A 56,792-nucleotide genomic window follows, 5' to 3' on the forward strand; every position below is an offset into this window, starting at 1 on the left:
TCCAGGCTCCGGAGCCTAGGGCGGAAGCCGGAGGGTCCGGGGGCTTATGACCGGAGGATTAGCACGTTCGGGTGACGGGACGGCGGGGCGGGAACGGCCCGGCGCCGTCGCGGTCAGCTCTCCGGCGCGACCGGAGCGGCCTGTGCGGTCGGAGCGACCGGAGCGGCCTGGGCAGCCGTGACGTCGTGTTCCGGGACGGTCTGTCCGGAGCGGATCAGGTCCAGCCGCCCGAGCACCTTGGCCCGCAGGTCGCTGGGCACGTCGTCATGCCCGCAGCACCGCTTGACCAGCTTCTTCACGGCCTGCTCCAGCCCGTACTTCTCCAGGCAGGGGGAGCACTCGTCGAAGTGCTGCTTGAACTTGACGCGATCGACGTCCGGCATCTCACTGTCGAGGAACTCGTACAGATGATCGAGTACCTCACTGCAGTCCGTCTCGTGCGGCTCTCCGCAGCTCATGAGCCCGAGCCTTTCGCTTCGTTCGACTCCCCGGCGCCGGCCGGGACGAGCCCGCGCTCACGCGCGTAGTCCTCCAGCATGCCGCGCAGTTGACGGCGGCCCCGGTGCAGCCGGGACATCACCGTACCGATGGGTGTCCCCATGATGTCCGCGATCTCCTTGTACGCAAAGCCCTCTACGTCGGCGAGATAGACGGCGATGCGGAATTCCTCGGGGATCGCCTGCAGCGCTTCCTTCACGTCCGAGTCGGGCAGGTGGTCGAGCGCCTGCGACTCCGCGGAGCGCAGACCGGTCGACATGTGCGACTCGGCGCGGGCGAGCTGCCAGTCCTCGATCTCCTCGGCCGCGGAGCGCTGGGGTTCGCGCTGCTTCTTGCGGTACGAGTTGATGAAGGTGTTCGTGAGAATGCGGTACAGCCACGCCTTGAGGTTGGTGCCCTCGCGGAACTGGTGGAAGGACGCGTACGCCTTGGCGTAGGTCTCCTGCACCAGGTCCTCGGCGTCGGCGGGGTTGCGGGTCATGCGCAGCGCGGCCGAGTACATCTGGTCGAGGAATTCGAGCGCGTCCCGCTCGAAGCGCGCGGTGCGCTCCGACGTCGACTCCGCGCTGACGCCCTGGCCCTCGGGCAGCTCCGCCTGGCCGTTGTCGGTCCCTGCGTCGGTACCGGTGACCGGACCCACCTCCTCAAGATCCCGGGCAGGACCGAAACCGATCCCACTCGTCTCGGAGGATAGAACACGACCCGTACCTGCCGCCGCTCGAATAGGAGCGGTCTTGGCCGCGTGCAGCACCGTCCAGTCCAGGTCAGCGCTGCTGGTACGGCTCGGGCAGATGGTCGAACCCATGCGGCGGACTTCCTCTCCTTCGGCGTCGGCGCTGGTGTCCCAGCACTTCTGTCCGCCTCAACAGTGGTCCGCCGCGCAACATTCCCGGGCGTCACCCGAGCGACGCGGTCCATGCGACGACCGCGTCCGTGATGATGGTCACTGCCCTTTCCTGCCCGATCTCCGACCGTTTGGGCACGGCGAACCCGTGATCGGCGCCCGGCACCTCGACGAGTTCGTACCCGCCGTCCGGGAACTCGGCCGGCTTCCCGAACGGGTCGTTCCCGCCCTGTACGACCAGCGTGGGCACCCCGGCCCCCAGCAGCTCCTCGGCCCGCGACTTCTCCGGCTTCCCCGGCGGGTGCAGCGGGAAGCTCAGGGCGAGGACGGCGGCGGCGCCCAGCTCCGTCGCCGTACGGCAGGCGACCCGGGCCCCCGCGCTGCGCCCGCCCGCCACCACCGGCGGCCCCGGCGCCGCCAGCGCGGGCCACAGCCCCCGCCAGCCCACGTCGAGCGTCTTCGGCGCGGGCGCGACCTTCTTCCCGGCGACCCGCCAGGGCTGCTCGACGAGCGCGACGGTCACGCCGTGCTCCGGCAGGACCGCCGCGAGCGCCTGCAGGTCCCGCGCCTCGATGCCCCCGCCCGCCCCGTGGCCGACGGCGAGCACCAGCCGCGCCTTCTCCGCCTCGTGCCAGGTGATGCGGGCGTCCCCCGCCTCCGTACCGACGATCTTCGCTGTGGTCACGGGAGAAGGCTAGAAGAGCGTGCCCTCCTCCGGCCCCTCCAGCTCCTTCAGCAGCTCCGGGCTGTTGTTGCGGACGTTGCTGACCGCCGTGGAGACCGGGTAGGCCCGCATCAGGCCCTCCGGCGGCGGGGCGAGCAGCGAGCGCAGCTCCTCGACGTCCGTCCGGGCCGGGTCGAGCCAGGCGTCCCAGCGGTCGGGCGTCAGCATCAGCGGCATCCGGGGGTGAATGTCGTGCAGCGACCGCGGCCCTTCGGCGGGCGCCACGCCCAGCGGCCCGGTCTCGGCCTCCGTGGTGATCACCGAGCAGGTCGCCCACCAGGCCAGCGGGTGCTCGTCGGGCAGCGTACGGTCGCGCCAGAACTCGTACAGCCCGGCCATCGCGAACACCGAGCCGTCGGCCGGGAGCACGAAGTACGGCTGCTTGCGCGGCCGCTTCTTCTTCCCCTCGACCTCCAGGTCCCGCTCCTCCTCCGCCGTGACCCACTCGTAGTAGCCGTCGGCGGGCAGGATGCAGCGGCGGGTGGCGAAGGCGCGGCGGTACGACGGCTTCTCGTGCACGGTCTCGGCCCGCGCGTTGATCATCCGGGCGCCGCCCTCGGGCGACTTGGCCCAGGAGGGCACCAGCCCCCACTTGAGCCTGCGCAGCTGGCGAACCGGACGGCGGTCGTCGGCGTCTCTCAACGGACGGTCGAGAACGGCGTAGACCTCCTTGGTCGGAGCCACGTTGTAGTCGGGCTCCAGGGTCTCCTCGGGTTCCCACTTCTCTATTTCAAAGACTCCTGCGAGATCCTCGGGCCTACGACTGGATGCATACCGTCCGCACATACGTGCAACACTGCCAGACTCCGCCTGACCAGAGGGAGCAACCGCCGCACCATGGACAGCTTCGCCGCCCTCGCGCTGCCCGACCTCTGGGACCGTCTGACGGGTACCCAGTCCGACCCCGATCTGTGGGTGGTGCTCGCGACCCTGGCCGCCGCGCTCGCGGTGGTCGTCCCGCACAACCTGTGGCGGATATCCCGCAACGCCATCACGATCGCCCACGAGGGCGGGCACGGCCTGACCGCCCTGCTCACCGGCCGCCAGCTCACCGGCATCCGGCTGCACTCCGACACCAGCGGCCTCACGCTCAGCCGGGGCAAGCCGCACGGCATCGGCATGATCCTCACGGCGGCGGCCGGCTACACGGCTCCCCCGCTGCTGGGCCTCGGCGGCGCGGCCCTCCTCGGCGCCGGCCGCATCACCCTGCTGCTCTGGCTCGCCACCGCCCTGCTCGTCGTGATGCTGGTGATGATCCGCAACGCGTACGGCGTCCTGACGGTGTTCCTGACGGGCGGCACCTTCCTGTTGGTGTCCTGGCTGGCGGGTCCCCAGGTACAGGCGGCGTTCGCCTACGCCGTGGTGTGGTTCCTCCTCCTCGGCGGAGTCCGCCCGGCCTTCGAACTCCAGGCGAAGCGCTCCCGCGGCGGCGCCGGCGACTCGGACGCCGACCAGCTGTCGAGGCTGACCCATCTCCCGGCGGGCGTATGGCTGTTCCTGTTCCACACGGTGTCCCTGTGCTCACTGATCGGCGGCGGCCGCTGGCTGCTCGGGATGTAGCCAGCACATAGCGGCCGACGTCACCACAGCCACCCCCGAAGGGGCGCGGGGCTCTACCCGATATGCAGCTCCGCCGCGCAGGCGCGATCAGCCCCCACGGCGCCGCACCCGCCCACCGGCCCAACCGCGAAGCGGCGCCGCACCCGCCCACCGCCCGGCCGCCCGCCCACCGGCTCATACCGCCCCCTGCCACTAAAGTGACCCCATGGCCGCAAACCCCACCGCACCAACCGCCCTCTGGCCCGCCCCCCACGCGCGCGGAGCCGTCGACGCGACGGTTCACGTGCCGGGGTCCAAGTCGGTCACCAACCGCGCCCTCGTCCTCGCCGCCCTCGCCTCCGAACCCGGCTGGCTGCGCCGCCCCCTCCGCTCCCGCGACACCCTGCTGATGGCCGGCGCCCTGCGCGCGATGGGCGTCGGCATCGACGAGGGCGTGGGCCCCGACGGCTCCGGCGAGGCCTGGCGGGTGCTCCCCGCAGGGTTCCGCGGCCCCGCCACCGTCGACGTCGGCAACGCCGGCACGGTCATGCGCTTCCTCCCGCCCGTCGCCACCCTCGCCGCAGGCGACATCCGCTTCGACGGCGACCCCCGCTCCTACGAGCGCCCCCTGCACGGCGTGATCGACGCCCTGCGCGTCCTCGGCGCCCGGATCGACGACGGCGGCCGGGGCGCGCTCCCGCTGACCGTGCACGGCAGCGGCGCGCTGGACGGCGGCCCGGTGTCCATCGACGCCTCGTCCTCCTCCCAGTTCGTGTCGGCCCTCCTGCTCTCCGGCCCACGCTTCAACCAGGGCGTCGAGGTCCGGCACACCGGCCGGAGCCTCCCCTCCCTCCCGCACATCCGGATGACCGTCGACATGCTGCGCGCGGTCGGCGCCCAGGTGGACACCCCCGAGTCGGGCGGCGAGCCGAACGTCTGGCGGGTCACCCCGGGCGCCCTGCTCGGCCGGGACCTGACCGTCGAGCCGGACCTCTCCAACGCCCAGCCGTTCCTCGCCGCGGCCCTGGTCACGGGCGGCAGGGTGCTGATCCCGGACTGGCCGTCCCGGACGACGCAGCCGGGCGACCGGTTGCGCGAGATCTTCACCGAGATGGGTGGTTCCTGCGAACTGACCGAGTACGGCCTGGAGTTCACCGGCTCGGGCCGGATCCACGGCATCGACGTCGACCTGGGTGACGTCGGCGAGCTGACCCCCGGCATCGCGGCGGTCGCCGCCCTCGCGGACACCCCCTCCACGCTGCGCGGGGTCTCCCATCTCCGGCTGCACGAGACGGACCGGCTGGCCGCGCTCACCAAGGAGATCAACGAGCTCGGCGGCGACGTCACCGAGACCGCCGACGGGCTGCGCATCCGCCCGCGCACGCTGCACGGCGGCGTCTTCCACACCTACGAGGACCACCGCATGGCGACGGCCGGTGCGATCATCGGCCTGGCCGTGGCCGACGTGCAGATCGAGAACGTGGCGACGACGGCGAAGACCCTGCCGGACTTCCCCGACCTGTGGACCGGGATGCTCGGGAGCGACGGGGCCTAGGGGCGTACGACGATGCGCCGCTACGGCAAGCACACCGACGAGGACGACATCCGCGCCCGCCCCAACCGCAAGGGCAACCGGCCGCGGACGCACATCCGCCCGAAGCACGAGGACGCGGCCGAGGGGATGGTCCTCACCGTCGACCGGGGCCGGCTGACCTGTCTGGTCGAGGACCGGACGATCCTGGCGATGAAGGCCCGTGAGCTGGGCCGCAAGGCGGCGGTGGTCGGCGACCGGGTGGCCCTGGTGGGCGATCTGTCCGGCCAGAAGGACACCCTCGCCCGCATCGTGCGCATCGAGGAACGCACGTCCCTGCTCCGCCGCACCGCGGACGACGACGACCCGTTCGAGCGGGTGGTCGTCGCCAACGCCGACCAGCTGGCGATCGTCACGGCCCTGGCCGACCCGGAACCCCGCCCGCGACTCATCGACCGCTGCCTGGTCGCGGCCTACGACGGCGGCCTCACCCCGCTGCTGGTCCTGACCAAGTCGGACCTGGCCCCGCCGGACAAGCTCCTGGAGCTGTACGGCGACCTGGAGATCCCGTACGTGGTCACGAGCCGCGAGGAACTGGCGACGGGAGACGCGGCCCACCGGGTCCGGGAGCATCTCGACGGCAGGATCACGGCGTTCGTCGGTCATTCGGGCGTCGGCAAGACCACGCTGGTGAACGCCCTGGTCCCGGAGGAACGCCGCCGTACGACCGGACACGTGAACGCGGTGACGGGCCGGGGCCGGCACACCACGACCTCCGCTCTCGCCCTCCCGCTCTCCGACGACGAGGGCTGGGTCGTCGACACCCCGGGTGTCCGCTCCTTCGGCCTGGCCCACATCGACCCGTCCCGGGTGATCCTCGCGTTCCCCGACCTGGTGCCCGGCACCGAGAACTGCCCACGCGCGTGCAGCCACGACGAGCCGGACTGCGCACTGGACGCGTGGGTCGCCGAGGGACATGCGGACCCGGCCCGGCTGTACTCGCTGCGCCGGCTGCTGGCGACGCGGGAGCGCAAGGAAGGCGACTGACCACGGGGGTGTTTGTCCTGACCCGAGTTCGGTAAGTGCATAATCGCACCGAGCTGGACATACGGGAGGACAGCACATGGCGTGGCTGCTGGTGATCGTGGCCGGGATCCTGGAGACCGGCTTCGCCGTGTGCCTCAAGCTCTCCCACGGCTTCACCCGACTATGGCCGACGATAGCCTTCGCCTCCTTCGCGCTGGGCAGCTTCGGTCTGCTGACCCTCTCCCTGAAGAAGCTGGACGTGGGGCCGGCGTACGCGGTCTGGACCGGCATCGGCGCGGCGGGCACCGCGATCTACGGCATGATCTTCCTGGGCGACCTGGTCTCGACCCTGAAGATCGTCTCGATCAGCCTGGTGATCGTGGGAGTGATCGGCCTGCAGCTCTCGGGCTCGTCCCACTGAGAGGCGGCGGACCGGGCGCACGCGGACTCCTACGGCCCGGCGCACGCGGACTCCTACGGCCCGGCCTCACACGACCGAGCGCACCCGGGGAAAGTGGCAGGCGGCCCGTCCCCCTCGAACACCGGCACGTCGACGGCGCACCTCTTCCGCTCCTCCGCCGCCGGCTCCGCGTACGGCGATGTTCCGCACCACCGACAGGTCGTGCGAGACGAAGGGATACGCCAGCCCAGCTCGTCCTGCAGCCGGCGCAGCAGATCGAGGACCCCCGTCCACGTCAGATGCAGGCGGTCCGCTCCGACCTGGCGAACTTCGGCGCGATCGGACTGGCCGGCGAGGACTGCACGAAGGTGGGCCGGCTCAAACAGCCCGGTCGTGCACGGGCTGCCGGTGGAGGGCGCCGCGGACCAGGTCCGCCACCGCGCCGTCCACCGGGGGCGCGGCGACGCAGGACAGGGCGAGCCGGACGGCCAGCTCGCAGGAGCGGGCCAGCTCGCCGTCCGTCCTGGCCGCGCCGGTCCCGGAGAGCACGGCCACCGCCCGGTCCCGCACGATCTGCACGAAGTCTCCGGGCGAGGGCAGCGGCCCGTCCGCCCGGCGCTGCGCGGGCACCGCGGAGGAGGACGGCACCGCGGAGAGCGTCGGCGTGGGCAGCCGCTCGCTCCAGCAGCCGGTGAGCATGGCCCGTACGAGCGCGTTCTCGCGGGCCGTGGCGGCCATCCACTCGGCGGTCGCGGTCAGCCGCTCGCGCGCCTCGGCATGGCTCCCCAACGCCCGTTCGACCCCCGCGAGATAGCCGTCGGCCTCCCTGCGCACCAGCGCCCTCGCCAGGCCTTCCTTGCTGCCGAACTCGTTGTACAGCGTCTGCCGGGACACCCCGGCCGCCGCCGCCACGTCGACCATCCGAACGGCAGCCCACGGCCGGCGCGCGAGCGCCGCGTACGCGGCGTCCAGAAGGGATTCCCGGGCTGCAGGCATCATCGCCTCCCTGGGGCGAGCGGCTCTGCGCCCAGATTTGACGCGCACGATTCCGCTGTCAAGGGTTCGCGAAGGCACCGGGGGGCGCCCTTCGGCCAACACGCGCGGGCCTGCCACGCGCCCGCCACGGTCGTGCCCGAGGCATTCCGAGGTCACCGCCCGATCACTTACCGGCATCGGCCGGCCTCCCCCGGTAGCCCCGCGCCCACCACGGCAGATAGCGTTCGTCGCATGCCGGACTACCTTGACGACCTGCGCCTCGCCCACGTGCTCGCGGACGCGGCCGACGCCGCGACCATGGACCGCTTCAAGGCCCTCGACCTCAAGGTCGAGACCAAGCCGGACATGACCCCGGTGAGCGAGGCGGACAAGGCCGCCGAGGAGCTGATCCGGGGCCAGCTGCAGCGCGCCCGCCCGCGGGACGCGGTCCTCGGCGAGGAGTACGGCATCGAGGGCACCGGCCCGCGCCGCTGGGTGATCGACCCGATCGACGGCACCAAGAACTACGTGCGCGGTGTCCCGGTCTGGGCGACCCTGATCTCCCTGACGGAGGCGGCCGAGGGCGGCTACCAGCCGGTCGTGGGCCTGGTCTCCGCGCCCGCGCTGGGTCGCCGCTGGTGGGCCGCGAAGGGGCACGGCGCCTTCACCGGCCGCAGCCTGTCCTCGGCGAGCCGCCTGCACGTCTCCAAGGTCTCGAAGCTGTCCGACGCGTCCTTCGCGTACTCCTCGCTGGGCGGCTGGGAGGAGCGGGGCCAGCTGAACGGGTTCCTGGACCTCACCCGCGACGTGTGGCGCACGCGCGCGTACGGCGACTTCTGGCCGTACATGATGGTCGCCGAGGGCTCCGTGGACATCTGCGCCGAGCCGGAGCTGTCCCTGTGGGACATGGCGGCCAACGCGATCGTGGTGACGGAGGCCGGCGGCACCTTCACCGGCCTCGACGGCCGTCCGGGCCCGCACAGCGGCAACGCGGCCGCGTCCAACGGACTGCTCCACGACGAGCTGCTGTCGTACCTCTCCCAGCGTTACTGAAACGGTCTCCTGAGGCGCGACGGGCCTGAACGGGGTCACCGAGCACGGCACATATGAGCGCGTGCGCCCTCAATTGGATGCGCACACCCCCTTGTTGACCCTCGCTTTACCTGCCACCCTGAGAGAACCCTCACTTGTGCATTTGTGAATCGCCGCACTATCCCGGCGGTTCCCTAGGAGGTGGCACCTTTCATGCTCGTCCGTGACGCCATGAGCACGGTGGTCCTCACCGTCGGCCCCGCCCACACCCTCCGCCAGGCAGCCGCCCTGATGTCCGCGCGCCGCGTGGGCGCGGCGATCGTCCACGACCCGGACGCCGGCGGCATCGGCATCCTCACCGAACGCGACATCCTCAACTCCGTGGGCCTCGGCCAGAACCCCGACACGGAACCCATCCATGCCCACACCACCAACGACGTCGTGTTCGCCACGCCGACCTGGACGCTGGAAGAGGCGGCCCGGGCGATGGCCCACGGCGGCTTCCGTCATCTGATCGTCCTGGACGGCGGCGAACCGGCCGGCATCGTCTCGGTCCGCGACATCATCCGCTGCTGGGCCCCGGCCCGCGCACCGCAGCCCGTGTAGGGCCCCTGGGGCATGCCGAACGGGCCGGATCCCGACCTCCCGGGGATCCGGCCCGCCCGCCCTCGACAAGCGGTCCAGTGCTGGTCCGGTGCTGGTTCCGCACCGGACCAGTACCGGAATGTCAGCCGCGCAGGGCCTGGACCGCGGCCTCCAGCCGCTTGCCGAAGTCTTCGTCGGCCTGACGGAAGTTGCCGATCGCGCGCTCGGCGATGTCGTCGCGCGACACCTTCGCGAGGAAGCCGGCCAGGTTCTCGATCAGCCGCTCCTGCTCGTCCGCGGACATCAGGCGGTAGAGGTTGCCCGCCTGCACGAAGTCGTCGTCCTCGGCGTGCACGGGTGCGGGGTGGTTGCCGGTGCCGCCGGCGAGACCGTCGTACGGCTGCCACAGCGGACGGCCGGTCTGCGCCGGGCCGCCGAAGCTGTTCGGCTCGTAGTTCTTCGCGCCGCCGTGCCGGCCGTCGTACAGGAAGCCGTCGCGGGAGTAGGTGCGCGCCTCGGCGGCGTGCGGGCGGTTGACCGGCAGGTGGTCGGCGTTGATGCCGACGCGGTAGCGGTGTGCGTCGCCGTAGGCGAAGAGGCGGCCCTGGAGCATCTTGTCGGGGGACGGCCCGATGCCGGGCACGAAGTGCGCGGGGCTGAAGATGCTCTGCTCGACCTCGGCGAAGACGTTCTGCGGGTTGCGGTTCAGCTCCAGCCTGCCGATCTCGACCGGCGGGTAGTCCGCGTGCGGCCACACCTTGGTGAGGTCGAACGGGTTGAAGCGGTAGGCCGCCGCGTCCGCCGCCGGCATGATCTGCACCTGCACGGTCCAGGTCGGGAACTCCCCGCGCTCGATGGCCTCGCGCAGGTCGCGCTGGTGCGAGTCCGGGTCCGCACCCGCGAGGCGGTTCGCCTCCGCCTGCGTGAGGTTCCTGATCCCCTGGTCGGTCTTGAAGTGGTACTTGACCCAGAAGACCTCGCCGGCCGCGTTGTTCCACTGGTAGGTGTGCGAGCCGTAGCCGTTCATGTGGCGGTACGACGCCGGGATGCCGCGGTCGCCGAACAGCCAGGTCACCTGGTGCGTGGCCTCGGGGCTGAGCCCCCAGAAGTCCCAGACGTTGTCCGCCTCCTGGCTGCCCGTGTACGGGTCGCGCTTCTGGGTGTGGATGAAGTCGGGGAACTTGATGGCGTCCTTGATGAAGAACACCGGGGTGTTGTTGCCGACGAGGTCGTAGTTGCCCTCCTCGGTGTAGAACTTCAGCGCCCAGCCGCGCGGGTCGCGCACGGCGTCGGCGGACCCGAGGCTGCCGGCCACGGTCGAGAAGCGCAGGAAGGTCTCGGTCTGCCTGCCGACCTCGGAGAGGAAGGCGGCGCGCGTGTACGGGGTGACGTCGGCGGTCACCGTGAAGGTGCCGTAGGCGCCCGCACCGCGCGCGTGCACCACCCGCTCCGGGATGCGCTCACGGTTGAAGTGGGCGAGCTTCTCCAGCAGGAGCTGGTCCTGGACCAGGACCGGACCGCCGGTGCCCGCGGTCTCGCTGTTCTGGTTGTCGGCCACCGGCGCCCCCGCCTCCGTGGTCAACGGCCCCTGCGTCACACCTGTCTCCTGCGCCATTTCACACCATTCCTGTCACTTTGCTGACCCCGAACTCGATCCTACATTGGACTTAGTCCAAGTCAAGCAGAGCTCCAAAGTCACACCTGTTCGGAAAAAGGGGCCCCTGCTGTTAGGCTGAATGCCATGAGTGACCTTCTGGAACGGCTGCGTGGACGCGGATGGCGGATGACCGCGCAGCGACGCGTCGTGGCCGAGGTACTCGACGGCGAGCACGTCCACATGACGGCCGACGAGGTGCACGCCAGGGCCGTCGTGAAGCTGCCCGAGATCTCCCGGGCGACCGTCTACAACACGCTGGGCGAGCTGGTCTCCCTCGGTGAGGTCATCGAGGTCTCGACGGACAAGCGCGCCAAGCGGTACGACCCGAACGCGCACCGGCCGCACCATCACCTGGTCTGCGCCCGCTGCGGCTCGATCCGCGACGTCCACCCGACGGGCAACCCGATGGCCGACCTCCCCACCTCGGAGCGCTTCGGCTTCACGGTCTCCGACGTCGAGGTCACGTACCGCGGCCTGTGCCCGGACTGCGCGACAGCCGTCTGACGAACGTTCCCGAAGGCCCCGGCGCTCGCGATGAGCGCCGGGGCCTTCGTCGTGCTTCGCGTCGCGCCTCGTGCGGGGGCGTAAAACACCGAGGGCCGGAGTCCGTTTCCGGACTCCGGCCCTCGGCCTTCAGTAGCGGGGACAGGATTTGAACCTGCGACCTCTGGGTTATGAGCCCAGCGAGCTACCGAGCTGCTCCACCCCGCGTCGATGAACTGAACATTACGTGAGGGATGCGGACGGAAGCAAATCAATACCGATGACCCCACCTGACCTGCGAAAACACATCGGCCTACGCCGACAGCTCCTCCCGCAGCGCGTCCCGGAGCCGACCCGCCCGCTCGGTCACCTCCGCGGGGCCCAGCGCCACCGCCCGGTCGGCCCACAGCTGCCCCTCGGCCAGCTCGCCACGACGCGCGTAGACCAGGGCGAGCCGCAACGCCGCCCGCCCGTGCCCCGCGTCGGCGGCCCGCTCCCACCACACGGCCGCCTCCGGCTCACTGCCCTCCCGGGCCAGCAGCAGCCCGAGGTTGAACGCGCCGTTGCGGGACCCGGCCTCGGCCGCGGCCCGGTACCAGCGCGCGGCCTCCACCACGTCCCCGCGGGCCGCGGCCAGCATGCCGACCCGCACCTGGGCCCGCCGGTGCCCCTGCGTGGCGGCCCGCTCGTACCACTCCTCGCACTCGGTCTTCACGTTCAGGGACGACTCCCCGAGCTCGTGCTCGGAGACCGCCGGCCGGCGCGCGTCGAGGACGGCGGCGAGCCGGTAGGCGGCCTCGGCGCTGCCCCCGCCCGCCGCGCACCGCAGATGGCGCTCGGCGGTCGCCTCGTCGCCCTCGCGCAGCCGGGCGATGCCGACCTGCAGCGCCGCCTCCGTGTGCCCGGCAGCGGCGGCCTGCTCGTAGCAGCGCAGCGCGACCCGGTCCTCGCCCCGCCCCGCGTACAGGATCCCCAGGTTGAACGCGGCGTCCACGCTCCCCGCCTCCGCGGCCTTGGAGAACCACGGCTCGGCGCCGCTCGTGTCACCGACCTGGAGCAGCAGGATGGCGAGCGCGTTCGCGGCCTCACGGTGCCCCGCGTACGCGGCCCGCCGGTACCACTGCTCGGCCTGCGCGGTCCGCCCCTGCTCGGCGCAGAGCAGCGCGAGGTTGTACGCCCCGTTGTCGTCGCCTGCGTCCATCGCGGCCCGGTACCAGCGCTCGGCGGTCTGTGTCTCGCCACGCTCGGCGTGCAGCGCGCCGAGCGCGTTCGCCGCGTTGCCGTCGCCGTCCTGAGCGGCCCGCAGCCACCACACGGCGGCGCTCTCGGTGTCCCCGGCGTCGCGCAGCAGGAAGCCGAGCGCACAGGCGGCCCGGGCCTCGCCGTCCTTGGCGGAGGTCAGGTACCAGCGGCCGGCCTCCTTGAGCTCGCCGCGCCGCTCCAGGATCGCGCCGAGGTGCAGCGCGGCCCTGCGGTGCCCGCGTGCGGCGGCCTGCCGGTACCACTGCTCGGCCTCCTCGGCGTCCGGAGCCCCGGCCGGGGTCTCCGTGTCGACACCGTTGTCGGACCCGGTTTCGCCCTCGCTCACGGCCGCCCTGCGGTCGAGCGCGCGCGCCAGCCGGTAGGCCGCCTCCCGGTGTCCCCGCTCGGCGGCGGCCCGCATCCACTGCCCGGCGTCCGCGTCCCCCCGGTGCTCCAGCAGGTCGGCCAGCGCGTAGGCGCCGAGCGCGTGGCCCTGCTCGGCGGACTGGCGCAGCCAGTACTCGGCGGCGGGTTCGTCGCCGCGTTCACGGTGGTGGCGGCCCAGCGCGTGGGCGGCGGCCGCGGATCCGGCGACGGCGGCGATCCGCCACCAGCCGGCCGCCTCCTCCGGGTAGCCGCGCTGGTGCAGCAGGACACCCAGGTTGTTCGCCGCGGCCCGGTCACCGGCGGCGGTGGCCGCGCGCAGCTGCGGTTCGGCTCCGTCGAGGTCGCCACGGCGCAGCAGCATGGCGCCGAGCACGCTCATCGACTCGACGTCACCTGCCTCGGCCTGGAGCCGGCGGCGCGCCTCCTCGGCGGCCTCGGCGGCCTCGTCGCGGGTCGGCTCCTCGCCCGAAGGCTGCACAAATCGCCCTGTCTCGAACAGAGTTGCCTTGTCCCCCATAACGTTCATCGTCGCACCACCTGCAACCTGGGTACACCACGTATACCGCAGACCGTGAGGTCACTTCAGCGTTTTGTCGACATGCCCACAGAACGACAAGTCAAACACATCTCCGCCAACTCCCCACAGCGGCGCGGCGACCCCGGCCATCGGTACATGCGTTCGCCGCCCGTCCGGACACCGGGAGCCGTCCGGAGGGGCGGCGCCGGGCCCGCTCCCGAACACACGAAGGCCCGGATCCAAAAGGATCCGGGCCTTCGATTCCAGTAGCGGGGACAGGATTTGAACCTGCGACCTCTGGGTTATGAGCCCAGCGAGCTACCGAGCTGCTCCACCCCGCGCCGTTGTGTCTCAACCGTACCACGGCGCGGAGCCGGTTCGATCACCCGCTCTGGATCACCCGTCCTTGATCATCCGCTGGGACTGGATCTCCCGCTCGGACTGGGACTGCTGCTCACGGTGGTGGTCGGACTGGCGCTGGCACCGGGGCTGGGGCTGGCACTGCTGCTCGGCGTCGCGCCCCCGCCGGTCTTGTCGGCCTTGGACTGTGCCTCCTCGGCCCGCTGCAGCGCGTCCTGCAGCTCGTCCTGCGCCTTGCCGTACGCCGTCCAGTCGCCCTTCTTCAGGGCCTCCTGGCCCGCGTCGAAGGCCTTCTGGGCATCGTTCAGAGCCTCTTGGACCGTGGGGTTGCCGGACGTCGGCGGTGTGGTCGTCCCGGTGTCCGAGGAGCCCGTGTCCGAACTATCCGTTCCGAACACCTTGTTGAGCGCCTCGTCGAGGGTGTTCTCGAAGGCGGTTCTGCCCTCGTAGGTCACCAGGACCTTGCGCAGCAGCGGGTACTTGACGCCCGCACCGCGTACGTAGACGGGCTCCGCGTACAGCAGGCCCCCGTCCAGCGGCACGGTCAGCAGATTGCCGTACTCCACCTCGGAGTCGCCGCCCTTGAGGAGCTTGATGGCGGCGGCGATGTCCTGTTCGGAGTTGAACTTGCTCTGGACCTGTTTGGGTCCGTCGACGGTCGTACTGGTCGGCAGTTTCAGGATTCTGATCTTGCCGTAGTCCTTGGAACCGGCCTCGGAGTCGACCGACATGAACGCGCTGAGGTTGTCCCGGCCGTTGGGCGTGAACGTCGTCGACAGCGAGAACGCCTGCGCGCTCTGGTCGGGCATCTTCATGCTCAGGTAGTACGGCGGCACCGCGTCGCCCGAGTTGTTGGTCGGGTCGTCCGGCACCTGCCACACCTCGCTGCCGGTCAGGAACGTCTGGGCGTCCGTCACGTGGTAGCGGGTGAGCAGCTCGCGCTGCACCTTGAACAGGTCCTGCGGGTACCGGAGATGGTCCATCAGGTCCTGCGAGATGGCGCTCTTCGGCTGCACCGTGCCGGGGAAGGCCTTCATCCAGGTCTTCAGCACCGGGTCCTCGGTGTCCCACTGGTAGAGCTTGACCTCGCCGGTGTACGCGTCGACGGTCGCCTTCACCGAGTTGCGGATGTAGTTGACCTGGTTCTGCTGGGCGACCACCGCGCGCGAGTTGTTGGTCGCGGTCAGCGAGTCGGCCGTCGTGTCACCGAGGGTCGTACGGGACGCGTACGGGTAGCCGTTCGACGTCGTGTAGGCGTCGACGATCCACTGGATACGGCCCTTCACCACGGCCGGGTAGGCGTCGCCGTCGATGGTCAGCCAGGGGGCGACCGCCTCCACGCGCTCCTTGGGCGTGCGGTTGTACAGGATCCGCGAACCCTTGCCGATCGCGCCGGAGTACAGGATCTGCGGCTCGTTGAACGCCACCGCGTACGCGGCCCGGTTGATCGGGCTGGAGAGGCTGACCCCGCTCTTGCCCTCGTAGCTGGTGGTCTTCTCGCCGTTGTCGTCGGAGTAGTCGATCTCCTTCTGGGGACCGCCGACGATCGAGTACGTGGTCGTCTTCTCGCCGTAGTAGACACGCTGCTGGTACGTGCCCAGGGAGCCCGTGGACGGCAGGTCGGACTCGGTGAAGACCGGCTGGCCCTGGTCGTCGGCCTCGGTGCCCTTGGCGGCGACCACGCCGTAGCCGTGGGTGTAGCGGAAGTGGTCGTTGATCCAGTTGTTCTTCGGGATGCCGGCCAGGTTCAGCTCGCGCAGCCCGATGACGGTGTCCTGGATCTTGCCGTCCTTGGTGTAGCGGTCCACGTCCAGGTTGGTCGGGAACGCGTAGTAGTTCCGCATCTGCTGGAGCTGCTGGAACGTGGGCGACACGATGTTCGGGTCCATGATCCGGATGCTCGCCGTGGTGTCGACGTCGTCCCGGAGCTTGGTCTTGTCCGTGGTGTTGCTCTTGCCCGTGTACTCGGTGACCTGGGTGTCGTCGATGCCGTACGCCTCGCGGGTCGCCTTGAGGTTCTTCTGGACGTACGGGGCTTCCTTGGCCTGCTCGTTGGGCTGGACCTGGAACTTCTGGACGATCGCCGGGTAGAGGCCGCCGATGAGGATCGCGGACAGGACCATCAGGCCGAAGCCGATGACGGGCAGCTGCCAGGTGCGCCGCCACAGGGTGGCGAAGAACAGCAGTGCGCAGATGACGGCGATGCAGAACAGGATCGTCTTGGCCGGCAGGTACGCGTTCGCGTCGACGTATCTGAGGCCGGTCCAGTTGTCGGTGGCCTTGAAGTCGCTGGACTTCACCGCCAGTCCGTAGCGGTCGAGCCAGTAGGCGACCGCCTTGAGGGCGACGAAGATGCCGAGCAGCACCGAGAGGTGGCCGGTCGCGGCGCCGGTGGCGCGCGCGCCGGGGCTGGTGACGCGCAGCCCGCCGTACAGGTAGTGGGTGAGCGCGGCGGCGATCAGGGAGAGGATCGCGGTGGCGAAGCCGAAGCCCAGCAGGAAGCGGTACCAGGGCAGGTCGAAGGCGTAGAAGGAGACGTCGAGGTGGAACTGCGGGTCCTTCTGGTGGAAGGGCACGCCGTTGACCCACATCAGCCAGGTGCGCCACTGGCCGGCCGCGGAGGCGCCGGCGATCAGCCCGACCAGCGCGGTGACCGCGAGCAGCAGCCACTTCTTGTACGGCGCGATGCCCATCCGGTAGCGGTCGAGGCTCTGCTGCTCCATGGACATGGCGCTCAGCGGGGGCCGCAGCCGGTGCGCCAGCCAGATGTTGAAGCCCACGGCGGCCGCCATCAGCAGACCGAAGACCGAGAACAGCCCGATCTTGGTCCACAGGGTGGTGGTGAACACCGAGGAGTAGTGCACCGACCGGTACCAGAGCCAGTCCGTCCAGAAGCCCGCGAACATGGTGAACGCCATGCCGAGCACGGCAAGCACGCCCAGTGTCAGGAGCAGGGTCCGGACCCGCCGGGACGGGCGTCCGGTCGCTCTGATCCGTGGCCCCGTCGGGCCTCCGCCGCGGTCCGGCATCTGGAAAGCCAAGGTGCGCACCTCGAAGTCGCTGTTGATCCGCTGTTGATCTCTTGATCCGCTTTTGTTCCGTCAGGCCACCGTGCCCGGGGACCTCTCGTGGCCCCCTGTGATCGCGGGGCCACACCTATGCAACTTACTCACGGCTTACTCGGTTCCCGATTCCGGCCATGAACGAGGCAGGATTGTGACCATGTCCAACACTCCCATGGCAGCGAACCCGCTCACCCGGGCCGTGCTCGAGATCGACGAGTACGCCTCCGGCCTCGGCTGGGACCAGCCCGCTCGCCTCTTCGCCCTCGTCGACACCGCGCGGCTGCGCACCCAGGAACCGGCTCTCGCCGCCCAGCTCGGTCTGGAGGACGAGTCCGCGACCACCGGTCTCACCCCGATCGAGCAGGACGAAGTGCCAACGGACAAGGCGCTGGACGAGTTCCTCGGCACCATCGCCTGGCCGGACGCGGTGGTCGGCTGCGCGCTCACGGTGGAGCGGCTGATGCTGCCGCCGTCCGCCGAGTCCCAGGTCCCGGAGGGGATGAGCGAGGCGAAGCTGGCCAAGTGGGTGGCGAGCCACCCCGAGCGCCAGGAGGTCCGGATGACGGTCGCCGTACTGCGCGACGGCAGCCGCGACTCGGCGGTGCGCCTGCGCGAGAAGGACTCGCCGACGGAGGTCCTCACCGGCCCCGAGCTGGTCCCGGGCCTGGCGGACGCGCTGAAGGCGACGTTCGAGGACTGAGATCGCCGTCGCACGGCACCGGGGCGCCCCTCGTCAGGAAGGGCGCCCCCGGTGGCGTATGCGCCGTCTCAGCCCTTGGTGGTGCACTTCGGCAGGGCCGCGGTGTCTCCGCTGCGGATGTCCTTGAGGGCGCCGAGGGCGTCGTCGATGGTCTTGACCTTGACCAGGGTGAGTCCGCTGGGGGTGTCCTTGGCGGCCTCGGCGCAGTTGTCGGCCGGGGTCAGGAAGTACTGGGCGCCCTTGCTGCGCGCGCCGATGGTCTTCATCGAGATGCCGCCGATCGGTCCGACCGTGCCGTCGTCGTCGATCGTGCCGGTACCGGCGACGAACTTGCCGCCGGTGAGGCTGCCCGGGGTGAGCTTGTCGTAGATCCCGAGCGAGAACATCAGCCCCGCGCTCGGCCCGCCGACATCGGCGAGCTTGATGTCGATGGAGAACGGGAACGTGTGATCGGTCCCGGCGGAGATCCCTACGATGGCGCGCTTCTCACCACTGTCGTCGCTGGTGGCGGTGGTGATGGTGACGTCCTGCGTCTTGGTGGCCGTCTTGTTCGCCTTCTCGGCGGCGGCCTGCTCCTTGACCGGGACGACGGTGAAGACGACCTTCTCGCCGGGCTTGTGCTTGGTCACCAGGGTCGCGACATCGGCCGGCTGCTTGACCGCCGTGCCGTCGACGGCCTTGATCACGTCACCGGCGTGCAGCCGGCCCTCGGAGGGCGAGCCCTTGAGAACCGTCGACACGATCACCCAGGACTTGACCGGGACACCCAGCTCCTTCAGGGCGGCGACCTTCGCGCTCTCCTGGGACTCGCTGAACTCCTCGGCGTTCTCCTGGGTGGACTGCTGCTCCGTCTTGCCGTCCGGGTAGAGCGTGTCGTGCGGCACGACCTTGTTGTCGTGCGAGAGCCACCCGTAGACCGCCTCGACGAGGTTCATCTTGTAGTCGGCGCTGGTGACCCTCACCGTGGTCATGTTCAGGTGCCCGGAGGTCGCGTAGGTCTTGTGACCGGAGATCTGCAGCACCGGCTCGCCGTCGTGGTCCCCGAGCGTGTTCACGGTCGGGCCGGGAGACATCTCCGAGTACGGCACGTTGATGAGCACTCCGGCGCACAGGAGCGCGATCAGCATCAGGGTGGAGGCGAGCATCGTCGCGGTGCGGCGTGGCATGCAAAGACAGTACGGGACGGGTCTGTCAGCGCACCGTCAGGGCCACCCGTCACACGCGCCTCAGCCGCCGGAGCGGGACTTCTCCATGGCCTCGCGGAAGCGCGCGTACCCGTCGAGTTCCGGCCCGTCGCTGCGCGCTCTCCTCGTCCGGTTGGCCCAGCTGCCCCACAGACCGGCACCGACTGCCGCCACAAGCGGAATCAGCAACCAGACGAGCGCCGCCATGCCGACCTCCCAACCCCATGACCGTCCGCGACTGACTGATCAGCAGATTAATCACCCGCACTGACAACGCTCACGCGAGGGGTACGGTTACGCAAGCGGAGGCCGGACAGGGTCCTTCAACAGGCCCCGACCCATTCCTCCGTCCCATCCGAGAACTTCTGGTGCTTCCAGATGGGCACCTCGTGCTTGAGGTCGTCGATCAGCTTTCGACAAGCTTCAAAGGCGTCCCCCCGATGCGGACACGACACGCCGACGACCACGGCGAGATCACCCACCCGCAGGTCCCCCACCCGGTGCACGGCGGCCAGCGCCCGCACCGGGTACTCGGCGACGACCTTCTCGGCGATCCGCCGCATCTCGCTCTCGGCACTGGGATGACACGAATACCCGAGCGCGTCCACGTCAGCGCCTCCGTCGTGGTTCCGCACGGTCCCCACGAACAGCGCGACCCCACCGGCCGCGTCGTCCCCCACGGCCGCGAAGACCTCGTCCACGGAGAGCGCACTCTCCCGGATCCCGATCAACTTCACGGGATCGGCAGCGCCCCGCTCCCCAGGATGATCATTCACAGCAGCCATACCCCCATCGTGCCGCAATCCCGGGACCACCCGGAATACCGCTATCACCAGGCACACGCGCGTACGGCTTTGGAGACTCCTACAGCGTGGCGCCCTTCCAGCAGTGTGGTGCCCTTCCAGCCCGTCCGGCGTTCGAGGGCTCCTGCACAACCCAGCCCGTCCGGCGTTTGAGGACGAGGCCGTCCAGGCCGAAGCGGGGGTCCGGGGGCGCAGCCCCCAGGGACGGGGGTCGAAGGGGGCCCGGCCCCCTGGAGGATGGGACGGGTAGGGGCGGCGGGGGCGAGAAACCCCTCAGATCCGCCGCCGTGCCTTCCGAGCCCGCCGCACCACGGCCGCCGCGCCCAGCAACGCCACCGTGGCTCCCGCCGCACCCGCGGCCGTCGCGTCCTTGCGCCCCAGCCGCCGCCCCACAACCGTATGCCGCCCAGCCACCTCCTCCAGCAACTCGGCCAGCACCTCCTCGTTCGTCCACCCCGGCCGCCACCCGGCGTCATGCAGCCGGCTCCCGCTCACCACCCACGGATACATCGTGTACGCGAGATCCCCGGCCGGCGACGGCGTCAGCCCGATCCGGTGCAGCCGGGCCGCCGCGCCCAGCGCGACCGCGGACGGCAACTCCATCCGCCGGACCCCGCTGAGCTCCTCGACCTCCTCCTGCTCCAGCCACCCGTCGCACCCGACGGCGAGCTCCCCGTCGACCTTCTCCAGAACGGCGTACTCCAGCGCACTGCACAGATCCTCGACATGACAGAACTGCCAGGCAGGCCGCGACCCCGCGACGACAAGCAGCCGAGGCGACTCGAAGTACCTGGTCAGCGCGGTGTCCGTGCCGCCGACCAGCACCGCGGGGCGCACGACGGTGACATTGAGCCCGGGATGCGCGCGGGGCGCCCGGCGCGCGAGCCGCTCGATCTCCAGCAGGTCGCCGACGCCGGTGGCCTCCGCGGTGGCGCGCAACTCCGCGTCCTCGGCCAGCGGCAGCTCGTTGTCCGGCAACGCGCCGTAGACCATCGAGGAGGTGCACAGCACCACCCGGTGCACCCCGGCCGCGGCCGCCGCGGTCAGCACGGTCTGCGTTCCGCGCACGTTGTAGGCGGTGCGCGCCGCCGGATCGGTCTCCAGGTCCAGGTCGAGCGCGAGGTGCACCACCACATCGGCCCCGCGCAGCTTGTCGGCGATGGCCGGATCCCGTACGTCGAGGATGTGCCACTGGGCGCCCGCGCACTCGCCGCGCCGCTCGTCGATGGCGATGACCTGCTTGATCTCCTCGGACGCGGCCAGCCGCTCGGTGAGCAGCGCGCCGACCCCGGTCGCGGCGCCGGTCACGGCGACGACCGGCCCGCGCACCGCGGGAGGGGTTGAGTGGTTTCGCGCTGCGCGAACCTGCGGATCTGGGGAACTCACCGGGCGTCTCCAGCGGTTGTCTTCAGTACGAGCGTGCGTGACGCGTACGTACCAGGTGGCATCCATCCTGCCGCAGGCCGACTGTCGGCGAAGCACCGAGGCCCGATCGGGTCGGGGTGTCTACGCTGGGTGGTGTTGTCGGGCAGCCGCGCCGCCGGAGAGAACCGGTGGCCTTACCAGCCGAGGATTCCCGTGAGTGACACCCCATTCGGTTTCGGCCTTCCGCCGGAGGAGCCGGAAGACGGCGACGAGGGCAAGAAGAAGGACCAGCAGAGCGGTGGTGGGCAGGGACCGGCCAACCCGTTCGGTTTCGGCACGCCCGGAGCCGGCGGCTTCGGCGGCCCCGGCGCCGACAATCCGTTCGCTGCCATGTTCGGTTCACTGAACCCCACCGACCTGGGCGCGGCCTTCCAGCAGCTCGGCCAGATGCTCTCGTACGAGGGCGGCCCGGTGAACTGGGACATGGCCAAGCAGATCGCCCGCCAGACGGTCTCCCAGGGCACCTCGGACGGCGTCAAGGACGCGAGCGTCGGTCCCGCCGAGCGCACCGCGGTCCAGGAGGCCGTCCGGCTGGCCGACCTGTGGCTGGACGACGCGACGTCGCTGCCGTCCGGTTCCGGTTCGGCCGTCGCGTGGTCGCGCGCGGAGTGGGTCGAGGCGACGCTGCCCGCCTGGCAGGAGCTGGTCGACCCGGTCGCCGAGCGGGTCGGCGCCGCGATGGGCGACGTCCTGCCGGAGGAGATGCAGGCCATGGCGGGCCCGCTGATCGGCATGATGCGCTCGATGGGCGGCGCCATGTTCGGCACCCAGATCGGGCAGGCCGTGGGCGTGCTCGCGGGCGAGGTCGTCGGCTCGACCGACATCGGCCTGCCGCTGACCCCGGCCGGCAAGGCCGCGCTGCTGCCGGTGAACATCGAGGCGTTCGGCAAGGACCTCGGCGTGCCGAAGGAGGAGGTGCGGCTGTACCTCGCGCTGCGCGAGGCGGCCCACCAGCGCCTGTTCGCGCACGTGCCGTGGCTGCGCTCGCACCTGTTCGGCGCGGTCGACGGGTACGCGCGCGGCATCAAGGTCGACACGGCCAAGCTGGAGGACGTGGTCGGCCAGTTCGACCCGCAGAACCCCGAGCAGCTCCAGGACGCCCTCCAGCAGGGCATGTTCCAGCCGGAGGACACGCCCGAGCAGAAGGCTGCCCTGGCCCGTCTGGAGACGGCTCTGGCGCTCGTCGAGGGCTGGGTGGATGCCGTGGTCCACGCGGCCGCGAAGCCGCGCCTGTCGTCCGCCGACGCGCTCCGCGAGACCCTGCGCCGCCGCCGTGCCACCGGCGGCCCCGCGGAGCAGACCTTCGCCACGCTGATCGGCCTGGAGCTGCGCCCGCGCCGGCTGCGCGACGCCTCCCGCCTGTGGGCCTCGCTCACGGACGCGCGCGGTGTCGACGGCCGGGACGCGCTGTGGGCGCACCCGGACATGCTGCCGACGGCGAGCGACCTGGACGACCCGGACGGCTTCGTCCACCGCGAGCAGCTGGACTTCTCCGAGCTGGACAAGATGCTCGGCGAGGCCGCCCAGAAGCCCGACCTGCACAAGAAGGACGGCCAGAAGGACCAGGCAGAGGGCGACGACACCGAGTGAGCCTGTACGACGACGCGGTCCTCGTCCTCAAGGGGTACGAGGGCCAGGAAGAGCTGCGCCAGGACTACCTCGACCACCTCTCGGCGCACCCGGACGGCATGTGGAAGGCCTGTCACGCCGGGCATGTCACCGCGAGCGCGCTGGTCGTCGATCCCGAGCACGGCCGGGTGCTGCTGACCCTGCACAAGAAGCTGCGGATGTGGCTGCAGATGGGCGGTCACTGCGAGCCGGGTGACGCCACGCTGTCGGCGGCGGCCCTGCGGGAGGCGGCCGAGGAGTCCGGGATCCCCGGGCTGACGCTGCTGCCCGGGGGCCCGGTCCGGCTGGACCGGCATCCGATCCCGGCGCCGTGCCACTGGCACTTCGACGTCCAGTACGCGGCCCTCGCCCCGCGGGGCGCCGCCCACGCCATCAGCGACGAGTCCCTCGACCTGCGCTGGTTCTCCTACGAAGAGGTGCCGGAGGTCGCCGACGACTCGGTCGTACGGCTGCTGGAAGGGACCCGTGCGCGGCTCTGAGACGGACGCACGTGCGACTCAGAACCGGCTCAGAGTCGGACACATGTAAGAGGCGCCCATCCTAGCGGGCGCCCCTTACCTTTTGCAGCTCTCGGACGGTCAGCTCCAGGCGTTGCCCTGGTTCATCCCGCGCGCGCCCTGCTGGCCCATGCCGAACTGGGCGGCGACGCCCTGGCCGATCTGGGCGTGCTGCGGCGGCAGCAGTTCACTCGGCTGGACCAATGCGAAGCCACTTCCCATGAAGCTCAGCTCCCAGCCCTCCCCGGTGCTGCCCCGGCGCCGCCACACACCCGAGGAGTGCGTCTGGGCCTGCATCTGGACGCGCAGCCCGGTGGACCAGGCGACGATCGCGTCGGCGTCGCAGTTCACGTACTTGTCGGGGGTGACCTGCATCAGCAGCGGCGCGCCCGAGGTCATCAGGGCGACCTGACCGCGTCCGGTGATGTTGAGCTGGTACTTCCCGGACCCGGAGATGCCGTAGAGGCTGTCGACGGCGACGACCTCGTAGTGCAGCGAGGAGTCCATGGCGAGGACGTAGCCGCTGTCCACGGTCAGGCCGTCCTGCTCGACGTCCAGGACGTGGATGTGCTGGGCGAGGTTGGCGAAGTAGACCGTGCCCTGCCCGTGGCAGCGCATCAGGTCGAGGCCCTCGCCGGTGTACGCACGCGCGCGTGCCTGGTTGTGGCCCTGGTACTCGGCGTCGAACTCGACGAGCCCCTGGTAGGCGACCATGGTGCCCTTGCGGGCGAGGATGTCGTCGTGGCCCTCCAGGACGACCCGCAGCATCTGCTTGTTCTGCAGGCTGTAGCGGTCCCGGGCCTGGGAGTCGTTGAAGGCGAAAAGCGGGCTCTGCATGATTTCCTGACTCCCCCTCAGCCCCGGAACCGGAGGCGGTCGGTGCTGTCCTCGCTGGGCTGGACGACGACGATGCCCTGACCGGAGAACGCCATCTGGTAGGCCTCGCCGCTGCCCCGGCCGATCAGCGACTGCGCCTTGAAGCTGCGCTTGCCCTTGACCTTGAGGTTCGGGGACCAGGCGACCAGCGCGTCCGGGTCGACGTACGTCTCGTCCTCGCCGCCACCGCAGTCGACGACGATCGGCTTGCCCCGGGAGGTCAGCGCGACCCAGCCCTGCCCGGAGATCTTGGTGTTCCACAGGCCCTGACCGGCGAACTTCGCCAGCCCCTTGACCCGCTCCACGCCCCACGTCAGGTGCGCGTCGAAGGCGAGCAGGTTGGTGGCGTTGACGGAGATGCCGTCGCCGTTGAGGTTGATGACGACGACGTCGGCCCCGTAGTCGGCGAGGTAGAGCAGGCCGTCGCCGGAGCACTTCATCAGCGGTGCGCCCTCGCCGGTCATCCAGTCTCTGGCGATCTGGCGGACGGCCGGCGGGTTGGGCTCGTACTGGATGAAGCCTTCGTAGGCGACCATCGAGCCCACGCGCGCGAGGAGGTCGCTGCCGGTCTGCATGGCGACCTTGAGCATGTTGTTGCCGTGGTTCTCCATGCGGGCGGTGACGGGTGCGGGGGCGTAGCCCGCGAGCGGCTGGTTCATGACGGGCTCCCTCAGACCTCGTACGGCTGGACGACGATGAAGTTGCCGGGCGCGCCCCGGAACTGCAGGTTGACGCTCTCGCCGGTGTCGCCCGGGTAGGCGTTGCGGCGCATCCGCACCTGGCTGGAGACGATCACCTGGGAGGCGGCCGACCAGGCGACCACGGCGTTGCAGTCGGCGAACGTCGTGGGGGTCACCGGCAGCACGACGGGCGTGCCGTGCGTCTTGACGACGATCGTGCCGGTGCCCTGGAACTGCATCGTGAACAGCGCGCCGCCGGGGATGCCGTGCCCCTCCACCCGGCGGACCTCGTACTGCAGGCTCTCGTCGAAGGCGAGGACGCTCTCGGCGGAGACGCAGATCGCGTCGCCCTGCAGCTCGATGGGGTGCAGATGGGCGGAGTTCTCGGCGAGGAACACCTGGCCGTGGCCGGTGCAGCGCATCAGCTGCATCTCCTGGCCGGTGGCGCTGCCGACGATCCGGCCGGCGAATCCGGCGCCCTTGTAGCTGAAGTCGACCTTGCCCTGGTAGAGCACCATGCTGCCCTGCCGGGCCAGCACCGGCTGACCGCCCATCCCGAGGTCGACGCGGATGAGCTTGCTGTTCTGCGGGGTCCAGCGCTGCCCGGTCGGCGTCTCCTTGAACTTCTGGAGCGCGGCACCCACCCCGGCACCGCCCTGGGGAGCGCCCTGCGGGACGGCGTAGCTCTGCTGCCCCTGCCCGGGGACCTGTCCGAACGGCGGCTGCTGGCCGTAGCCCGGCGGCGGGGCCGGGGCCTGGGGTGCCTGCGGGTAGCCGGGCGGCGGGCCCGGAGCCTGCGGGGGCGCCGGAGGCTGGCCGTAGCCGGGCGGCGGCATCGGCGCGCCCGGGGCGGGCGGCTGACCGTAGAGCGCGGGCGCCGGGGCCGGGGGCGGCACGGTGCCGGGAGCGAGCGGAGCGATGACGGTGGGCGCCGCGTGCACGTTCGGGGCCGACCCGGGAGACGGGGGCGGGGTGAACCCCTGAGGTGCGGGGGCCGGCACGGGGACGGGAGCCGGAGCGGGCGCGGGGGCCGGGGCGGGCGCGGGCGGGGCGGCGAATCCGGGCGGCGCGAAGCCGGGCGCGGACCCGGTCTGCGGCTGCTGCGGCTCCGGCGCGGCGGGCGCCTCCTCCTCCGCCACCTCGCCGCCGAAGTTCTTCAGCAGCGCCTCCAGACCACCGTCGAAGCCCTGGCCGACGGCGGCGAAGCGCCACACGTCCTTCAGATAGAAGTCGCCGAGCATCACGGCGCGCTCGGTGGAGAACTCCGAGCCGTTGAAGGAGTACCGGGCCACCTCCTCGCCGCCCGCGACGATCCGGATGTATCCGGGCGCGACCTGCGACATCTGCCCGGCGCCGTCGATGGTCGCCGTGAACGCCAGCTTCTGGATCTGCGACGGGATCCGGTCGAGCGTCACCCGGAAGGACTCCGTGTCGCCCGCCTGCGTACCCAGCAGCTGGATGGACTCCTCGGGCGACTTCGGCTGGTTGAAGAAGACGAAGTACCGGTCGTCCGACAGCCGTTCGTCGGCGTCGAGGCCGAAGCAGCTGATGTCGAAGGTCAGTCCGGGGCCGGTGATCTGCACGCCTACGTACAGATCCGTGCCCGCCGTGAGGTCACTGATCCTGGCCTTGTGGCCGCGTTGGAATTCCCTGGCCATGCGTTACGACCGTCCCCCATCCCGAATGCGAGTGCGTCGCGCCAGGCTAACGGCTAACTCGGACATCGGAAGAAGTCGGTACAGACCCGGTACACAACCGCGCTCAGCGACCCCGGAGGGAGCGCTCCCGGGGTGTGTCACTCATCACGCGCGCCGGGCACATGGGGCAGCCGCTCGGCCGCGACCACCCCTTCGAGGTAGCCCCGGGCCCGCTCGGTCCGCGGATACGCCTCCAGCAGCCGCCAGAACCCGGGGCCGTGCCCCGGCACCAGCAGGTGCGCCAGTTCATGGCAGAGCACGTAGTCGACGACGTACTCGGGCATGCCCTGGAGCCGGTGCGAGAGACGGATGCTGCCCTCGGAGGGGGTGCAGGAGCCCCAGCGGGTGTTCTGGTTGGTGACCCAGCGCACCGAGGCGGGGCGGGCCCGGCCGCCGAAGTACTGGGCCGACAGCCGCTCGGCACGCTCGGCCAGTTCGGCGTCGCCCAGCACTCGCTTGCTCTCCTGGGCAGCGAGTTTGTTGAGCATGACGGTCACCCAGCGTTTCTCCTCCGCCTCGGACATCCGGGCAGGGATCAGCACGACGGTGCGATCGCCCTCGCGGTACGCAGAAACGGTCCGGCGGCGGCGGGCGCTCCTGCGAACCTCGATCGCGCTCGCCACCGAGCCGCTGGGCGGCTGGCTCGTCGTGCTGCGCTGTGGCTTTCCGGCGCGGTGCAGTGGGTCGGCGGGCACGCCCCGACGTTACCCGCTGCACATGCGGGAAGTCCCGGGTCCGGGACGGTTCGGTGCCGATCCCCCACCATGCGTTTGATTTGTACGACGAATACCCACCGCCTGTGGACAACTTTCGGCGCCCACAGGGCGGCCCGGGCATGCTGGCACTCGTCGGCGGAGCGTGACCGGCTCCATCGACACACGGGGACGTTCTGTGACCTTTCGACAGATACGGGGGCCTGTCATGCATCCGTTGGTGAAGCCCGCGCTGCGGCGCGGCTGGCGCGATCTCAACACCGTGCAGTTCGGGATGACTCCCGCGCACGCGATGACCCTGGGGCCGATGGACACGGCGACCGGGAGCTTCCTGGACCTGCTCGACGGCGCCCGGGGGCTCGCGCTGCTGCGCGAGGAGGGGCGCCGCATGGACCTGCCGGACGGGCATGTCGACGCCCTGGTGGAACGGCTGTCCGGGGCCGGGCTCGTCGACGACGCGCACGGCGGCGGGCCGGCGGCGCAGGCGCTGCGCGAAAAGAAAGAGGCGCTGGAGCGGCTGCGCCCGGACCTGGCCTCGCTCACCCTGATCACTGCGGAGCCCGGCGGCGCGATCAGCCGGCTGGCGGCCCGGCGGGCGCTGCGGGTGCGGGTGCAGGGCGCGGGCCGGGTCGGTGCCACGCTGGCCGCGCTGCTGTCGGGCGCGGGCGTCGGCGAGGTCGACGTACGGGACGTGGGCCGCGTCCAGCCGTGGGACGTGGCGCCGGGCGGGCTGCCCGCGGAGGCGGTCGGCGAGCGTCGCGACGAGGCCGCGCGCAGGGTCGTCCGCCGGGCGGCCCCGGACCGCCCGCCCCGCCGCCCGGACTCTTCGGCGGAGGAGCCGGGCCTCGCCCTGGTGATCGTCGCCCCGCGCGACGACGTGCTGGTGCACGCCCCGGACGCACGCGCCGCCGAACCGCTGATGGCCTCGGGGACCCCTCATCTCTACACGGGTGTCGTGGAGGGCACGGGTGTGGTCGGCCCCCTCGTCCTGCCCGGCGGGACCGGGTGCGCCCGCTGTCTGCACGAGCACCGCACGGACCGGGATCCGGCCTGGCCGCGTCTGATCGCCCAGTGGCGGTCCGGACAGGCCCGCCGCGTGGCCGCCTGCGATCTGACGCTGGCGGCGGCCGTGGCCGGGCTGGCCGCCACGCACGCCCTGGCCTTCCTCGACGGGGAATCGCCGAGCTGCGCGGGGGCGCGCTGGGAGGCGTCCGTGCCGGCTGTGCACTGGCACGCGCGGCCGGTCTGGCCGCACCCCGCATGCCCGTGCGGGGCGGCGGAGAAAGCTATGAGGGAACACTCCTCAACCAACGGGGATCCACACGCGACAATGGTGGTGCAACGGCCGTCGGCGGAGCGAGGACAGCACGCGGACACTGCACGGCCGACTGGGACTTGGAGGGCGCATGTCTGATCTTCCCCGGAAGGCGGTCACCCGGACCGCCAAGCTCGCCGCGCTCCCGCTCGGCTTCGCCGGCCGGGCGACCTGGGGTCTGGGCAAGCGCATCGTGGGCGAGTCCGCGGAGATCGTCGGCCGGGAGCTGCAACAGCGCACCGCGGAGCAACTGTTCAAGGTCCTGGGCGAGTTGAAGGGAGGGGCGATGAAGTTCGGGCAGGCTCTGTCCGTCTTCGAGTCGGCCCTCCCGGAGGAGATCGCCGGCCCCTACCGGGCGGCTCTCACCAAGCTCCAGGACGCCGCGCCGCCGATGCCGACCCGCACCGTGCACGCGGTGCTCACCGAGCGTCTCGGGGAGGACTGGCGGGAGCTGTTCCTGGAGTTCGAGGACAAGCCGTCGGCGGCTGCCTCGATCGGCCAGGTGCACCGCGCGGTGTGGCAGGACGGCCGGACGGTGGCGGTCAAGGTGCAGTACCCGGGAGCGGGCGAGGCCCTGCTCTCCGACCTGGGGCAACTGAGCCGCTTCGCCCGCCTGTTGGGGCCGCTGATCCCCGGTATGGACATCAAGCCGCTGATCGCGGAGCTGCGCGACCGGGTCTCCGAGGAGCTGGACTACTCCCTGGAGGCGCAGTCCCAGGCGGCGCACGCGGAGGAGTTCGAGGGCGACCCCGATGTGGTGGTCCCCGCGGTGGTGCACCAGTGCGACCAGGTCCTGGTCACGGAGTGGATCGACGGGATACCGCTCTCCGAGATCATCTCGGGGGGTACGCAGGAGCAGCGCGACCGGGCCGGTCAGCTCCTGGCCCGGTTCCTGTTCTCGGGCCCGGCCCGCACCGGCCTGCTGCACGCCGACCCGCACCCCGGCAATTTCCGTCTGCTGCCCGGTGCACCGGAGGACGAGGAGGAGTGGCGCCTCGGCGTGCTGGACTTCGGCACCGTCGACCGTCTCTCCGGCGGCCTGCCCAGCCCGATCGGCGACTCCCTGCGGATGACGCTGGACGGGGACGCCGAGGCGGTCTACGAGCTGCTGTGCGCGGAGGGGTTCGTCAAGGAGTCCATAGAGCTGGACCCCGACGCCGTCCTGGACTACCTGCTGCCGATCATCGAACCGGCCCAGGTCGACGAGTTCACCTTCACCCGCAACTGGATGCGCAGCCAGGCGGCCCGCATCGCCGACCCCCGCAACCCCGCCCACCAGCTGGGCAAGCAGCTCAACCTGCCGCCGGCCTACCTCCTCATACACCGGGTGACCCTGAGCACCATCGGCGTGCTGTGCCAGCTGGGGGCGACGGTGCGGCTGCGGGAGGAGCTGGAGGCGTGGCTGCCCGGGTTCGTACCCGAAGAGCTCGAAGAGTTCGAGGAACTCGAGGAACTCGGGGAGGCCCTGGAAGCCGAACTGGATGCCGACGAAGACGCCGAAGAGGACGGGGAAGTGGAAGGGACCGAGGCGGCCGTGGAGGCGAAGTAGGGGCGGTGTTCACCACCAGGACGAATCGAGCCGGCCCTCGATCGCTCTGAGGTTCTCCCTGGAGCAGGTGTCGCAGAAGAACTGGCGGACGCCGTTCTCCACGGAGCAGGTCCAGGTGGTGGGCGGGGGGCCGTCGGCCGGGGTGCCGCAGCGGGCGCACACGAGCGGGTGGGGCTCCATGGCGGAGCCGCCGTGATCACTGCCTCCGGAAAGACTCGTCACCCAGTGACGATAACTCCACGGCGCGGATCCCCCGGGACAACGCACCGCGGGGGCCGGTCCGTTCGGCCGGACCGGCCCCCGCGGGGAGCTTTCGCCTCCCGGGGTCGGGAGGCCACCGCTTCAGGTGTGCTGGGTTACTGCATCACGGCCATGGCGAGCGCACGGCGGGCGCGCATCGAGGCGCGCTCGGCCCGGCGCTGCATCCGGCGAGCGGCCGCCAGGCGCACGGCCCGGCGTTCCCGCTCGGCCTCGTACAGTCGCTCGTGCATATGCGCACGAGCCAAGGCTTCTGGGATGAGTTGCATCTCTCGGGTCCTGTTCTGACGCGAGCCGGTGGCGGTACCGGCGGTGGTGAAGTCTGGGATCGCGGAGCCGGCGGGCTCGCTGGTTGACGGCTTCATCGGGGCCTGCTTCTTGGGATCGTGCGTGAGGGGGCGGTCGATCGTTCCGTGGATGTTCATGCCGTGACCGGGTTCTTGCGCGGACGGCCACGCGGCCGCTTCCGGGCGACGACGACACCCTGGACGAACAGCTCGCCACCCCAGACGCCCCAGGGCTCGCGCCGCTCCTTGGCCCCCGCGAGGCAGGCCTCGATCAGCGGGCAGGTGCGGCAGAGGGACTTGGCGTACTCGACGTCCGCCGGCGACTCGGCGAAGAAGACCTCCGGGTCGTAGGAACGGCAGGGGACGGGTACGCCGAGGTTCTCGATGGCGTCGTCGAGCGCGGTGAGCGCGGTGAGCGGGATCAAGGTGGAGTCCTCCGTGAGGCCGGGCGGGGGGATCGTTTCGGAAGGCGGTACGGACGGGGCGTGCGCTTCGAGTTGCACGGTTGTTCTTCCTCGTCTGGTCGTGCCGGTCGGGTTGGACCGGTTGGCGGCTGGTACCGGGTTCTGCTCTTGTCCCGAGGCCCCTTCGCTCCGCTCTCCCCGTTCGGGGAAAACAGAAGGGCCGCGGATCCCGGATGGGGTTCCGCGGCCCTGAAGGCGCCGGCCTGATCGATCAGGCTGGATCACTCCAGGGTTCTGGCCCACGGAAGGCCCACATCAGGTGGTGCTGCGTCGTCTGCTGCCGGCTTCCGGCACCGGTCGCCGTAAAGGCATAGGCCTTCGCCTGTGCCGCTACTGCTTCCAGTGCCTTGGTCGGTCGCTCATTGCGCTCACGGACAGGAAGACCCGCGAGAGAAACGGAGGACGCCGGACGCACGGCAGAGATGCCGGACAGACCGGTGCCCAGGTTCGAGACGCCGAGCATGCACACGGAGACGGCCGAGAGATCGGTCATTTTGGCCGCGCTGATGTTGCTGCTGGTCTTGATGCTGATCACTGGACTCGCCTCCTCTCGGCGTCTGGGGGACCGGTGTTGAGCCGATCCGCTCGGATATGCAAGTACAACACGGAATCGGGCCTTCGAGAAGGCCGCCGCTTCCGTGCCTAGAACCTATGGGGATTGCTGGGGCATGCGCAAACTATTTTTTCGACGAGTTCGCATCAGCCCCCGACTTCTTCGCCGTCGGGGTCCTGGCCTGCGCAGATGGCCAGAACATCGGCACCGTAACGGTTGAGCTTGCGCGCGCCGACACCGGGGATGCGAGCCAGGTCGCGGTCGTCGTCCGGAGCGCTCTCGGCGATGGCCATCAGCGTCCTGTCGGTGAAGACGCAGAAGGCGGGCTGACCGCTGAGCCGGGCCTGGTCCGCACGCCACTCGCGCAGCCGCTCGTAGAGTCCCTCGTCCATGTCGGACGGGCAGCCGTCGCAGCGCATCAGCTTCATCTCGCCGGCGTCGGTCAGCGTGCGTCCGCAGACCCGGCAGCGGGCGGGGGTGCGCTGGGTGCGCCGGGGTGCGGCCGCGGGGCCGCCGGTGAAGCCGCGTTCGACGCCTCCGCCGCCGGCGCCGCCGGTCCTGCCGACGGTGCCGGTGGAGCCGGGGCGTAGACCGTCCAGGAAGTGGCTGGGCCTGCGGCCGGGTCTGCCGCCGGGGGTGCGGGAGAGGGACCAGGAGACATGGAGCCGTTCCCTGGCACGGGTCACTCCGACGTAGAGGAGCCGGCGTTCCTCCTCGATCTGCTCGTCGGTCTTCGCATAGGTGATCGGCATCATGCCCTCGGCGACGCCGACCAGGAAGACGACGTCCCACTCCAGGCCCTTCGCCGAGTGCAGGGAGGCGAGGGTGACGCCCTGGACGGTCGGGGCGTGCTGGGCACCGGCGCGTTCGTCGAGTTCGGCGACGAAGTCGGCGAGGGTCGCGGCGGGCCGGGCGGCGGCGACGTCCTGGGCGAGGTTGACCAGAGCGGCCAGTGACTCCCAGCGCTCCCGGACCGCGCCGGAGCCGGCCGGGGGCGAGGTGGTCCAGCCCTCCCCGGAGAGGACCGCGCGCACCTGCGAGGGCAGGTCCACGGTGTCGTCGAGCAGCGCGTCGTTGCCCCCGAAGCGGGCAGCGGCGCGCAGGGCGACGCCCGCCTTGCGCACCTCGGGCCGGTCGAAGAACCGCTCGGCGCCGCGCAGTTGGTAGGGCACCCCGGCGTCCGCGAGGGCCTGTTCGTACGTCTCGGACTGGGCGTTGGTGCGGAACAGCACGGCGATCTCGGCGGCTGGCACCCCTGCACCGATCAGCTCCCGGATCCGGCGGGCGGCGCCCTCGGCTTCCGCGGGCTCGTCGGTGTACTCGGTGTAGACGGGCTCGGGGCCGGCGGGGCGCTGGGAGATCAGCTCCAGGCGGTGGTCGGCGGCCCGGCCGCGGGCCTGGGCCAGGAGACCGTTGGCGAGGTGGACGACCTGGGGTGTGGAGCGGTAGTCGCGGACCAGCTTGACGACGGTGGCCCCGGGGTGGCGGGTGCGGAAGTCGAGCAGATGGTCGGGGGTTGCTCCTGTGAACGAATAGATGGTCTGGCTCGCGTCGCCGACGACGCAGAGGCTGTCGCGCTCGCCGAGCCAGAGTTCCAGCAGCCGCTGCTGGAGCGGGCTGACGTCCTGGTACTCGTCGACGACGAAGTGCTGGTACTGGGCGCGGACCTGTTCGGCGATGTCGTGCCGGTCCTGCAGGATGCCGACGGTCAGCAGCAGGACGTCCTCGAAGTCGATGACCGCGCGGTCGCGCTTGAGGTCCTCGTAGACGGAGTAGATCTGGGCGATCTCGGCGGGGTCGCGGGGGGCCTCCCGGCCGGCCTTCACGGCTGCAAGGGGGTAGTCGGCGGGGACGGTCCGGGTGACCTTGGACCATTCGATCTCGGCGGTGACGTCCCGCAGTTCGCCCCGGTCGAGGCGGATGCGGCAGGCGGCGGCCGCGTCGGCGACGAGCTGGATCTTGCGGTCGACGAGCCGGGGCAGGGAACCACCGATCGCTTTCGGCCAGAAGAACTGGAGCTGGCGCAGCGCGGCCGAGTGGAAGGTGCGGGCCTGCACCCCCTGGGCGCCGAGCTGGCGCAGCCGGCCGCGCATCTCCCCGGCGGCGCGGTTGGTGAAGGTGACGGCGAGCACGCTGGACGGCTGGAGGATGCCGGCCCGCACCCCGTAGGCGATCCGGTGGGTGATCGCCCGGGTCTTGCCGGTACCGGCTCCGGCCAGCACGCACACGGGACCGTGCAGGGCGGTCGCCACCGCGCGCTGCTCGGGGTCGAGCCCTTCGAGCACCGCGTCGGCAGAGTCCGGTACCGGCGGGAAGAGGGAGGAGTGCGTTGCTGCTGTCACATGGCCATGCTGCCAGGTCGCCGGAGACGGCTGTGCCGGTTGTCCACAGGCAACCCCGCGCAGTCGTACTAATGCGGCAGGCGTCACTCTGGGCCCGTGCTGCGGGAATGGCGGAAGAGCCGCGTACGTTGCTCTCCTGGACGAGCTTCCCCGACCCGCCGAAGGAGTGCGAGCGAGATGCAGGGCACTGTGACGATGTACAGCACCACGTGGTGCGGCTACTGCCGCCGGCTGAAGAGCCAGATGGACCGCGAGGGCATCGCTTACACCGAGATCAACATCGAGCAGGACCCGGATTCGGCCGCATTCGTGGAGAAGGCGAACGGCGGAAACCAGACGGTCCCCACGGTGCTCTTCGCCGACGGCTCGACGCTGACGAACCCGTCGCTGGCCCAGGTGAAGCAGAAGATCAGCGCGTAGGCCTCCCGGCGCGCGGCGGCTCCTGACTCATGTCAGGGGCCGCTTTCGCATGTTCACTCCGGCTTGTCCCACACCAGCGTGTAGCGCCACAGCAGGCGGCGCCGGTAGCGGCGGCCGGGGAGCCGGTGCGCGGTCGACTGCCGGACCTCTCCCCAGGTCATGATCGGGTCCTCGACCGGCATGTCGGCAGGACCCCGCCCGCCACCTCGCCGGAGCGCGGTCAGCAGCCTCGCGGGGACCCCGCAGCCACTGATCACCCGGTCCAGCAGGGTGTGGTCGTGGGCCAGGCCGACGACGACCAGCCGGCCGCCGGGCGCGAGCAGCCCCACCAGCCGGTCGATCGCGTCGTCGAAGGGGACGTGGTGGATGACGGCGACCGCGCTGACGAAGTCGTAGCCCTCCTTGTCGAGGGCGGCGTCGTCGAGGTAGTCGCCCTCCAGGAAGGTGACGTTCCCGGCCTCCCGCTTGCGCGCCTGCCTGATCATCTCTGCCGACCGGTCCACGCCGGTCACCGACTCCGCCCTGGCCGCGAGCTTGGCGGCGAGCAGGCCGTCGCCGCAGCCGACGTCCAGGGCCGTGCGGCAGCTTTCCGGAACCGCGTCCAGCACCACGGGGTGGTAGTGGACGTTGTGGTTCCAGTACTCCTCTGCGGTCATGACGGCCGTCTCAGACGAAGCTCCTCGTCGGCAGTGGCTTGCCGTACCACATCTCGATCAGGCGGGCCGCGATCGAGATGCCGTAGGGCGGCAGGACGTCGCCGGAGTCGAAGGCGGCGCCGAGTTCGTCGCGGGAGAACCAGCGGGCCTCGTGGATCTCGTCGCCGTCGACGTCGATCTCGGTGGTGGTGGCGCGGGCCATGAAGCCGAGCATGAGGCTGGACGGGAACGGCCAGGGCTGGCTGGCGACGTACTCGACCGGGCCTACGGTGATCCCGGCCTCCTCGAAGACCTCGCGGCGCACCGCCTGCTCGATGGACTCGCCGGGCTCGACGAAACCGGCGAGCGTGGAGAAGCGGCCCTCGGGCCAGTGGACCTGGCGGCCGAGCAGGATGCGGTCGTCCTCGTCGGTGACGGCCATGATCACGGCGGGGTCGGTGCGAGGGTAGTGCTCGGCGCCGCAGGCGGGGCAGCGGCGGATGTGGCCGGCGGCGGCGATGACCGTGCGCTCGCCGCAGCGGGAGCAGAAGCGGTGGGTGCGCTGCCAGTTCTCCAGGCCGACCGCGTGCACCATCAGGCCGGTGTCCCGAGGTGACAGCAGCAGTCCGGCCTCCCGCAGGCCCGCGGGGCGCGCGGACTGGTCGATACGGCCGGGCAGGGCGTCCTTCTGGAGGGCGAAGTAGCTGACGCCGTCCTCGTCGGTGCCCAGGAAGTAGCGGTGCGCCTCGGTGAGGGGGGCCTCGAAGGAGGGCGTCATGACGAGTTCGGTGCGGCCGTCGGGCGTCTCGTCGATGAGGACCTGGCCGCCGGAGACCACGAAACAGCGGGTGTCGGGGTGGCTCCACGCCGCCGCGAGCCAGGCCTCGTCGAGCCGGTGGTGGGCAGCGCGGTCGATGCCGCTCGGGGCGGTGAGCGAGATGGGTCGGTCGGCGGTGTGGTCGGTCCAGGTGGTCACGGGTGCTTCCAACTCCCCCAGTGCAACGGATGTTTCAACGGGCGGTTCAGCGGGACGAAGGGCGGGAGGAGACCGGGTCGGGCGGGGGCGGGCGGTGCGGCCCTTCCAGTGTGCCCCGCCCGCGGTGCCGCTCCGGACGGCGTCGGCGGGTCAGGGGGCATGGCGCCAGTTCTCGGCGAGGTCGCCCCACAGGTAGGCGCTGGTCTCGACGCCTTTGAGGAGGAGGTCCAGCTCGACCTTCTCGTTCGGGGCGTGCCAGCCGTCGGAGGGGACGGAGATGCCCAGGAAGAGGACGGGTGCGCCGAGGACGTCCTGAAGGTCGGCGGCGGGCCCCGAGCCACCCGAACGGGTGAACCGGACCGGTCCTTCGAAGGCCCGGCCCATGGCGCGGGCCAGCGACTGGAGGCCGGGGTGGTCGAGCGGGGTCAGGCACGGGCGCGTGGCCGGCAGGAAGGTGATCTCGGCGCGGATCCCGGCGGGGATCCGCTCGTCGGCCCAGGCGCGGACGATCTTCTCGATGTGGTCGGGGTCCTGCCCGGCGACCAGGCGGAACGACAGCTTCAGCAGAGCCGAGGACGGGATGATCGTCTTACTGCCGGGGCCCTGGTAGCCGCCGCCGATGCCGTTGACCTCGGCGGTGGGGCGGGCCCAGACGCGCTCCAGGGTGGTGTGCCCGGCCTCGCCCTCGGTGGCGTGTGAATGCGCTTCGCGCAGCCAGCTCTCCTCGTCGAAGGGCAGCTCGGCCCACAGCTGCCGCTCGCGGTCGCTCAGCTCCACGATGCCGTCGTAGAAGCCGGGGATCGCCACGCGCGCGTGCTCGTCGTGCAGGGCGGCGACCAGGCGGGCCGCGACGGTGGCCGGGTTGGGGACGGCGCCACCGAAGGCACCGGAGTGGATGTCCTGGTCGGGGCCGTGCAGGACGATCTGGCACTCGGCGAGCCCGCGCATGCCCGTGCACACCGTGGGGGTGTCCTCGGACCACATGCCGGTGTCGGAGATGATCACGGCGTCGGCGGCGAGCCGCTCGGCGTGCTCCTCGACGAGGGCACGGAAGTGCGGGGAGCCGGACTCCTCCTCGCCCTCGATCAGCAGCTTCAGGCTGACCGCGGGGGCGGTGCGGCCGGTGGCGGCGAGGTGGGCGCGGACGCCGAGTGTGTGGAAGAACACCTGGCCCTTGTCGTCGGCCGCCCCGCGCGCGTAGAGGCGGTTGTCGCGGACGACGGGCTCGAAGGGGTCGCTGTCCCAGCCGTCCTCGCGGGCGGCGGGCTGCACGTCGTGGTGGCCGTAGACGAGGACCGTGGGCGCCTCGGGGTCGCCCGCGGGCCACTCGGCGAAGACGGCCGGGGCGCCCGCCGTCTCCCAGACCTCGGCGGTCGGGAAGCCGGTCTCCTTCAGTCTGGCGGCGAGCCAGTCGGCGCTGCGGCGTACATCGGGAGCGTGGTCGGGCTGGGCCGACACGGAGGGGATGCGCAGCCACTCGGCGAGGTCGGCGAGGAAGGCGGCGCGGTGCTGCTCGATGTACGTACGGACGGCGCTGTCCGGGGTCTGGCTCATGGTCACGAGCCTATCGGCCCGGACCGACATCCTCGGCGGGCGGTTCGTCACACTCGGCCTGTCCGACGATCAGTCTTTCCAGGGCGGCCCGGTCCGGCAGGCCGTCCGGTCGTTCGACCTCACCGGTGCGTACGTGCACGAACGCGGCCGTGACCGACTCGGGCGGCACACCCTGCTGCTCGGCCCAGCCGATCCGGTAGATCGCCAGCTGGAGCGGGTCGGCGAGGCGGGTGCGGCTGGTCTTCCAGTCGACGATCTCGTACGTCGTCGCGTACGTCGCCCCGTCGCCGTGGTCGGTCCGGTAGACGGCGTCGATACGGCCCCTGACGACCCGGCCCGCGAGGGAGAGCTGGAAGGGGGCCTCGACGCGGTAGGGCGTGCGGTGGGCGTACTCGGTGCGTTCGAAGGCCTCCTTGAGGGCTTCGAGATCGCGTTCGTCGGCGATCTCGGCGTCGCTGCCGGGCAGTTCGTCGGGCTCCAGCATGGGCAGCGTGAGCTCCTCGAAGCGTGCCTCGACCCAGGCGTGGAAGCGGGTGCCCCGGCGCGCGGCGGGCTGCGGAGGGCGTGGCATGGGGCGCGCGAGTTCCTGCGCGAGCCCGTCCGGGTCCTCGGCCAGCCGCATCAGCTGGGTCGCGGACAGCGTGGCGGGGAGGGGGACGTCGGTGGTGTTCCGGCGGGCGCGCAGCAGCTCTCCGGTGAGCGCGTCGAGGTCGCGGTCCCAGGAGGCGATGGTGCGGGCTTCCTCGGGGGTGAGGAAGGCTTCCTCGGGAGTGAGGAGAGCTTCCTCGGGAGCGGGGAGGATGCGCTCGGGTTCCGGGGCGCGCTCGTGCACCGGCGTGCGCGGGGGCGTGCGCTCGGCGGGCGTGGCCTGGTGCGGGACCGCGGGGCGGTCGGTGCTCCAGGAGTCCCAGCCGGAGGGGTCGGCGGAGTCCGTGTCCGGGAAGGCGTCCTCGTACGGGTCGGGTTCGTCGTCCTCGGGCGGCGGGGGCCAGTCCGGGTCCTCGCCGACGGCCGGGTCGTGGCCGGCGGGAGTGACTGCGGCACCTCCGGCACCTCCGGCACCTTCGGCGGCTTCGGCGGTGAGGGCGTCCAGGTGGGCCAGGACGGTGTCGGCGGCCTGTCGGCGGCGGGCCAGGGCGGCCTCGTCCAGGGGCAGCGGCCACACCTGGTCGGCGCTCGCCGCGTGCAGGGCCGGGTTCTCCTCGTCCTCCCCCGGTTCGTCGGCCCAGGCCTCGATCTCGCCGTGGCCGTCGGCGCAGTGGTCGTACAGGGACCGGAGGAAGTCGGAGGGGCCGCGCGGCTTCTTCTGGCTGGGGCCCCACCAGTGGCCGGAGCCGAGGAGCAGGGAGCGGGGGCGGGTGAAGGTGACGTAGCCGAGGCGGAGTTCCTCGGTGTGCTGGTGGTCCTTCATGGCCTCGTGGAAGGCCTTCAGGCCACGCGAGTCCCAGGCCTCGACGTCGGGCAGGGTGGCGGTGTCGCCGCGCAGGGCGTGCGGGAGCACCTTGGCCTGGGCGGTCCACTTCTCGCGCCCCTGGCTGCTCGGGAAGGTGCCCTTGACCAGTCCGGGGACGGCGACGACGTCCCACTCCAGGCCCTTGGACTTGTGCGCGGTGAGCACCTTGACGGTGTTCTCGCCGCCGGGCAGGGCGTTGTCGAGGCCCTTCTCGTACTGGGCGGCGGTGCGCAGGAAGCCGAGGAAGGCGAGCAGGGTGGCCTCCTGGTCGCCGGCCGCGAAGGAGGCGGCGACGTCCAGGAAGTTGGACAGGGTCTCGCGGCGGCGGGCGGCCAGCGCGTGCGGGGACGCGGACAGCTCCACCTCCAGGCCGGTGACCGCGAGGACGCGGTGCAGGACGTCCATCAGCGGGTCGGACAGGGAGCGGCGCAGCTCGCGCAGCTCGGTGGCGAGGCGGGCGAAGCGCACGCGCGCGTCCGACGAGAACGGCAGCCCGTCGTCGCCCTGTCCGGGCCGGTCTCCGTCGAACGGCAGCTCCAGGAACGTGTCCAGGGCGTCCGCGAGGGATATCACCTCGGCGGGGTCGACCCCTTCGACGGCCTCGGCGAGCCTGCGGTCCGGGTCGTCGGCGTCGCCCACGCGCGCGTGGGACACCAGCCGCCGGGCGCGGCGGCCGAGGAGGGCGAGGTCGCGGGGGCCGATGCGCCAGCGCGGGCCGGTCAGCAGCCGGACCAGGGAGGCGTTGGCGCCCGGGTCCTGGAGCACCTCGCAGACGGCGACGAGGTCGGCGACCTCGGGCAGGTGCAGCAGTCCGGAGAGGCCGACGACCTCGACGGGGACGTCACGGGCGACGAGGGCGCCCTGGATCTCCGCGAAGTCGGTCGCCGTACGGCACAGGACCGCGATCTCGCCGGGTGCGGTGCCGGTGCGGACAAGGTGGGCGACCGAGTCGGCGATCCAGTCCATCTCCTCGGCGTGGGTGCGCAGCAGGGCGCAGCGGACCGTGCCGTCCCGCTCGGCGCCGGGGGCGGGGCGGAGGGCTTCCACACCCGCGTGCATGGCGCGCAGCGGCTCGGCGAGGCCGTTGGCGAGGTCGAGGAGGCGGCCGCCGCTGCGACGGTTCTCGCTGAGCGCCTGGCGGGTGGCGGGGCGCCCGTCCGCGTGCGCGAAGTGCTCGGGGAAGTCGTCCAGGTTGGCGACGGAGGCGCCGCGCCAGCCGTAGATGGCCTGGCAGGGGTCGCCGACCGCGGTCACGGGGTGGCCGGTCCCGTCGCCGAACAGGCCCGCCAGGAGCACGCGCTGCGCGACCGAGGTGTCCTGGTACTCGTCGAGGAGGACGACCCGGAACTCCTCGCGCAGCAGCCGGCCCACCTCGGCGATGCCGGCCAGCGCCGCGGACAGCGCGATCTGGTCGCCGAAGTCGAGCAGGTCCCGCTCGCGCTTGGCGGCCCGGTAACGCAGGACCAGCTCGGCCAGTTCGCGGCGCGCGGCGGCGGTCTCGGGGACCTTGCGCAGGTCGGCGTTGCCGAGCCTGACGCCCGCGAGGGTGTTCAGCAGACCGGCGTCCCAGGCCCGCAGGTCCTCTGGGCGGACCAGGTGTTCGGCGAGCTCGGAGTCGAGGGTGAGCAGGTCGCTGACCAGGTCGGCGAAGGACCGGGTGAGGGCCGGATAGGGGCCGGGTGCCTCGCGCAGCACGCGCGCGGCGAGCTGGTACCGGGTGGCGTCGGCGAGCAGCCGGGAGGCCGGCTCCAGGCCGATGCGCAGGCCGTGGTCGGTCAGCAGCCGGCCCGCGAAGGCGTGGTACGTGGAGATGACCGGCTCGCCTGGCGGATTGTCCGGGTCGATGACGTCGGGGTCGGTGACACCGGCCCTGACGAGCGCCTTGCGGACGCGTTCGGCGAGCTCGCCGGCCGCCTTGTTGGTGAACGTCAGGCCGAGGACCTGCTCCGGGGCCACCTGTCCGGTTCCGACCAGCCAGACCACGCGGGCCGCCATCACCGTCGTCTTGCCCGACCCGGCCCCGGCCACGATCACCTGCGGGGCGGGCGGCGCGGTGATGCAGGCCGTCTGCTCCGGGGTGAACGGGATGCCGAGGAGCTCCTTGAGCTGCTCGGGGTCGGTGATACGGGCGGGCATGAGGACAGAGGCTAGCGGCGGGCACTGACAATCGATAAAACGGCACAATCGGCGAAACGGCGCCCCGTGTGCTCGTTCACTCCACCACGTGCCGCCCCTCCGGCCGCGCGCTGCACGAGGCGCGGAACGCGCAGTGGGTGCAGTGCTGGCCGGTGGTCGGCGCGAACCGCTCGTCGAGGACCTTGCCGGCGGCGGTGGCCAGCAGTTCGCCGACCCACTCCCCCTCCAGCGACTCCTGCGCCTGCACCTTGGGCAGGGTCTCGCCGCCGTCGCGCTGGGCCGCGCCCTGCCGGAGGTGGACCAGTTCGGCGCCGCCGGGCTCGGGCCGGACGCCGTCGAAGGCCTCGTCGACGGCGCCCTCGCGGACCGCGAGCTGGTAGACGGCGAGCTGCGGATGCCGGGCTACCTCGGCCGTGCTGGGCGCCTGTTTGCCGGTCTTGAAGTCGACGACGTACGCGCGGCCCTCGCCGTCCGTCTCGACGCGGTCCATCTGGCCGCGGATGCGCACCTCGTAGTCGCCCGCTCCGAGGGTGACGTCGAAGTCCTGCTCGCTGGCCACCGGGGTGCGTGCGGTGCGGTCCAGGACGTGCCACTTCAGGAAGCGTTCGAGTGCCACGCGCGCGTTGTCCTTCTCCTGCGCCGACTTCCAGGGCGCGTCGAAGGCGAGCGCGTTCCACACCGAGTCCAGCCGCTCCATGAGGACGGCGAGGTCGGCGGGGGTGCGTCCGGAGGCGACCTCGTCGGCGAGGACGTGCACGACGTTGCCGAAGCCCTGGGCGGTGGTGGCGGGGGCGTCGGCCTTCACCTCGCGGCCCAGGAACCACTGCAGGCTGCAGGTGTTGGCGAGCTGGTCGAGGGCGCTGCCGGAGAGCACCACGGGCTGGTCGCGGTCGCGCAGCGGCACCTTGCTCTCGGTCGGCTCGAACATGCCCCACCAGCGGTAGGGGTGGGCGGACGGCACCAGAGGGCGGCCGTCCTCGTCGGCGAGCGCGGCCAGCCGGGCCAGGCGGCGGGCGGCCGCCTCCCGCAGGGCGTCGGACACGCGCGGGTCGACGGTGGTCGCGCGCAGCTCGGCGACCAGGGCGGCCACGGCGAGCGGACGGCGGGGCCGTCCGGTGACGTCCTGGGGTTCGACGCCCAGTTCGGTGAGGAACCGGGAGGGCTGGTCGCCGTCGTCCGCGGGGGCCTTCACGGCGGTGACGACGAGGCGTTCACGCGCGCGCGTGGCGGCGACGTAGAAGAGGCGGCGCTCCTCGGCGAGCAGCGCGCCCGGGGTGAGCGGCTCGGCGAGCCCGTCACGGCCGATGCGGTCGGCCTCCAGGAGCGAGCCGCGGCGGCGCAGGTCCGGCCACAGGCCCTCCTGGACGCCGGCCACCACGACCAGGCGCCACTCCAGGCCCTTGGCGCGGTGCGCGGTCATCAGGCGTACGGCGTCGGGCCGTACCGCGCGGCCGGCGAGGGTGTCGGCGGCGATGTCCTCGGCCTCGATCTCCGCCAGGAAGTTCAGCGCGCCCCGGCCGCCGCTGCGCTCCTCCGCGCGGGCGGCGGTGGCGAACAGGGCGCACACGGCGTCCAGGTCCCGGTCCGCGTTGCGGCCGGCCGCGCCGCCGCGGCGGGCGGCGCGCTCCAGGCGCGAGGGCCAGGGTGTGCCGTTCCACAGGACCCACAGCGCCTCCTCGGCCGTACCGCCGCCCGTGAGGCGTTCCCGGGCCCGGGCGAGCAGCGCGCCGAGCCGCTGCGCCCCGCGCGCGTACCCGGGGTCGTGGACGGCCAGGCGCTCGGGCTCGGCGAGCGCCCGCGCGAGCAGTTTGTCGGACGGGGGCGGGAACGCGTTGCCGGCCGCCCGCTCCTCGTCGCGCAGGGCACGGCCGAGGCGGCGGAGGTCGGCCGCGTCCATGCCGGCGAGGGGGGAAGTGAGCAGGGTGAGCGCGGTCTCGGTGTCGAGCCAGCAGGCAGCCTCTTCGGCCTCCTCGGCGCCCTCGTCCGCACCTGAGTGCGCGGCTTCCGCCTCCGCCTCCGCCACCGCCCGCAGCGCCGTCAGCAGAGGCGCCACCGCCGGTTCGTGGCGCAGCGGCAGGTCGTCGCCGTCGATGTCCAGGGGCACGCCGGCCGCGGTGAGGGCGCGACGGACCGTCGGGATGGTGTGGGAGCCGGCGCGCACCAGGACGGCCATGTCGCTCCAGCGCACGCCGTCCTCCAGATGCGCGCGGCGCAGGATGTCGGCGACGTTGTCCAGCTCGGTACCGGACGTCGGGTACGTGTAGACCTCGACGCGGCCGTCGTCCCGCGCGGCGGTCAGCTCGCGGTGCGCGCGCACCTTCTCGGCGGGCAGCCGGGTCAGCGGCATCCGCCGGGTCAGCAGGCGGGTCGCGGCCAGCAGGCCGGTACCGGCCCGGCGGGACGTACGCAGCACCTCCACCGGCGCCGGGCGGCCGTCCACGCGCGCGAAGGCCGACGGGAAGTCCAGGATGCCGTTCACGTCGGCGCCCCGGAACGTGTAGATCGACTGGTCCGGGTCGCCGAACGCGACCAGGGTGCGGCCGCCGCCGGCCAGGGCGTGCAGCAGGCGCACCTGGGCCGGGTCGGTGTCCTGGTACTCGTCGACGTACACGGCGTCGTAGCGGCCGGCAAGGTCCAGGGCGACCTCGGGACGGTGGGCGAGCAGCACCGCGCGGTGGACGAGTTCGGCGTAGTCGAGGACGCCCTGGAGGTCGAGGACGTCGAGGTACTCGGCGAGGAAGGCGGACGCGGCCCGCCAGTCCGGGCGGCCGATACGGTGGGCGAAGGCGTCCAGGGCGGCCGGGTCCAGGCCCAGCTCGCGGCTGCGGGCGAGGACCGCGCGGACCTCGTCGGCGAAGCCCCGGGTGGTGAGGCAGGCGCGCAGGTCGTCGGGCCAGCGCACATGGTTCAGCCCGAGCCGCTCCAGGTCGGGCTGGCCGGCCAGCAGGTCACGGACGGCGACGTCCTGCTCGGGGCCGGACAGCAGCCGCAGCGGGTCCACGAACAGACCGCTGTCCTGGTGGGCGCGGACCAGGGCGTAGCAGTACGAGTGGAAGGTGGTCGCCCGCGGCGCACGGGCCGCACCCACCCGCAGGGCCATGCGGTCGCGCAGTTCGACGGCGGCCTTGCGGCTGAACGTCAGCACCAGGATCCGCTCCGGGTCCGCGCCACGGGCGATCCGCGCCGCCACCGACTCCACCAGGGTGGTGGTCTTCCCGGTGCCGGGACCCGCGAGAACGAGCAGCGGGCCGGCCCCGTGGTCAACCACGGCGCGCTGTGCCGCGTCCAGACGAGGGGGATCCACGTCGGCCGGCGGGGTACGGACCAGTCGGTAAGCGCCACGGTTCCCCTGCCGCACCGGGGGGTGCGGCAGGCGCCTGGTGGAGGAAGAGGAGCTCACGTGGTTCGCCGGTCCTGGTGGGTGTGCTGGTCGGTTCGCGGTCGCGCGTGCGCAGGGGTGGCCGCGGGGTGAGCGGGACACGCGCAGCCGACGCTACGCCGACGAACCGGACGGAAGCAGAGCTTCCGCTTCTTCCCGTCCGACCCGACCGACCCGGGCGCCACTCGCGGCACGCGCGCCGCACATCTCACGAACGTACGTCATGCCACGGACGTCCCCGGTGTCCCTCGTACGGGCCACCGGTTCCCACCGAGGGCCTCCGATGGCGGAAGCTGTCAGGTGTGAGCCCCCGCGTCCGCGCCGCCGTCCCACCGCGCCCGCTTCATGTCGAGCCGCGGCAGATGGCCTTCCGCGGCCCTGCTCGCCTCCCTGAGCGGGGTGCCTTCGGCGCGGTAGTGGTCCAGCGCGCCCAGCTCGTGCCCCGGGAGCAGCACCCCGTCGGCGCGCACCACCCGCCACCACGGGACGGCACCGCCGTAGAGGGCCATCACCCGCCCCACCTGACGCGGACCGCCCTCCTCCAGCCACTCCGCGACGTCGCCGTACGTCATCACGCGCCCGGGCGGGATCCGCTCGGCGACCTCCAGGACCCGCTCGGCGTACTCGGGCAACTCCTCCGCGTACCCCTCTCGGGTGTCCTCGGGAAGGCTCTGCTCGCTCATTCGCCCCATCCTGCCGCACCCCACCGACAACCCGCGCGGTCCGCGGCAGGCCTGCGCCTCGCCCTCTCGCGGCGCTTGGGGCAGACTGTGCGACCCCGCATCTGCACCCTGATGCCCTCGGGTGTCGGTGGAGCATGCCACCATCGTGCGGGCGGTGACTGGTGATACGAGATCAAGAAGAGACGACCGAGCAGCAGGGCGTGCGCTCCGAGGGCGGAGCCGGCACCTCTGACGCCGCCGCACGCCCGGACGCGGCGGAATCCGGCACTCCGCCGCACCCGGACGCGCCCGAGTCGGACACCGTGCGCCCGGACACCGCTCAGTCGGCCGCCGCAGAGCCCGACGCCACACAGCCCGCCGCCGTGCAGTCGGGTGCCGTGCAGTCGGGTGCCGCCGAACCGGACCCCGCTGAGTGCGACGAGACGCACGCCGACGAGGTGGAGGGCGACGAACCGCTGCTCCCCGCGCGCGTGCACCGCCCCTCCGACCTCATGCGGCTCCTGGTCGGCGTGCTCGCCGTCGCCGTGCTGCTCGGCATCGCCGCCTTCGCGCACGGCACCACCTCCGGGCTCGAGCAGGACATCAACAAGGGCACCGGACAGGCCCCCGACCTGCTGATCAGGTTCGCGGGGCTGGCCTCCAGCATCGCGATCCTGCTGGTACCGGTCGCGTTCGCGATCGAGCGGCTGATCAAGCGGGACGGGCTGCGCATCGCCGACGGCGTGCTCGCGGCCGTCCTCGCGCACGGCGTGACCCTCGCCACCGACCTGTGGGTGGCGAGAGCCGCCCCGGACTCGATCCAGGAGGCGCTGACCCAGCCCTCCCCCGGTGACATCCACGCCCTCACCGACCCGGTGCACGGCTATCTCGCGCCCGTCATCGCCTACATGACGGCCGTCGGCATGTCCCGGCGGCCGAGGTGGCGCGCGGTGCTGTGGATCGTGCTGCTGCTCGACGCGTTCTCCATGCTCGTCACCGGCTACACGACACCGTTCTCGATCATCCTCACGGTGCTGATCGGCTGGACCGTCGCCTACGGGACGCTGTACGCCGTCGGCTCCCCCAACGTCCGCCCCACCGGCCGGACCCTGCTGGCGGGCCTCAGACACGTCGGCTTCCACCCGGTCGGCGCGGCCCGCGAGGAGGCGCTGGACACCGAGAACGGCGACCGGGGCCGGCGCTACTTCGTCACCCTGGAGGACGGCCCGCCGCTGGACGTCACCGTCGTCGACCGGGAGCAGCAGGCCCAGGGCTTCTTCTACCGCGCGTGGCGCAACCTGACCCTGCGCGGCTTCGCCACCCGCTCCAGCCTCCAGTCCCTGCGCCAGGCCCTGGAGCAGGAGGCACTGCTGGCCTACGCGGCGATCGCGGCCGGCGCCAACGCGCCCAAGCTGATCGCCACCTCCGAGCTGGGCCCCGACGCCGTGATGCTCGTCTACGAGCACACCGGCGGCCGCTCCCTCGACTCGCTGGCCGACGAGGAGATCACCGACGAACTGCTGCGCAACACCTGGCACCAGGTACAGGCGCTGCAGTCGCGCCGGATCGCGCACCGCAGGCTCGCGGGTGACGCCATCCTGGTGGATCGTTCCGGCACGGTGATCCTCACCGACCTGCGCGGCGGCGAGATCGCCGCCGGTGAGCTGCTGTTGCGCATGGACGTCGCCCAGCTGGTCACCACGCTCGGTCTGCGGGTGGGCGCCGAGCGGGCGGTGGCCTCGGCGGTCGGCGTCCTCGGACCCGACGCCGTGGCCGACTGTCTGCCGATGCTCCAGCCGATCGCGCTGACGCGGTCCACGCGCGCGACGCTGCGCAGACTGGCCAGGGAGCGCGCCCAGCGCGAGCGGGACGCGGTCCTGGAGGCGTCCCGCCAGGTCAGACAGGCCCGCGCCGAGGAGGCCGAGAAGCCCGACAAGAAGACGGTGCGCGCAGAGCAGCGGGCTGAGAAGCGGGCCCTGGACGACGCGCTGGAAGAGGCCCGCGAGGATGACCTGCTCACCCAGATCCGGCACCAGGTGCTGCGGATCAGGCCGCAGGCGCCCGTCGAGCCGGCCCGCCTGGAGCGGGTGCGGCCGCGGACCCTGATCAGCGTCATCGCCGGCGCGATCGGCGGGTACTACCTGCTGACCCAGCTCACCCACATCGAGTTCGGCCCCCTGGTCGCGAACGCCCAGTGGGGCTGGGTGATCGCAGCGGTGCTGTTCTCGGCGCTCAGCTATGTCGCCGCCGCGATGTCGCTGCTCGGGTTCGTGCCCGAGCGGGTGCCCTTCGTGCGGACCGTGGCGGCGCAGGTCGCCGGTTCGTTCGTGAAGATCGTGGCGCCCGCCGCGGTCGGCGGTGTGGCCCTCAACACGCGCTTCCTGCAGCGCGCGGGCGTACGCCCTGGGGGCGCGGTGGCGAGCGTCGGCGCCTCGCAGCTGTTCTCGCTCGGCTGTCACATCCTCATGCTGCTGTCCTTCGGCTATCTGACCGGCACCGAGAAGACCCCGTCGCTGTCGCCCTCCCGTACGGTCATCGCGGGCCTGCTGACCGTCGCGGTACTGGTGCTGGTGGTGACCTCGGTGCCGTTCCTGCGGAAATTCGTCAGCACGCGCGTGCGGTCGCTCTTCGCGGGTGTCGTGCCGCGCATGCTGGACGTGCTCCAGCGGCCGCAGAAGCTCGTCACCGGCATCGGCGGCATGCTGCTGCTGACCGCCTGCTTCGTGATGTGCCTGGACGCCTCCATCCGCGCGTTCGGCGACCAGTCGACCTCGCTGAGCATCGCCAGCGTCGCCGTCGTCTTCCTCGCCGGCAACGCGCTCGGCTCCGCGGCGCCGACCCCGGGCGGTGTCGGTGCGGTCGAGGCGACCCTGACCGTCGGCCTGATCGCCGTCGGCCTCCCCAAGGAGGTCGCGGCGCCGGCCGTCCTCCTGTACCGGCTGCTGACCCTGTGGCTGCCGGTCCTGCCGGGCTGGCTGGCCTTCAACCACCTCTCGCGCAAGGGCGCGCTCTAGGGTCGTACCTCGGACGGCTCGCGCCCCGCGCGCGTGGCCGGGTGCGACCCCAGGATGGGATCATGCCGAACGCCTTCCGGATCCGTGTCGCCGCCATGACCGCCGCGCTGGCGCTGTCCTCCCTGCTGACCGGGTGCAGCAGCGACGGTTCCAAGGACGGGGACCTGGCGACGCAGAAGCTGGACTGGAAGAGCTGCCCGGCCCCCGACGAGGCCGAGGGCGGCGGCGACGCACCGTCACCGCTGCCCGGCGGCGGCACGTGGCAGTGCGCCACCATGAAGGCACCCCTGGACTGGTCGAAGCCGAAGGGCGCCACCATCGGGCTCGCGCTGATCCGGGCCAGGGCCAGCGGCGACCCGGACAAGCGGATCGGCTCCCTGATCTTCAACTTCGGCGGCCCGGGCGGCAGCGGCGTCACCACCCTCCCCGCGTTCGGCGACGACTACGCAGCCCTGCGCACGCGCTACGACCTCGTCAGCTTCGACCCGCGCGGAGTCGGCCGCAGCGACCCCGTCGAGTGCGAGAACGACGAGCAGCTCGACGACTACTTCCAACAGGACGCGACGCCCGAGACCAGCGCCGAACGCACCCAGCTGATCAACCGCACCAAGCAGTTCAACGCCGCCTGCGAGAAGAACTCCAGGACGATCCTGCCGCAGGTCCGCACCACCGACGCCGCACGCGACATGGACCTGATGCGCCAGGTCCTCGGCGACCGGCAGCTGCACTACTTCGGCATCTCCTACGGCACCGAACTCGGCGGCGTCTACGCCCACCTGTTCCCGAAGAACGTGGGCCGGGCCGTCTTCGACGGCGTCGTCGACCCCACCCAGGACCCGGAGCAGAGCTCGCTCGGGCAGGCCAAGGGCTTCCAGCTCGCGCTCGACAACTTCGCCGAGGACTGCACGTCGAAGAAGACGGAGTGCCCGATCGGCGACACCCCGCAGGACGTGAAGGACCGTATCGCCAAGCTCCTGGTGGACCTCGACGAGAAGCCGATCCCGGGTGTCCTGCCCCGCCAGCTCACCCAGTCCGCCGCGACCAACGGGATCGCCCAGTCCCTGTACTCCAAGGACTTCTGGGAGTACCTCACCGAGGGGCTCGAGGAGGCGTACGACGGCGACGGGAAGATCCTGATGCTGCTGTCCGACTCGATGAACGGCCGCAGCCTGAACGGCGAGTACAGCAACATCACGGCGGCGAACATCGCCATCAACTGCGCCGACGAGAAGCCCCGGTACACCGCCGACTACGTCCAGCAGAAGCTGCCCGAGTTCCGCGCCGCCTCGCCGCTGTTCGGCGACTACCTCGCCTGGGGGATGGTCAGCTGCACGGACTGGGCGGTGCCGGGCGCCGCCGACCATCCCGACGTCAGCGCGCCCGGGTCGGCGCCGATCCTGGTCGTGGGCAACACGGGGGACCCGGCGACGCCGTACGAGGGCGCGAAGAAGATGGTGGACGCGCTGGGGAAGGGCGTCGGGGTCGAGCTGACGTACAAGGGGCAGGGACACGGGGCGTACGACAGCAAGGACAAGTGCGTGCAGGGTGCCGTGAACGGCTATCTGCTGGAGGGGACGGTGCCGAAGGCCGGAACGGTCTGTGCGTAGTCGTCTGCGGCTTCGTCGTGGCTGGTCGCGCCCCCGCGGCGGAGCCGCATATCGAACACAGCCCCGCGCCCCTGACGGGGCGCCGTAAACACGCAGGTCAAAAGGTTATCCACAGGCTGAAACGGCCTCTGCCCGATCCGCCTACTATGGCCTGACCGCTCTCCCGCAACGAATGCGCGGAGGGCCTGTGTGGGGGGTGTGCGCGCATGTTGCGATATGTACGGTGGGCGGCCGCTGTTGCCGCGGGACTGCTCGTGGCCGGGTGCAGTAGCGGTTCGTCAGGCGGGGGTCAGGACGAGGGGAAGGCCTCGGCCGGGCAGCCCTCGGCCGCCACGTCCACCGCGACCGGCTCGGCGGCCCTGCCCGCGTCCCTCACCGCCCAGAAGCTCGACTGGAGCCGCTGCAAGGCCACTTCGGACTCCGCCGCGCCCGGGGACGAGTGGCGGTGCGCGACGCTCAAGGTGCCGCTGGACTGGTCGAAGCCGGACGGGGAGACGATCGGGCTGGCACTCATCCGGGAGCAGGCGAGCGGGGGTTCGGGGAAGCGGATCGGCTCGCTGCTGTTCAACTTCGGCGGGCCGGGCGGCTCCGGCGTCTCGACGATGCCGTACTACGCCTCCACCGTCTCCGCGCTGCGCGAGCGGTACGACCTGGTGAGCTGGGACCCGCGCGGGGTGGGGGCCAGTGAGGGGATCCGGTGCCGCAGCGACAAGGACATCCAGAGCGCCGAGTCGATCGACGCGACACCGGACACCGCGGCGGAGGAGACGGCGTACTTCGAGGACGCCGCCGCCTTCGGCAAGGGCTGCGAGAAGGCCGCCGGCACGCTGATCGCGCATGTCTCGACGACCGACACGGCCCGCGACATGGACCTGATGCGCCAGGTTCTCGGTGACACGAAGATGCACTACTTCGGCATCTCGTACGGCACCGAACTGGGCGGTGTGTACGCCCACCTGTTCCCGAAGAACGTGGGGCGGCTGATCCTGGACGCGGTGGTGGACCCGACGGCCGACTCGGTCGGCCAGGAGAAGAACCAGGCCGCCGGCTTCCAGCGGGCCCTGGACGACTACCTCAAGTCCACCGGCCAGGACCCGGAACAGGGCTCGCAGAAGATCGCCGACCTGCTGAAGAGGCTCGACGCCACGCCGCTGCCCACGTCGTCCGGGCGCAAGCTGACCCAGTCCCTCGCGGTCACCGGCATCGTGCTGCCGCTGTACAGCCAGGACAGCTGGCCGACGCTGACCAGCGCGCTGAAGGCGGCCGAGGAGGGCGACGGCTCGGAGCTGCTGTCGCTCGCGGACCAGTACAACGAGCGGGACTCCTCGGGGCACTACGGCACGACCACCCACTCCCAGCGGGTCATATCGTGCCTGGACGACAAGGAGCGGCCGACGCTCGCCGAGACGAAGAAGCGGCTGGCGGAGTTCGAGAAGATCTCGCCCGTCTTCGGGGACTTCCTCGGCTGGGACTCGGCCGGCTGGTGCCACGACTGGCCGGTGGCCGGGCAGTGGGACACTCCGGACGTGAGCGCACCGGGCGCGGCACCCGTCCTGCTGGTCGGCAACACCGGCGACCCGGCGACCCCGTACGAGGGTGCCCGGAAGATGGCCGACGAGCTGGGCAAGGGGGTCGGCGTCGAGCTGACCTGGAAGGGCGAGGGCCACGGTGCGTACGGCAGCGGCAGCGACTGCGTGGACTCGACGGTGAACGCCTATCTGCTGAACGGCACGGTCCCGAAGGACGGCAAGGTCTGCTCATGACGAAGGCGGGGGCTCCAGGCGCCTGTCGTGCCGCCCGGAGCCCCCGCCCTTCGCGGAGCCTGTGCTCAGTAGACCGGCTTGGACGGCTCGATCTGGTTGACCCAGCCGATCACGCCGCCGCCGACGTGGACCGCGTCGGCGAAGCCCGCGGACTTCAGGACCGCGAGGACCTCCGCGCTGCGGACACCCGTCTTGCAGTGCAGGACGATCCTCTTGTCCTGGGGCAGGCCCTCCAGGGCGGTGCCGAGCAGGAACTCGTTCTTCGGGATCAGCTTGGCGCCCGGGATGGAGACGATCTCGTACTCGTTCGGCTCGCGGACGTCGATGATCTCGATGTTCTCGCCGTCGTCGATCCACTCCTTGAGCTGCTTGGGAGTGATCGTCGAGCCGGCGGCCGCCTGCTGGGCCTCCTCGGAGACGACGCCGCAGAAGGCCTCGTAGTCGATGAGCTCGGTGACGGTCGGGTTCTCGCCGCAGACCGCGCAGTTCGGGTCCTTGCGGACCTTGACCTGGCGGTACTGCATCTCCAGGGCGTCGTAGATCATCAGGCGGCCGACGAGGGACTCGCCGGTGCCCGTGAGGACCTTGATGGCCTCGGTGACCTGGATGGAGCCGATGGACGCGCACAGCACGCCCAGGACGCCGCCCTCGGCGCAGGAGGGGACCATGCCCGGCGGCGGGGGCTCCGGGTAGAGGCAGCGGTAGCAGGGGCCGTACTCGGACCAGAAGACCGAGGCCTGGCCGTCGAAGCGGTAGATGGAGCCCCAGACGTACGGCTTGTTGAGCAGCACGCAGGCGTCGTTCACCAGGTAGCGGGTGGCGAAGTTGTCGGTGCCGTCGACGATCAGGTCGTACTGGCTGAAGATGTCCATCACGTTCTCGGCCTCGAGCCGCTCTTCGTGAAGGACCACGTTCACGTAGGGGTTGATGCCGAGGACGGAGTCACGGGCGGACTCGGCCTTGGAGCGGCCGATGTCGGCCTGGCTGTGGATGATCTGGCGCTGCAGGTTCGACTCGTCGACCTCGTCGAACTCCACGATGCCAAGGGTGCCGACGCCCGCGGCGGCCAGGTACATCAGCGCCGGCGAGCCCAGGCCGCCGGCGCCCACACACAGCACCTTGGCGTTCTTCAGCCGCTTCTGCCCGTCCATCCCGACGTCGGGGATGATCAGGTGGCGGGAGTACCTGCGGACCTCGTCTACGGTGAGCTCAGCAGCTGGCTCGACCAGGGGTGGCAGCGACACGGGGACTCCGTTGATCGGTCAATCACTACAATTGTTCTCCCTGTAACACTGCCACGGGCTTCTTCATTCCGAGACACCTGTTCCGATCCGCGAGACGAATTCGTCCCAGTAGCCGGGCATGGTCTCCCAGGGATCCGCCCGGCCCCAGCGATCGGTCCGGTCGGTGAAGTAGATCGTGGCGGCGCCCTGCCAGCGGGCGATGCGCAGCGCCTCGTCGAGGTGGCCGAGGGGCACGCCGTGCACGAAGTGGCAGAACCGGTCGGGCGGGTAGTCGGCGGTCCACTCGGCGACCTGGGACCAGCGGTAGTCGCCCCAGGGCCCGGCGAAGGTCACCAGCTGGTCGGCGTTCTCGGCGTAGCCCGGGTGGGGGTGGGTGCCGTGGCCGAGGACGATGTGGGGGTCGTCACCTATGGTGCGGAGCCCGGCGACCGCGCGGCGGATATCGGGGAGCGCGGTGCGCTCGGTGGGGCAGCGGTCCAGCAGGAAGCCGTCGACGCGGTACCAGTCGTGGAAGTGGCGGGCGTCGGTGAGCAGGTCGCCGTAGGTGCGGGCGCCGTAGGCGGTGTCCAGGTGCCCGAGGACACGGACGCCCGCGTTGCGGAGCCGGCCGGCCGCCTCCAGGCAGTGCGGGTCGGGGCGGCTGCCGGGGCCGTTCGCCACGTCGAGGACGACCCAGTGCAAGGGGGTGCCGGGGCGGGTGAGTTCGGCCCACTGGGCGGGGGCGAGGAGCGGGTGGGCGTAGCCGGGGATGCCGACGGCGGTGCGGACGCCGGTGGTCGCGGCGCCCGTCCGGGTGCTGGTCAGATGCGGCATGCCGCCTCCATCCAGATGTCCGCGAGGGACTCTTCGAGGTTGATGCGGGGCCGCCAGCCGAGCCGGTCGCGGGCGCAGCGCACGTCGGCCTGCTGCCAGCTGCCGCAACCGTCCGGGTACGGGTACGCGACCGGGGCCGCGTGGTCGGGGTCCAGGCGGGGATGGCCGATGGGGCTGCGCAGCGGGGGGCCGGGCGGCCCGTCGAGTTCGTGCAGGGCGCCGCCGTATCCGGCGACCCGGGCGAGGACGGCGGCGGCGTCGCGGAGCCGGACGGCACGGCCGGAGCCGATGTTGATGACGCCCTGGGCGGCGGAGAGCGAGGCCGCGTGGACGGCGCGGGCCACGTCGCGTACGTCGATGAAGTCGCGCTGGGCGCCGAGGCCGCCGAGTTTGAGTTCGCCGTCTCCCGACTGCATGGCGCGGCGCATGGCTTCGGCGAGGCGGCCGAGCGGTGAGCCGGCCGGGGTGCCCGGCCCGGCGGGCGAGAAGACACGCAGGACGACGGCGTCCAGGCCGGAGCCGAGGACGAGTTCGGTGGCGGCGAGCTTGCTGACGCCGTACGGGCCGCCGGGGCGCGGCACGGCGTCCTCGGCGGTGGAGGAGCCGGGCTGGCTCGGCCCGTACTCGGAGCTGCACCCGACCTGCACCAGACGGGCGCCGCAGCCGCTGCGCCGCAGGGCCTCGCAGACGGTGGCGACGGCGACGGTGTTGTGCCGGGTGAGCTCCCGGGCGCCGCCGCGGGTGGCACCCGCGCAGTTCACGATGACGCCCGGGTGGACCGCGTCGAGGAACCGGGTGAGCGCGCCGGGGCTGCCGGTGGCGAGGTCGAAGCGGACGTCGGCGTCGTCGCCGCGCCCGAGCGCGGTGAGCTGGACGGCCGGGTCGGCGAGCAGCCGGTCGGCGACGAAGCGGCCGAGGTATCCGTTGGCTCCGATCAGCAGAACCCTCATCGCGCGGCTCCCGGGGTGTGCGCTCCGGCGACTCCGGTGGTTCCGGCGCTTCCGGTGGTTCCGGACGCTCCGGGTCCGGGTCGGGAGGTGGTCATCTGGTGGTCTCCTTCAAGGGGTGGTGCGGTTGCCTCCGGCGGGGTGCCGGGCGCCTGCCGCCGGGACGGCTCGGCGAGGCGTGCGAGGACATCGGCGGCTCTGCTCACTGCGGGTCTCCCGTCGGCGCGTGGGCCGAGGCCCGGGTCAGGGTGCGGGTCGCCCGCGACAGCAGCGCCAGGGCGGCGGCGCCGCAGACGAGGGCCGGGACGCTGCTCGCGCCCCAGGCGTCGACCAGGGCGTCGACGGGGGCGGCCAGGAAGGCACAGCCGGGCAGCCGGCCGGCCAGGACGAGGGCCGCGGCCGCCGCTTCCGTGGCGGCCGCGGCGGCGAGGGTGGGTCCCTGCGGGACGTGGTGGACGGTGAGGAGGCGGGCGAGCAGGAGAAGGGCCCCGAGGGTGAGGGCCGCCGGGTAGCCGGCGGGTTCGCCGAGGGCGGCACCGCACAGCGCGAGCAGGGCGGTGAGGGCACCGAGGAAGAGGGCGAACGTGCCGAGCAGCAAGGGCTGTACGGCGCCGGTGAACTCCTCCAGGCCCCGGCTGCCCGCGAGCCTGCGGCGGGCGCCCGCCGTGAAGAGGTGGGCGCTCCAGGCCGCCGGGGCGCAGGCCAGGGTGAGGGCGAGGACGGGGGCCGTGGTCACCGGCCAGGGGCCGTGGGCGGCGCCGGTCGGGAGCCCGTCGGGGCCGCCGTCCACGACGGCCCGCAGCAGGCCGTCGCCGAGGAGGGCGTAGGCGAGGAGCCAGCAGGTCCACACCCGCGTGCCGGTGACGGTGCGCCAGGCGGGGACACGGGCCGGGACGGCCAGCGGGCCGCGGCGCAGGACCGGGCGCACGGCGAGGGCGACGGCGAGCACGCCGACGGCTGCCGCCATGAGGCGCGGGCGGCCGTCGGTGAGCCGTACGCCGGTCACGGCCGCCGCGCACACGGCGCCCGGGAGGAGCGTGAGCAGCGCCCGGTCGGCGCGCACGCGGGGCGCGGGCAGCGGTTCGGGGGGCGGGCGCCGGTCGCCGTCGTGAGGCACGCGCGCGTAGAGCTCTTCGGCGAGCGAGAAGACGTCACGGTGCCGGAAACGGGCTGCGGTGCGGTCGGTGACGCCGTGCGCCTCGAGGCCGGCCGCGATCTCCAGGGGGTCCACGGCCCGCTCGCAGAGCGTGCGGTGACGGTGCATCAGCGTCTTCACCGGGTCGGCGGCGGTGCCTCGGCGGGGGCTGGATCCACGGCTGCCGGCGGCGGCCTCGGCGGCCCGGCTCCCCGGGGAGTCCCCGTCGGGCACCGGCGACCCGCCTTCGGGGAAGGCGCCTCCCGAGCCCGGCTCGTCCGCTTCCAGGAGCCATTCCTCCGAGCGTGCGTCCCAGGCGTCGGCCGCGCCGGGCCGACCGGGCCGGTCCAGCTCTCCCGGACCGCTGTTCACCGCGCCGCCTTCGTCGCCGTTCACAGCGCCCCCTCGGAAGCCGCGAGCGGGGTGGCGCGCACCGGGGTGGGCCGCGGCGCGACGCGGGCCGTGGGCCCGGTCCAGTGGCCGGGCACGTGGGCCTCGGCCGGGACGGCGAACGGCAGGGGCGCGCCCGCCGGGTCGAGGACGACCCGGCGCACCGGGCAATGCGAGACGATCTCCAGGTAAATGCCGTGAAATGCCGCGATGTTCTGCTCGACGGTGAACAGTTCGAGCGCCCGGGCGCGGGCGGCGGCTCCGAGGCGCTCACGGCGCTCGGGGTCACGCAACAGCGCCACGCACGCCTCCGCGAGCGCCCGCGGATTGCGCGGGGGCACGACGAGCCCCGTGCCGCCGATGACCTCCACCACGGCGCCGACGTCGGTGGAGACGGTCACCCGGCCGCAGAACATCGCCTCGACGAGTCCCACCGGGAACCCCTCGACGACGCTGGAGAGAACGACGACCGCGCCTGACGCGTAGGCGTCGGCGAGGGTCGGCGTCTCCGGGCCGCCTATCTCCTCGAAGGAGACCGGGTTGTCGCCGACGGCGTGCACCCCTTCGGCCTCGTCGGGGAAGAGCTGTGCGGCGAGCGCCCTGCAGTGCCCCAGATAGGCCTCGCCCTCGGGTCCCGCCGGGGCGCCCACGACCCGCAGGCGCGTCTTGGGCTCCTCCTTGCGGACCTCGGCGAAGGCGTGCAGCAACGACACCAGGTCCTTGGCCGGCTCGATACGTCCGACCCACACGAGCGTGTCCGGGTCGGCGCGGTCCGGGGCCTCGCCCACCTCGGTGAAACGGGCGGCGTCCATGCCGGGATGCACGGT

At 71.9% G+C, this 56,792-nt stretch carries 48 protein-coding genes and 2 tRNA genes (1 of these 50 running past the window's edge); 16 read left to right on the top strand and 34 right to left on the bottom strand.

The window, feature by feature from the left end; translation table 11 throughout:
- Positions 1-113: 113 nt before the first annotated feature.
- The 4 genes from rsrA to ACFWPQ_RS12190 form a co-directional block, all read right to left on the bottom strand.
- Positions 114-458, bottom strand: a complete 345-nt coding sequence (gene rsrA, locus ACFWPQ_RS12175; RefSeq protein ID WP_384032498.1) for a mycothiol system anti-sigma-R factor — start codon at positions 456-458, stop codon at positions 114-116.
- Entirely contained in the window at positions 455-1,138 is a 684-nt protein-coding gene (sigR, locus tag ACFWPQ_RS12180) for an RNA polymerase sigma factor SigR (protein ID WP_189267612.1), read from the bottom strand. The genes rsrA and sigR overlap by 4 nt, the downstream gene beginning before the upstream one ends.
- Before the next feature lie 256 nt (positions 1,139-1,394).
- Complete coding sequence (locus ACFWPQ_RS12185) at positions 1,395-2,027, bottom strand: alpha/beta family hydrolase (RefSeq protein ID WP_384032500.1); 633 nt, start codon at positions 2,025-2,027, stop codon at positions 1,395-1,397.
- A gap of 9 nt (positions 2,028-2,036) precedes the next feature.
- Positions 2,037-2,852 (bottom strand): SOS response-associated peptidase, encoded by an 816-nt coding sequence (locus ACFWPQ_RS12190; protein WP_384032502.1) that lies wholly within the window; start codon positions 2,850-2,852, stop codon positions 2,037-2,039.
- Positions 2,853-2,903: 51 nt separating this feature from the next.
- On the opposite strand from ACFWPQ_RS12190, the gene ACFWPQ_RS12195 reads away from it, so the two are divergent.
- The 4 genes from ACFWPQ_RS12195 to ACFWPQ_RS12210 all read left to right on the top strand — a co-directional run bounded on the left by ACFWPQ_RS12195 (position 2,904) and on the right by ACFWPQ_RS12210 (position 6,583).
- Positions 2,904-3,626 (top strand): M50 family metallopeptidase, encoded by a 723-nt coding sequence (locus ACFWPQ_RS12195; protein WP_361289914.1) that lies wholly within the window; start codon positions 2,904-2,906, stop codon positions 3,624-3,626.
- A 205-nt stretch (positions 3,627-3,831) separates the two neighbouring features.
- Entirely contained in the window at positions 3,832-5,160 is a 1,329-nt protein-coding gene (gene aroA, locus ACFWPQ_RS12200; RefSeq protein WP_384032503.1) for a 3-phosphoshikimate 1-carboxyvinyltransferase, read from the top strand.
- A gap of 12 nt (positions 5,161-5,172) precedes the next feature.
- A complete protein-coding gene (gene rsgA / locus ACFWPQ_RS12205) occupies positions 5,173-6,183 on the top strand; it encodes a ribosome small subunit-dependent GTPase A (protein WP_384032505.1) in 1,011 nt (336 codons plus the stop codon).
- Between the two features lie 76 nt (positions 6,184-6,259).
- Positions 6,260-6,583 carry a multidrug efflux SMR transporter gene (locus ACFWPQ_RS12210; protein WP_355715863.1) on the top strand — a complete coding sequence of 108 codons (324 nt, stop codon included), beginning with the start codon at positions 6,260-6,262 and terminating at the stop codon, positions 6,581-6,583.
- A 357-nt stretch (positions 6,584-6,940) separates the two neighbouring features.
- Here ACFWPQ_RS12210 and ACFWPQ_RS12215 read toward each other — a convergent pair whose 3' ends face one another.
- A complete protein-coding gene (locus tag ACFWPQ_RS12215) occupies positions 6,941-7,561 on the bottom strand; it encodes a TetR/AcrR family transcriptional regulator (RefSeq protein ID WP_384032507.1) in 621 nt (206 codons plus the stop codon).
- A gap of 228 nt (positions 7,562-7,789) precedes the next feature.
- Here ACFWPQ_RS12215 and hisN point away from each other — a divergent pair, with 228 nt between their 5' ends.
- Positions 7,790-8,590 (top strand): histidinol-phosphatase, encoded by an 801-nt coding sequence (gene hisN / locus ACFWPQ_RS12220; RefSeq protein WP_384032509.1) that lies wholly within the window; start codon positions 7,790-7,792, stop codon positions 8,588-8,590.
- 192 nt (positions 8,591-8,782) lie between these two features.
- Positions 8,783-9,175, top strand: coding sequence for a cyclic nucleotide-binding/CBS domain-containing protein (locus ACFWPQ_RS12225; protein ID WP_089098874.1), 393 nt, complete (start codon positions 8,783-8,785; stop codon positions 9,173-9,175).
- Between the two features lie 121 nt (positions 9,176-9,296).
- Here ACFWPQ_RS12225 and ACFWPQ_RS12230 read toward each other — a convergent pair whose 3' ends face one another.
- Complete coding sequence (locus ACFWPQ_RS12230) at positions 9,297-10,769, bottom strand: catalase (protein WP_384032511.1); 1,473 nt, start codon at positions 10,767-10,769, stop codon at positions 9,297-9,299.
- Between the two features lie 126 nt (positions 10,770-10,895).
- Here ACFWPQ_RS12230 and ACFWPQ_RS12235 point away from each other — a divergent pair, with 126 nt between their 5' ends.
- A complete protein-coding gene (locus tag ACFWPQ_RS12235; protein WP_384032513.1) occupies positions 10,896-11,315 on the top strand; it encodes a Fur family transcriptional regulator in 420 nt (139 codons plus the stop codon).
- 133 nt (positions 11,316-11,448) lie between these two features.
- Here the strand turns inward: ACFWPQ_RS12235 and ACFWPQ_RS12240 are convergent.
- The 4 genes from ACFWPQ_RS12240 to ACFWPQ_RS12255 form a co-directional block, all read right to left on the bottom strand.
- Positions 11,449-11,522, bottom strand: a tRNA-Met gene (locus ACFWPQ_RS12240).
- A gap of 85 nt (positions 11,523-11,607) precedes the next feature.
- Positions 11,608-13,449 carry a sel1 repeat family protein gene (locus tag ACFWPQ_RS12245; RefSeq protein ID WP_384032515.1) on the bottom strand — a complete coding sequence of 614 codons (1,842 nt, stop codon included), beginning with the start codon at positions 13,447-13,449 and terminating at the stop codon, positions 11,608-11,610.
- Between the two features lie 258 nt (positions 13,450-13,707).
- Positions 13,708-13,781 (bottom strand) — tRNA-Met (locus ACFWPQ_RS12250).
- A gap of 69 nt (positions 13,782-13,850) precedes the next feature.
- Complete coding sequence (locus tag ACFWPQ_RS12255) at positions 13,851-16,829, bottom strand: UPF0182 family protein (RefSeq protein WP_384032715.1); 2,979 nt, start codon at positions 16,827-16,829, stop codon at positions 13,851-13,853.
- Between the two features lie 193 nt (positions 16,830-17,022).
- Between ACFWPQ_RS12255 and ACFWPQ_RS12260 the strand changes: the two genes are divergently transcribed.
- On the top strand, positions 17,023-17,565 hold the full coding sequence (locus ACFWPQ_RS12260) for a PPA1309 family protein (protein WP_361289886.1): 543 nt from the start codon (positions 17,023-17,025) through the stop codon (positions 17,563-17,565).
- Positions 17,566-17,633: 68 nt separating this feature from the next.
- On the opposite strand, the gene ACFWPQ_RS12265 is transcribed toward ACFWPQ_RS12260, so the two are convergent.
- The 4 genes from ACFWPQ_RS12265 to ACFWPQ_RS12280 all read right to left on the bottom strand — a co-directional run bounded on the left by ACFWPQ_RS12265 (position 17,634) and on the right by ACFWPQ_RS12280 (position 20,938).
- The gene (locus tag ACFWPQ_RS12265; RefSeq protein WP_384032517.1) at positions 17,634-18,731 is read right to left on the bottom strand and encodes a PDZ domain-containing protein; all 1,098 of its coding nucleotides are present in this window, start codon (positions 18,729-18,731) and stop codon (positions 17,634-17,636) included.
- A gap of 60 nt (positions 18,732-18,791) precedes the next feature.
- Positions 18,792-18,956 carry a hypothetical protein gene (locus ACFWPQ_RS12270; protein WP_181806927.1) on the bottom strand — a complete coding sequence of 55 codons (165 nt, stop codon included), beginning with the start codon at positions 18,954-18,956 and terminating at the stop codon, positions 18,792-18,794.
- Between the two features lie 116 nt (positions 18,957-19,072).
- On the bottom strand, positions 19,073-19,534 hold the full coding sequence (locus ACFWPQ_RS12275) for a molybdenum cofactor biosynthesis protein MoaE (protein ID WP_384032519.1): 462 nt from the start codon (positions 19,532-19,534) through the stop codon (positions 19,073-19,075).
- Between the two features lie 291 nt (positions 19,535-19,825).
- The gene (locus tag ACFWPQ_RS12280) at positions 19,826-20,938 is read right to left on the bottom strand and encodes an SDR family oxidoreductase (RefSeq protein WP_361292299.1); all 1,113 of its coding nucleotides are present in this window, start codon (positions 20,936-20,938) and stop codon (positions 19,826-19,828) included.
- A gap of 192 nt (positions 20,939-21,130) precedes the next feature.
- Between ACFWPQ_RS12280 and ACFWPQ_RS12285 the strand changes: the two genes are divergently transcribed.
- On the top strand, positions 21,131-22,567 hold the full coding sequence (locus tag ACFWPQ_RS12285; protein ID WP_384032521.1) for a zinc-dependent metalloprotease: 1,437 nt from the start codon (positions 21,131-21,133) through the stop codon (positions 22,565-22,567).
- Positions 22,564-23,085, top strand: coding sequence for an NUDIX hydrolase (locus ACFWPQ_RS12290; protein WP_384032523.1), 522 nt, complete (start codon positions 22,564-22,566; stop codon positions 23,083-23,085). Before ACFWPQ_RS12285 ends, ACFWPQ_RS12290 begins: the two co-directional genes overlap by 4 nt.
- A 99-nt stretch (positions 23,086-23,184) precedes the next feature.
- On the opposite strand, the gene ACFWPQ_RS12295 is transcribed toward ACFWPQ_RS12290, so the two are convergent.
- The 4 genes from ACFWPQ_RS12295 to ACFWPQ_RS12310 form a co-directional block, all read right to left on the bottom strand.
- Positions 23,185-23,940 carry an AIM24 family protein gene (locus tag ACFWPQ_RS12295; RefSeq protein ID WP_384032525.1) on the bottom strand — a complete coding sequence of 252 codons (756 nt, stop codon included), beginning with the start codon at positions 23,938-23,940 and terminating at the stop codon, positions 23,185-23,187.
- Positions 23,941-23,957: 17 nt separating this feature from the next.
- Positions 23,958-24,638, bottom strand: coding sequence for an AIM24 family protein (locus ACFWPQ_RS12300; RefSeq protein ID WP_351711031.1), 681 nt, complete (start codon positions 24,636-24,638; stop codon positions 23,958-23,960).
- Positions 24,639-24,649: 11 nt separating this feature from the next.
- On the bottom strand, positions 24,650-26,317 hold the full coding sequence (locus tag ACFWPQ_RS12305; RefSeq protein WP_384032527.1) for a TerD family protein: 1,668 nt from the start codon (positions 26,315-26,317) through the stop codon (positions 24,650-24,652).
- 137 nt (positions 26,318-26,454) lie between these two features.
- Complete coding sequence (locus ACFWPQ_RS12310; protein ID WP_384032528.1) at positions 26,455-27,051, bottom strand: M48 family metallopeptidase; 597 nt, start codon at positions 27,049-27,051, stop codon at positions 26,455-26,457.
- 226 nt (positions 27,052-27,277) lie between these two features.
- Between ACFWPQ_RS12310 and ACFWPQ_RS12315 the strand changes: the two genes are divergently transcribed.
- Positions 27,278-28,483: a TOMM precursor leader peptide-binding protein gene (locus ACFWPQ_RS12315; protein ID WP_384032530.1), complete on the top strand. Its 1,206-nt coding sequence runs from the start codon at positions 27,278-27,280 to the stop codon at positions 28,481-28,483.
- A complete protein-coding gene (locus tag ACFWPQ_RS12320; protein WP_384032532.1) occupies positions 28,476-29,933 on the top strand; it encodes an ABC1 kinase family protein in 1,458 nt (485 codons plus the stop codon). The genes ACFWPQ_RS12315 and ACFWPQ_RS12320 overlap by 8 nt, the downstream gene beginning before the upstream one ends.
- A 9-nt stretch (positions 29,934-29,942) precedes the next feature.
- On the opposite strand, the gene ACFWPQ_RS12325 is transcribed toward ACFWPQ_RS12320, so the two are convergent.
- The 5 genes from ACFWPQ_RS12325 to ACFWPQ_RS12345 all read right to left on the bottom strand — a co-directional run bounded on the left by ACFWPQ_RS12325 (position 29,943) and on the right by ACFWPQ_RS12345 (position 33,837).
- Entirely contained in the window at positions 29,943-30,155 is a 213-nt protein-coding gene (locus ACFWPQ_RS12325; protein WP_361292283.1) for a hypothetical protein, read from the bottom strand.
- 134 nt (positions 30,156-30,289) lie between these two features.
- Positions 30,290-30,616 (bottom strand): hypothetical protein, encoded by a 327-nt coding sequence (locus tag ACFWPQ_RS12330; RefSeq protein ID WP_384032534.1) that lies wholly within the window; start codon positions 30,614-30,616, stop codon positions 30,290-30,292.
- Positions 30,613-30,981, bottom strand: coding sequence for a WhiB family transcriptional regulator (locus ACFWPQ_RS12335; RefSeq protein ID WP_010984500.1), 369 nt, complete (start codon positions 30,979-30,981; stop codon positions 30,613-30,615). Before ACFWPQ_RS12335 ends, ACFWPQ_RS12330 begins: the two co-directional genes overlap by 4 nt.
- Positions 30,982-31,153: 172 nt before the next feature.
- Positions 31,154-31,477, bottom strand: a complete 324-nt coding sequence (locus tag ACFWPQ_RS12340; RefSeq protein ID WP_384032536.1) for a hypothetical protein — start codon at positions 31,475-31,477, stop codon at positions 31,154-31,156.
- Between the two features lie 164 nt (positions 31,478-31,641).
- Positions 31,642-33,837 carry an ATP-dependent DNA helicase UvrD2 gene (locus tag ACFWPQ_RS12345; RefSeq protein WP_384032538.1) on the bottom strand — a complete coding sequence of 732 codons (2,196 nt, stop codon included), beginning with the start codon at positions 33,835-33,837 and terminating at the stop codon, positions 31,642-31,644.
- A gap of 177 nt (positions 33,838-34,014) precedes the next feature.
- Here ACFWPQ_RS12345 and ACFWPQ_RS12350 point away from each other — a divergent pair, with 177 nt between their 5' ends.
- A complete protein-coding gene (locus ACFWPQ_RS12350) occupies positions 34,015-34,257 on the top strand; it encodes a mycoredoxin (protein ID WP_351939913.1) in 243 nt (80 codons plus the stop codon).
- Positions 34,258-34,310: 53 nt separating this feature from the next.
- Here ACFWPQ_RS12350 and ACFWPQ_RS12355 read toward each other — a convergent pair whose 3' ends face one another.
- The 6 genes from ACFWPQ_RS12355 to ACFWPQ_RS12380 all read right to left on the bottom strand — a co-directional run bounded on the left by ACFWPQ_RS12355 (position 34,311) and on the right by ACFWPQ_RS12380 (position 45,073).
- Entirely contained in the window at positions 34,311-34,913 is a 603-nt protein-coding gene (locus tag ACFWPQ_RS12355) for a class I SAM-dependent methyltransferase (RefSeq protein ID WP_384032540.1), read from the bottom strand.
- Positions 34,914-34,923: 10 nt separating this feature from the next.
- Complete coding sequence (gene nudC / locus ACFWPQ_RS12360; protein WP_361292273.1) at positions 34,924-35,868, bottom strand: NAD(+) diphosphatase; 945 nt, start codon at positions 35,866-35,868, stop codon at positions 34,924-34,926.
- 150 nt (positions 35,869-36,018) lie between these two features.
- A complete protein-coding gene (locus tag ACFWPQ_RS12365; RefSeq protein ID WP_384032542.1) occupies positions 36,019-37,422 on the bottom strand; it encodes a dipeptidase in 1,404 nt (467 codons plus the stop codon).
- 10 nt (positions 37,423-37,432) lie between these two features.
- Entirely contained in the window at positions 37,433-41,011 is a 3,579-nt protein-coding gene (locus tag ACFWPQ_RS12370; RefSeq protein ID WP_384032544.1) for a UvrD-helicase domain-containing protein, read from the bottom strand.
- Between the two features lie 76 nt (positions 41,012-41,087).
- Positions 41,088-44,411, bottom strand: a complete 3,324-nt coding sequence (locus ACFWPQ_RS12375) for an ATP-dependent helicase (RefSeq protein WP_384032546.1) — start codon at positions 44,409-44,411, stop codon at positions 41,088-41,090.
- A gap of 275 nt (positions 44,412-44,686) precedes the next feature.
- Entirely contained in the window at positions 44,687-45,073 is a 387-nt protein-coding gene (locus ACFWPQ_RS12380; protein WP_384032548.1) for an MGMT family protein, read from the bottom strand.
- A 161-nt stretch (positions 45,074-45,234) separates the two neighbouring features.
- Here ACFWPQ_RS12380 and ACFWPQ_RS12385 point away from each other — a divergent pair, with 161 nt between their 5' ends.
- From ACFWPQ_RS12385 to ACFWPQ_RS12395, 3 genes are all read left to right on the top strand, one after another.
- Complete coding sequence (locus ACFWPQ_RS12385) at positions 45,235-48,066, top strand: lysylphosphatidylglycerol synthase domain-containing protein (RefSeq protein ID WP_384032550.1); 2,832 nt, start codon at positions 45,235-45,237, stop codon at positions 48,064-48,066.
- A 62-nt stretch (positions 48,067-48,128) separates the two neighbouring features.
- Positions 48,129-49,673 (top strand): alpha/beta hydrolase, encoded by a 1,545-nt coding sequence (locus ACFWPQ_RS12390; protein WP_384032552.1) that lies wholly within the window; start codon positions 48,129-48,131, stop codon positions 49,671-49,673.
- A gap of 206 nt (positions 49,674-49,879) precedes the next feature.
- Positions 49,880-51,436, top strand: a complete 1,557-nt coding sequence (locus tag ACFWPQ_RS12395) for an alpha/beta hydrolase (RefSeq protein ID WP_384032554.1) — start codon at positions 49,880-49,882, stop codon at positions 51,434-51,436.
- Positions 51,437-51,501: 65 nt separating this feature from the next.
- Here ACFWPQ_RS12395 and moeZ read toward each other — a convergent pair whose 3' ends face one another.
- From moeZ to ACFWPQ_RS12420, 5 genes are all read right to left on the bottom strand, one after another.
- The gene (gene moeZ / locus ACFWPQ_RS12400; RefSeq protein WP_361292257.1) at positions 51,502-52,680 is read right to left on the bottom strand and encodes an adenylyltransferase/sulfurtransferase MoeZ; all 1,179 of its coding nucleotides are present in this window, start codon (positions 52,678-52,680) and stop codon (positions 51,502-51,504) included.
- Positions 52,681-52,743: 63 nt separating this feature from the next.
- The gene (locus ACFWPQ_RS12405; protein WP_384032556.1) at positions 52,744-53,493 is read right to left on the bottom strand and encodes a spherulation-specific family 4 protein; all 750 of its coding nucleotides are present in this window, start codon (positions 53,491-53,493) and stop codon (positions 52,744-52,746) included.
- Positions 53,481-54,443: an NAD-dependent epimerase/dehydratase family protein gene (locus tag ACFWPQ_RS12410; protein WP_361292253.1), complete on the bottom strand. Its 963-nt coding sequence runs from the start codon at positions 54,441-54,443 to the stop codon at positions 53,481-53,483. The genes ACFWPQ_RS12405 and ACFWPQ_RS12410 overlap by 13 nt, the downstream gene beginning before the upstream one ends.
- A gap of 199 nt (positions 54,444-54,642) precedes the next feature.
- A complete protein-coding gene (locus ACFWPQ_RS12415; protein WP_384032558.1) occupies positions 54,643-55,971 on the bottom strand; it encodes a hypothetical protein in 1,329 nt (442 codons plus the stop codon).
- Positions 55,968-56,792, bottom strand: partial view of a glycosyltransferase gene (locus ACFWPQ_RS12420; RefSeq protein WP_384032560.1) — the end only. 894 nt of this gene lie beyond the right edge of the window; 825 of the gene's 1,719 nt are visible here — the last part of the coding sequence; its start codon lies off the right edge, out of view; the stop codon is at positions 55,968-55,970. The genes ACFWPQ_RS12415 and ACFWPQ_RS12420 overlap by 4 nt, the downstream gene beginning before the upstream one ends.

This window comes from Streptomyces sp. NPDC058464 (genome assembly GCF_042721035.1).
Lineage (GTDB): Bacteria > Actinomycetota > Actinomycetes > Streptomycetales > Streptomycetaceae > Streptomyces.

Excerpts from the sequence above, each read along its gene's own strand:
- ACFWPQ_RS12190 (WP_384032502.1), bottom strand. The coding sequence starts at position 2,852 with ATGTGCGGACGGTATGCATCCAGTCGTAGGCCCGAGGATCTCGCAGGA.
- ACFWPQ_RS12255 (WP_384032715.1), bottom strand. The coding sequence starts at position 16,829 with ATGCCGGACCGCGGCGGAGGCCCGACGGGGCCACGGATCAGAGCGACC.
- ACFWPQ_RS12370 (WP_384032544.1), bottom strand. The coding sequence starts at position 41,011 with ATGCCCGCCCGTATCACCGACCCCGAGCAGCTCAAGGAGCTCCTCGGC.
- ACFWPQ_RS12395 (WP_384032554.1), top strand. The coding sequence starts at position 49,880 with ATGTTGCGATATGTACGGTGGGCGGCCGCTGTTGCCGCGGGACTGCTC.
- ACFWPQ_RS12245 (WP_384032515.1), bottom strand. The coding sequence starts at position 13,449 with ATGAACGTTATGGGGGACAAGGCAACTCTGTTCGAGACAGGGCGATTT.
- ACFWPQ_RS12390 (WP_384032552.1), top strand. The coding sequence starts at position 48,129 with ATGCCGAACGCCTTCCGGATCCGTGTCGCCGCCATGACCGCCGCGCTG.
- ACFWPQ_RS12315 (WP_384032530.1), top strand. The coding sequence starts at position 27,278 with ATGCATCCGTTGGTGAAGCCCGCGCTGCGGCGCGGCTGGCGCGATCTC.
- ACFWPQ_RS12305 (WP_384032527.1), bottom strand. The coding sequence starts at position 26,317 with ATGGCCAGGGAATTCCAACGCGGCCACAAGGCCAGGATCAGTGACCTC.
- ACFWPQ_RS12235 (WP_384032513.1), top strand. The coding sequence starts at position 10,896 with ATGAGTGACCTTCTGGAACGGCTGCGTGGACGCGGATGGCGGATGACC.
- ACFWPQ_RS12195 (WP_361289914.1), top strand. The coding sequence starts at position 2,904 with ATGGACAGCTTCGCCGCCCTCGCGCTGCCCGACCTCTGGGACCGTCTG.
- ACFWPQ_RS12260 (WP_361289886.1), top strand. The coding sequence starts at position 17,023 with ATGTCCAACACTCCCATGGCAGCGAACCCGCTCACCCGGGCCGTGCTC.
- ACFWPQ_RS12265 (WP_384032517.1), bottom strand. The coding sequence starts at position 18,731 with ATGCCACGCCGCACCGCGACGATGCTCGCCTCCACCCTGATGCTGATC.
- ACFWPQ_RS12295 (WP_384032525.1), bottom strand. The coding sequence starts at position 23,940 with ATGCAGAGCCCGCTTTTCGCCTTCAACGACTCCCAGGCCCGGGACCGC.
- ACFWPQ_RS12320 (WP_384032532.1), top strand. The coding sequence starts at position 28,476 with ATGTCTGATCTTCCCCGGAAGGCGGTCACCCGGACCGCCAAGCTCGCC.
- ACFWPQ_RS12230 (WP_384032511.1), bottom strand. The coding sequence starts at position 10,769 with ATGGCGCAGGAGACAGGTGTGACGCAGGGGCCGTTGACCACGGAGGCG.
- ACFWPQ_RS12275 (WP_384032519.1), bottom strand. The coding sequence starts at position 19,534 with ATGGCTGCTGTGAATGATCATCCTGGGGAGCGGGGCGCTGCCGATCCC.
- ACFWPQ_RS12405 (WP_384032556.1), bottom strand. The coding sequence starts at position 53,493 with ATGCCGCATCTGACCAGCACCCGGACGGGCGCCGCGACCACCGGCGTC.
- ACFWPQ_RS12355 (WP_384032540.1), bottom strand. The coding sequence starts at position 34,913 with ATGACCGCAGAGGAGTACTGGAACCACAACGTCCACTACCACCCCGTG.
- ACFWPQ_RS12410 (WP_361292253.1), bottom strand. The coding sequence starts at position 54,443 with ATGAGGGTTCTGCTGATCGGAGCCAACGGATACCTCGGCCGCTTCGTC.
- ACFWPQ_RS12210 (WP_355715863.1), top strand. The coding sequence starts at position 6,260 with ATGGCGTGGCTGCTGGTGATCGTGGCCGGGATCCTGGAGACCGGCTTC.
- ACFWPQ_RS12380 (WP_384032548.1), bottom strand. The coding sequence starts at position 45,073 with ATGAGCGAGCAGAGCCTTCCCGAGGACACCCGAGAGGGGTACGCGGAG.
- ACFWPQ_RS12330 (WP_384032534.1), bottom strand. The coding sequence starts at position 30,616 with ATGAACATCCACGGAACGATCGACCGCCCCCTCACGCACGATCCCAAG.
- ACFWPQ_RS12300 (WP_351711031.1), bottom strand. The coding sequence starts at position 24,638 with ATGAACCAGCCGCTCGCGGGCTACGCCCCCGCACCCGTCACCGCCCGC.
- ACFWPQ_RS12215 (WP_384032507.1), bottom strand. The coding sequence starts at position 7,561 with ATGATGCCTGCAGCCCGGGAATCCCTTCTGGACGCCGCGTACGCGGCG.
- ACFWPQ_RS12350 (WP_351939913.1), top strand. The coding sequence starts at position 34,015 with ATGCAGGGCACTGTGACGATGTACAGCACCACGTGGTGCGGCTACTGC.
- ACFWPQ_RS12225 (WP_089098874.1), top strand. The coding sequence starts at position 8,783 with ATGCTCGTCCGTGACGCCATGAGCACGGTGGTCCTCACCGTCGGCCCC.
- ACFWPQ_RS12270 (WP_181806927.1), bottom strand. The coding sequence starts at position 18,956 with ATGGCGGCGCTCGTCTGGTTGCTGATTCCGCTTGTGGCGGCAGTCGGT.
- rsgA (WP_384032505.1), top strand. The coding sequence starts at position 5,173 with ATGCGCCGCTACGGCAAGCACACCGACGAGGACGACATCCGCGCCCGC.
- ACFWPQ_RS12365 (WP_384032542.1), bottom strand. The coding sequence starts at position 37,422 with ATGAGCCAGACCCCGGACAGCGCCGTCCGTACGTACATCGAGCAGCAC.
- aroA (WP_384032503.1), top strand. The coding sequence starts at position 3,832 with ATGGCCGCAAACCCCACCGCACCAACCGCCCTCTGGCCCGCCCCCCAC.
- hisN (WP_384032509.1), top strand. The coding sequence starts at position 7,790 with ATGCCGGACTACCTTGACGACCTGCGCCTCGCCCACGTGCTCGCGGAC.
- rsrA (WP_384032498.1), bottom strand. The coding sequence starts at position 458 with ATGAGCTGCGGAGAGCCGCACGAGACGGACTGCAGTGAGGTACTCGAT.